Below are 57,415 nucleotides of genomic sequence, written 5' to 3'. Positions count from 1 at the left end.
GGGTAGCCGCCGCCATGGGGCAGGAAGCTTCCGTGGACGGCTTCCTGAACGGCCTGAACAAGCTGAAGGAGGCCTGCGGCGTGGACAAGCTGAAGATGTCCGAGTTCGGCATTACCCCGGATTTGTTTGACGAATACGCCAGAACGGCCTTTTCCACCATGGGCAACCTGTTTGAGCTGGACCGCTGCAAGTTCACTCCGGCGGACGTCGTCAGCATCCTGGAAAAGTCCTATTCCTAGGAGCGGGTACCGCCGACAGGATAAACGCGGACAGGCTGCGTGCACACCAGGCAGCCGTGCGGCAGCCTGTCCAGCCAGCAGGAGATTTTGCCCAGGAACGTTTCAATGCGTTCTGAGGTGTCTACGATTTCAATGATGACGGGCACCTTCTCGACAATTTCCCAGAATGTGGGGCTCATCAGGCGCGTATGCCGCCCGGCCCCCATTAGTCCCTTGTACACGGTGCAGCCCGCCATGCCGTAGCGGCGGGTAGCGTAGGCTACGGCCTCGTGGACGGGTACGTGTCTGACGGCGTCGGTGCTGCTGACGTAGATGCGCAGCATGAGGTTTTCTTCCGGAGTGTTCATGATTGTCTCTTATCTGGCGGCCAGGTATCCCAGGCCAATGGCAATGAGCCCTCCGGCAAAGCTGAGGAGGGTGTAAAGAAAGAAGGCGGGAAAGTTCCCCTCCTTCAACAGGAGGAAGGATTCATTCATCAGCGTGGAAAAGGTGGTGAAGCCGCCGCACAGGCCTACGGTAAGAAAAAGCCGCGTTTCCGTATGCAGCAGCAGACCCCGGCTGAACAGCCCGTAGAGAACGCCAAGGACCAGGCATCCCAGCAGGTTGACCGCCGTCGTTCCCCATGGAAAGGAACTCATGGAGTTGATTTGGACAAAACGGGTCAGCAGGAAGCGCAGCACGCCGCCCGCAAAGCTTCCCAGCCCGACCATCAGCAGCATTTTCATCATAGCGGCTTTTCTCCGGTTGAACGGGAATAAGACTCCGGGCGAGATTCCAGGGATGCCGTTGCCGGATGCTGCCGGGAAAGGCGGCAGAAGGCGGAGGAAATTGGTGTAAAGGCGTTCATGTTCGTATGGGGTGTCCTTCACCGAATACAAAGCTTCTGCATCCGGTGTGATACAGAAGCCATCAGCCTGCCGTGCAGGCGGTTTAGGGTGCGTTCCCAGGGAAGAGCCTCATTTCCTTTAAGCGCGTACAGGTAAAATAACCCGTTTTTTCCCTATCTCCAGCCTTTTATTCTTGATCCCGGCGTTTGAATACGTATTTCCTTTTTTCCATGTCCCAGCCCCTCCTTGTCACCGGAACCATTGGAATAGACACCATCCTCACTCCCCGCAACCGGGCGGAGGGAGTTCTGGGCGGCTCGGTGTCCTTTGCGGCGGTGGCCGCCCTGCTTTTTGCGGACCGGGTGGACGCCGTCAGCATCATCGGAGAGGATTTCCCCTCCCATTATGAAGAAGCCCTTGCGGCCAAGGGGCTGTGCATGGACGGCGTGGAACGCAAGAAGGGTCCTTCCTTTTCCTGGACCGGGGAATATTTTGACAACATGAACAAGCGCAGGACCGTCTGCGCCAATGATGCCGTGATGCTGGAATGGAACGTGCACGTTCCGGAGTCCTTGCGTAACCATCCCGTCCTGGTGTGCTGCTGCATGGTTCCGGCCCAGCAGCTCAAGTGCATGGAACAGTGCCCGGACGCGGCACTGGTGCTTTCCGATTCCATGGACAAGTGGCTGCGCCGCCAGCCGGAATTGCTGGACGCCGTGATCAGCCGTTCCCATATCACCATGATGAACGAGGACGAGGCGAAGGAGTACGCCCAGGCGTCCACCGTGCTGGAAGCCGGGGAATTCCTGCTTTCCAAGGGCGCAGCATATGCCGTGGTGAAACAGGGGGAATACGGCGCCACGCTTCTGGGGCGGGATTCCGCAGGCAATCTGCAAATTTTCCGCTGTCCCGCCTATCCCCTGAAAACATTGGTGGACCCCACCGGGGCGGGAGATACGTTCCTGGGGGCGCTGGCCGGCTACCTGGCCACCCTGCCCCCCGGCCTTCCATCCTTTGAGGAAGTGAAGAGGGGGATTGTGTACGGCACGGTGGCGGCCTCCTTCACCTGCGAGTCCTTTTCCGCGGACGCCCTCCTTTCCATGACGGAGGAAACCTTCCGCCGGCGCCTTGAAGAGTATGCGGAGATGTGCCGTCTGCCCGGCGTGTCTTGCTGATGCGGCAGATAGAGGTGCCTCCACCGCCCCTGGGAATGAGGAACTCCTTCCCCTCATGATTCGTCAAATTGCCGGGGTTTGGTTCCGGTCTCCGTAGTGAAGCCAGTTCTGGCTTTTCTGCTTTCCCTGTTGCACGCGCGTAGCAGCCTTTTTCATAAGGGCCGGGAGGCCCTTATTTCCAAGAGAGACCAGGAGAAAAGCGGCCAAGCGGGATGCAGGACATGGAAAACCCCGGCGTGAGGAGCACGGGCCGGGGGTTCCATAAAGACAGGGGCCGGTATCAGCCGGTTCAGATGTCCTGGAGGCCGAATTTGAGTTCGGCTTCCGATACCACCTGGCCGTTCACCAGGCAGCGGCCGAGGGCCTGGCCGATGTTGCCGCGCATCTTGGTCAGCTCCGCCTCAATGATGAGCGTATCGCCGGGGACTACGGGACGGCGGAATTTGATCTTGTCCGCGCTCATGAAGTAGCCGAGCTTGGTGGCGTTGCCGGGCTGGCGCAGCATGACGATGGAGGCGACCTGGGCCATGGCTTCCAGCTGCAGGACGCCCGGCATGACCGGATGGCCCGGGAAGTGGCCCTGGAAGAAGAGTTCGTTCATCGTCAGGTTCTTCAGGCCGCGGCACTTGGTTTCCCCTTCAAAGCCGATGATGCGGTCCACCATCAGGAAGGGATAGCGGTGCGGCAGGAGGCTCATCACTTCATTGATGTCCAGTACGGCGTCTCCGTACGGCACGTTGACGGGATTGGGCGCCATCTGCTGGTTGCGGCGGTGTTCCTTCTTCAGCTTGGCGGTCAGCTCGGTGTTCGGGCCGTGGCCCGGCTTGATGGCGATCACGTGGCCCAGGATGGGCTTGCCGCACAGGGAGAGGTCTCCGATGAGGTCCATGGCCTTGTGGCGGGCGAATTCATTGATGAAGCGCATGGGCTCCTTGCTCATGAGCTCCTCCCCGCGGATGACCACGGCGTTTTCCAGGCTGCCGCCCTTGATGAGCCCCTTTTCCAGCAGGGGCTTGATATCCTCGTAGAACGTGAAGGTGCGGGCCGGGGCCAGTTCCTTTTCATACGTTTCCGGCGTGATGACCGCGTCAAAGTACTGGGTGATGCGGTTTTCCGGTCCCACGCAGGTGACGGAGACGCGGAATTGCTTGGAGGGAAGAATGGTCAGGATGGAACCGCCCTTGGTTTCAATGGTGACGGCCTCGCGCACTTCCAGATAGCGCCGCGGCACTTCCTGCTCCACAATGCCGGCGCTCTTGATCAATTCCACGTAGGGAGCGGAGGAACCGTCCCCGATGGGCGGTTCGTTGGCGTCCATTTCAATCACGGCGTTGTCAATGCCCATGCCCGTGAGGGCGGAAAGAATGTGTTCCACGGTGTGTACCTTGACGGAGCCTTCCGCCAGGCTGGTGGCGCGCTCCACGGTCTGCACCTTCTCCACGTCCGCGTTGATGAAGGGCTGGTCCGGAATATCCACCCGGCGGAATTTAATGCCGAAGTCGGCGGGGGCCGGCTTCAGGGTCAGGGTAACGGGCTGTCCCGTATGCAAAGAGGTACCGGCCAGAGAGGCCGGAGAGCCGACAGTTCTTTGGTTTCCACATGCCATGCGGGGAATGCTAGTGAATGAGCTCCCGTTTGGAAAGCACGAAATCACGGATTTTCCTGTAAATTCAGGGAAGAGACGGCATTCCGGCGTGTCATCCGGAGAGGGAGCGGAGAAAGGGCGCTTGAAAAAACGCCTTTCTCCCGTTAGTCATGTTGCATGCACATCACAGCAGGTCCCGGCATTTCCCGCGCATTCATCCTCGGCGCCGGGCTGGGAACCCGCCTGCGTCCCCTTACCCACGTGCTGCCCAAGCCGCTGATTCCCTTTTTCCATGAGCCTCTCGTGCTGCATTCCATGCGCCGCTGCTACGACTGCGGCATCCGGGAGTTCATCATCAATACCCACCATCTGGCGGAAGCCTGGGACCAGGCGTTCCCGGAACGCTCCTGGAACGGCTGCCCCGTCCATTTCAGCCATGAACCCGTGCTGCTGGATTCCGGAGGCGGGGTGAAGAAGATCGAGCCCCTGGCCTCCGCGGAAGAACCCCTGCTGGTGATCAACGGGGACATGGCAGCCACCTTCGACCTGCGCCGGGTGATGGAGGACCATGTCAGGCACCGCCCCTCCGTGACGCTGGCCCTGCGGACTGCCGGAGACAAGAGGAATGTGGGCTTTGACCCTTCCTCCGGACTGGTGACGGACATGCGGCACGCCCTGGGGCGCGACCCCGGCTCCTGCCAGTTTACCGGGGCGTACTGCATGGAGCCGGAAGTTTTCAGCCGCATTCCTCCCCGGGAGGCCGTTTCCATCATTCCCGTTTTTCTGGACTACATCCGCCGGGGCCGTCTGCGCGGCATGCTGGCGGACGACGGCCTGTGGATGGACATGGGCACTCCGGAATCCTACATCCAGGCCCATCTGGACTTTCCCTCCCCTGCTCCGCGCATCCATCCGGACGCGGAAGTGTCTCCCGGGGCCTCCGTGGACGCTGCCAGCGTGATCGGCCCCCGCGCCGTCGTGGAGGAAGGCTGCCGTCTGCGGGAGTGCATCGTATGGCCCGGCGTCCGCGTTCCCGCCGGCACCCGTGCGGAACGGCGTATTTTTCATCTCTCTCTTTGACAGCCCACCCATGTCTTTCCTGCGTTTTCTCCTTCTCCTTTCATTCTTCTGCGGCACTGTTCAGGCGGAACACCGCGTGTTCACCAGAAAAGACGGCTTCCTGTCCATGCGGGACAAGCTGAACGTCTATTTTTTCCAGTCCGGCACGCACCGTCTTCTGGTTCGGGATGAAGGGAGCGTCAGGGTTCCCCGGTACGGCTCCCTGGACAAGGCCATGCGGAAGAGCCCCTGCGTGGCCGGAGTCAACGGCGGATTCTTCGGCGCGGACGCGGAGGGAACCCCGCTGGGCCTCGTCGTCCAGGACGGCAAGCGCCTTTCTCCGCTGGCCACGGGCTCCTTCGCCGTTTCCGGTGTCGTTTATGAGGACGGTAAAAGCGGTCTGGCCCTTGTCCGCAGTTCCGCGCTGAAACGCATGAAAAAACTGCCCGCCATGCAGGCGGCCATCCAGGGCGGCCCCTTTCTGGTGGAGAACGGTTCAGCCGTCAAGGGACTTAATGCGCAGAAGTCCACCTACCGCACCTTCATCGCCACGGACGGCGGCAAGCGGTGGTGCATTGGCGTTTCCTCCTCACTGACGCTGAAGGAACTGGCCAACTGGCTGGCTACCCCCGGAGCGCTGGGGGATTTCCGGGTGAAAACGGCGCTGAATCTGGACGGAGGCTCTTCCTCCGCCTTCTGGTGCCATGAGTCCGGCATTTCCTACCCCGCGTTCAAGCAGGTCAGGAATTACCTGGGCGTAGCGCCGCGCCGGTAAACGCCGTCCTTCACGGGTCCGGCGTTTCTCTTTCCCTCATTCATCCTGCGCAGGAGAAGAGCCGCAAACAGCAGGAAACAGGCCAGGATGGCCCAGTCCCCGAACAGGGCGTACAGGGTCATTTCCGTACAGCCCACGGGCAGCGTGGCGTTCATTACCCCCCTGGTGAACGGGGAACCGGAGGAATCCCTCAAATCCGCGATAACCGCGCCGTTGGGAGCCAGCGCCACGCTGACGCCGGTGTTGGCGGCCCGGACCATGGAACGGCGCAGCTCAATGCACCGGAATGCCGCGTTGCGCCAATGCTGTTCATTGGCGCAGGAGCGGTTGAACCACCCGTCATTGGTGACGTTCACCATCAACTGGGGTTCCTGCCGCACGAAGCGGCGCACCCAGCTTCCCACTACGTCCTCAAAGCAAACCAGCGGAATGACTCCTACCGTGGCGGAGCTCCCCGGGCGCATGGGCACGGGCACGGGGCTGGAGGAGGCTCCCGGCGTGTAGTTCATCCCCATTGCCGTTCCGGCGGAGGCTTCAAAGGCCTTTTCCAGGAACGGGAAGGTTTCCCGCATGGGGATGTATTCGCCGAAGGGGACCAGCATGGCCTTGGCGTGCGGCCTGGCCGTGGAGTAGTCCCCTTCAAAGACGGTGAGGCAGTTGTAGGCCCGCGCCACGCGGCCTTCATCGGACAGGTAAATGTCATCCGTGCCCGTCAGCAGGATGAAATTGCATATCCCGTTCCGGAGGGCCTGGACGTAGTCCTCCTCCACGCTCAGGAAGTTGACGTTGTCCTGGTTCGGAAAGCGTTCCCCCGTGGAATCGCGGTAAAACGTGGAAATGGGGAAGGAACTCTCCGGCCAGATTACCCAGGCCGGCATGTCCAGGGAGGCTTCCGTCCCGTTTTTGGCGGCCTGTTCCAGGACGCTGTTCTGGAGGTCCAGCATCCCCTGCTCCGTCGTGTCCAGCAGAGCCCGGTAAATGGCGCCCCGGTTGGCCGCGTCCCATTTCTCCTTCTGGCTCAGGTTAAGCTGCACGGTCATGACGGGAACGGTGAATTTGCCATTCCCCGTGGCTGCGGCGGATTGCGGGGAGTAGCGCGCCGTCCAGAGCACGCCGGTGACGAACATGATTAAGAGAACCGCCACCAGCGTGAAAAAGTCCCAGGGCACGGTGCGCCTGCCTTCATGGACCACCATGGTTCCGGCCCGGCGGCAGACGCGCCAGAGCCAGACGGAAAAGACGGCAGGGAGGAAGGCCAGGGCCGTTACCCCCGCATATTCCGCCCACTGGGCCAGCGGATTTCCGTAAAGGGCCACGCCCAGGTTGTTCCAGCCGAAGCCCGGTATGAGCCAGCCCCTCACCCATTCCAGGCACACCCACAGGGCCGCCCCCCCCAGCGCGGCGGAGGCGCTGGGCAGCATGTCCCCCACCGCCCAGGATTTCCACGCCGCCCTGCGTTCCTTCACCGTCTGCCGCGCCCCGGGCAGCGGCTGGGCGTCCGGACGGAAAAACACGCCCATGACCAGCGCCCAGATGCCGGGAAACAGGCCGCCGTAAAATATCATCAGGGGAATATAGCCCAGCGTGCTGACTTCATTGACCCACCAGAAGGAGATGCCGTAAAACACCACGCCGAACATCCAGCCGTACAGGGCATACGCCAGGATTCCCTTTTTCCCCTCCCGGCGGCGGCCGTACCACAGCGCCGTCAGCAACGGCAGAAAACCTATCCAGACACAGCCTCCCCAGTCCACGGGAATGAAGGCGCAGGCCATCAGAACGCCGGAAAACGCAGCCAGCAGCAGGCCCGCCCAGACGGGCAGGAGACGGGGAGTGGGAGGGGAAACGGGATTCATCGTAAAAAGCCTTTTATTCCAGGAACGGGAATGGCGGCATTGTTCCTCATGCTGACTCATTCCTGCAACAAAAAAGATTGCAAAATTTGCTCAAATGCGGAAATAGTGGGCGCAGTTCATACAACCCATATACATAATGGCAGACATCGACGAAAAAACACCTCTAAACGTCCCCGGCAAGTTTTACGTGGACAGCTCCTGCATTGATTGCGACCTTTGCCGCGAAACGGCTCCGGAAAACTTTGGACGGGATGACGACGAAGGCGTCTCCTACGTCAAGAAGCAGCCGGACAACGAAACCGAACAGGAAGCCTGCGTGGAAGCCATGGAAGGCTGCCCCGTGGAAGCTATCGGCGACGACGGCGAATAATATATTCTCCATATTATTTTTTAACCGCCCGGGGCTGTTGACATCCAACACTCCGGGCTTTTATTTTCCACTCATGGCTTCTCCCTGGTCTCCCTACATGCCGGACAGGGACCGTCCGGACCCCAACGCCTCCCCGCCCCGGTATGAATACCTTTCCCGTGACGAACAGGAGGTGAGGCAGGCGCTGGCGGACTGGTTCCAGGTACCTCCCTCCACCAGTGAAACACGGAATCTCCATACGGCGGAGTCCCTGCTGGGAGACATCCTGTCCAAGCTCCCCCTGGATGGAGAAGGCATGGACCCCGAGCTGCTCCGGGAAGGCTGGCTGAAAGCCGCGGGGCCATTCCTGGGCCAGCAATCCAACCTGCTTTCCATCGTCAAGGGAGTTGCCACCATCCAGGTGCTTCAGCCGGCCATGCGCTACCACCTCCAGCAGTGGCAGGGCGCCCTGCTGGGAAAATTGAAGGACCAGTTCGGCAAGGATGCCGTTCATTCCATCCGCATCCGGATAGGGTAATTCCGCGTGAAGCAAGGCTTTCTCTTGCTGCCAATCACCTGATTTTCATCGCACTAACAGGTATTGGAATACGTTTCAGGGATTTGCAATCCGCTGTCAACCGGTTTTTTCCCTCGCTTGATTCATGGTCAGGACCTTCCCGGGCACCGCCTCTTGTTTTTCCAGCGGGGAAATAGCGGGAAATAAAATGTTAGATATATTTATCATTCATTTATTGTCAGAATATTGTCTGTTTTTTACTTTTGCTGTTTCTTTAGCGGATTGCAAATTCTGTAGTTTCATGGCGAATAAAGCGGAATTCGCGCCAGTGCGGAGCGGCCTTTCCGCTTTCCAACAGAAATTACATACAAATGAAAACGTCCTTTTTCCTGGCATTACCCGCAGCGGCAGTTCTATCGGCACACGGAGCGGAGGCGTGGAGTTCCCTTGACGGAATTATTCCGGAGCTGAAGATGGGGAAAACCTCCATCACCCGCATCGATTATTCCTCCGGAGGCGCCCTGATCACGAACGGAGGGCCTTCCGCAAGCGCCGTTCAATCCGTCCTTGGCTCTCTGGATGCGGGATGGTATTCCGGCAATAAGAATAGAGATACCGGTACGCTTGCCTCCGTGACGGCGGATGGCGCTACCAATCTGATTTCCGCCAACGGCGCAGGAGGCGGATTTACGGCCGTCAAATTTCATGAATTGTCCTCCAACGCCATATCCGGATATGAAGCGCTGAGGATTTCCTTTGATACAGGCGGCCTTTTCGAAACCAACAGGACGGGCCAGCCTCAAAATTTCAGCCTGTGGTACAGTCTGGGAGGAGAGGGAGATTCTCTTCTCCAGGTTGGGTCTACGATTTCCGGTTCGGCGGGAGACGTCAGCAACAAATCCTATAGCTGGACAATTTCCAAAGACGATTACAGCAATTTGTTTGACCAGGGAGCCACTTTTTATCTGGTGATGAATACCGACGTTCTCGACAACAGCTACGCTTACAACGAGCTTGCCGTAAAAAATTTCCGCATGGAGGGCCTCACGGTTCCGGAGCCTTCCTCGGCTGCTGCCGCATTGCTCGGGCTGGGAAGCCTGTGCCTGAGGAGAAAGAGGAGATAATGCGGCAGAAACCGGAACATCCCCAAGTCCGGAATTTTGCTTCATTTTAAGTTTGATGAAAGACAGTTCCTCGTTTAAGTGTAGTAATATTATGCGATTATCCCCTTCCCTCCTTTTGCTGGTATCAGGCTTAATGCTCTGTTCCCCCTCTTCCTATGGAGACTGGACTTCCCCGCATCCACTCCAGCAGGAAGAAGCCGCTCCGGCAGCCCTCATTCCCTTCCCGGCCCATGTTGACTGGAAGACGGGGACATGCCCCAAAAAGGCTCCTGTTTCCGTGAAAAAGAACGCGGCTCTGGCCAAGACGCTGGGCAAGGAAGGCTACGAGCTCCAGGTCCGCCCCGGCGGCATCCTGATCAGGGCCGCCACGGACGCAGGCGTTTTTTATGCCCGCAGGACGCTGGACCAGCTGGGAGCCGGGGGGGATTATCCATGCTGCGACATCAAGGACAGCCCGGCGTTCGCCATCCGCTGCTTCATGCATGACGTAGGCCGCAATTTCCGGTCCATTGAGACGCTCAAGGCGGACATTGATGAAATGGCCCGGCTGAAGCTGAATGCCTTCCACTGGCACCTGACGGATTACCCCGCATGGCGCATCCAGTGCAGGAAGTACCCTGTGCTGAATGACCCTTCCAAGAGGATCAAGGGCCGGGACGTCAACGACACCTACACTTACGACCAGATCAGGGACCTGTTCCGCTACGCCAGGAAGCGCCACATCCAGATCATCCCGGAAATCGACATGCCGGGGCACAGCACCTATTTCAAGAACTGCTTCGGCTTCCCGATGCACGATCCCAGGGGCATCAAGATTCTGGAGGAACTGCTGGAAGAGTTCTGCCGGGAAATTCCGGTGGAGATGTCCCCCTACCTGCACATCGGCGCGGATGAAATCCGCATCCCCAACGGGAAGCAGTTTGCGGACCGGATGGCGGCCAAGGTCAAATCTCTGGGCCGCCAGCCCATCCAGTGGGCGGGCAACAATGACCTGCCCGTTTCCGGAGACAGCTACGCCCAGTTGTGGAATGACGAGAATTCCGTAGGACTGCCGGACCCCGCCAAGCAGAAGAATCCCTATTTTGATTCCACGGCAGGCTACATCAATTCCTTTGACCCCGGCATTCTGGTGCGCAGGAATTTCTTCCGCCAGCCCTGTGGAACGGCAAAGAGCGACGACCACTCCCTGGGCGTCATCCAGTGCCTGTGGCCGGATACCCGGGTGGAGGACAAGAAGAACATCCCCATCCAGAGCCCCCAGTGGCCCGCCATGTTCGCCATGGCTGAACGCAGCTGGAAGGGCCTTCCGGAGGATGGCTCCCGCTTTGCCGGCAAACTGCCGGAGAAGGATACGGAAGCCTACCAGGCTTTCTCCCTGTTTGAGAAACGCATGGAAGCCCTGGCCGGAAACAAGCCCTTCCCCTACTGGCGTGATTCCTTTGTGGAATGGACCGTGTTCGGCCCCGTTCAGAAGGACAGGCAGGAGGAAGTGAGGAACGGCCTGCTGGCGGGGAAATCCCCTGCGGGGCTGGAGCCGGTCCAGGCGCGCGGCGGCAATCTGTACTTCCGCTCCCGTGCGGGAGCGGAAGGCCTGTTCTCCAAAGCAAAGCCCGGTAACACCGCCTGGGCGGAGACGACTTTTTACGCGCCCAAGGCCGGCACCATGTACGCCATGGTGGGGTTCGACGCTCCGGCCCGCTCCACGCGGCGTTGCTCCGGGGTTCCGGCTGCCGGTGAATGGTCCCAGTGCGGTACCAGGATATGGGTGAACGGCAAGGAAGTGAAAAACCCCCAGACTTACAAGCTGGCAGGCCAGCGGCGTTATGAAAAGCACACCTGGCATTCTCCCGCCAATGAAATATCCTTTGACAATGAGGAATTCTGGTGGGCGCGGCCTCCGGTTCCCTTCCAGGTCAAGGCCGGGGAAAACAAAATCCTGATTGAACAGCCGTACACGGGGGACTTCCAATCCTGGGGCGTCAGCTTCATTCCGGTGAAAAAATCCGGAGACCGCTGGATTGCGGACTCAAGCTATTATGCCAAGGGCAGGGAAGAAAAATAAAATTCCAGCAATGAGAGGCAAACATTTATTTCCCCTGCTCTCCCTCCTGCTGGCGGTTCCTTTCGCCATGGCCGCCCAGCGTCCCAACGTCATCCTCATCCTGATGGATGACATGGGCTGGGGGGACCTGCCCTCCTACCAGGACCAGCGCATGAAAGAGGGGCTTCCCGCCATGGACAACCCGGGCCTCCGGACGCTGGCCCGGGAAGGAATGACGCTGACGCGCCACTACTCCTCCGCCCCGCTCTGCGCCCCGGCCCGCGCCTCCCTGTTCACGGGCGTGCACCAGGGCCATGCCAAGGTGATCCGGGACAGGTCCTTTGACCTTCCCATTGAACATGCCCCCACCCTCGGCACCGTCATGCAGTCCGCCGGGTACAGGACGGCCCTCATCGGCAAATGGGGGATAGGCGGAGGAACGGAACACGCGGGTACCCCGCAGGAATCCACGTCCTACCCCACCAGGCGCGGTTTTGACTACTACTTCGGCTACCTGGACCACGTCAGCGGCCACCACCATTATCCCAAGGAAGACCCCAATCCCATTTCCCCCACCAAGAGAAGCGGCATCTGGGACGGGGACAAGTGCGTCACGGCGGATTGCGACAAGGCGTACTCCGTGGACCTGCTGACGGCCCGCGCCAAAAAATGGATTATAGATACGCACCGCCAGAATCCCCGCCAGCCCTTTTTCCTGGCGCTGACCCACATAGCCCCCCACTCCCAGCTCCAGATCCCCACCGGCCCCTATCCGGAAGGCCGCGGCGTAAAGGGCGGCGTGCAATGGATCGGGAAGCCCCACAAGCTGGTGAATACCGCGGAGGGCAAGATCAACTCCTACATCTATCCGCGGTATGCGGACAAGAAATGGCCCATGGCGCAGAAGAAGTACGCCACCATGATCGCGCGGCTGAGCGATTCCTTTGAAGACCTCATCCAGACTCTCAAGGACCTGAACATTGACAGGAACACCGTCATCATCATGACGTCGGACAACGGCCCGCATGACGAAGGCGGCCAGAATCCGCAGTTCTTCCGCAATTACGGACCTTTTGACGGCATCAAGCAGGACGCATGGGAAGGCGGCTTCCGCGTGCCGACCATCGTCCGCTGGCCCGGCCGTGTTCCGGCCGGTTCCGTCAGCGACCATCCATCCCAGTTCCACGACTGGATGGCGACGCTGGCCGCCATCGGCGGCGTCAGGGCTCCCTTCCGGAGTGACGGCGTTTCCCTGCTCCCCACCCTGCTGAACGACGGAACCCAGCCGGACAGCTGTCTGTACATGGAATACAGCGCCAAGATGTCCCGGAACAAGACGACGACGCCCGGCTACCAGGATTTTCTCCCGTCCAGGAGGAACGCCGTCCGGGGCGACCAGCAGATGGTCTACCTCGGCAAATACAAGGGGGTGCGTACCAACATCCAGTCCCATGCGGATCCGTTTGAAATTTACGATACCGCGAAGGACCCGGCGGAACGCCATGACCTAAAGGACACGCCGGAAGGGAAAAAGATGCAGCCCATCATGCACGACAAGGTGCTGAGAATGAGGCGCGTTTACGATTATACCCACCCGGTGCGCGGCACCTTTGCCCAGCGGCCCTATGATGCAGAACCTGTTCCGGCCCTCCGGAAAGAGGAAATGCCCGGCACCCTGGTTCCCCTGACGGCGCAGTCCTCCCAGGGCGTCCGCCGGAAGGACGGCAGCATGAAAAGAGAGCTCTATCTGAACGTTCCGGAAACCGGGAAATACGTCTTCTTCATGAAAACCCCGGCGAAAAAGGGAGCTAAAGCGTTCGTCAGGCTGCACGACGCGCATCTGCTGGATGCGGAATACGGCTACAAGCCCGGCGCGGAGGTATCCTCCTCCATGGGGGAAGGAACGACGGAAGGAGATGCAGGAAAAACTGGGCTGAAGCCCATCCCGCTGGAAAAGGGCTGGCATCCCCTGTTGGTTGAAACGGAAGGCTTCCCCGGGCTTCCCGACCTTTTCTGGCAGAGGGAAGGCGGCAGGAAAGAGGCCATTCCGGTCCAGGCCTTCCGCACGGCGGCTCCCTGAACGGATGGGGCGAAACGTCCGCGCCGCCCCTGAGGTCATTTTCCCCCGGTCATCAGGACGAGGGCGCGCGGGAAATACCGTTTGAGGAACAGGTAAACGCCCCGCGCCAGCATGTACACGACAGGCACCAGGCACCACCAGACCCAGGGTGCCCACGGGGACGGGAAGCACGTTTCCACCCCTGTCAGGGCAATCAGCACGAAGATGTGGGAACAATACACGAAAAAGCTGCCGGACGACCACCGCGCCAGCCGTTCCGACAGTGCGGGGCTGACGGCCCTGGCCACTATTCCGAAGCTCAGGAAGGCCAGAACAATCAGTCCGGAAAAAGCGACGTCCGGAACCAGGAAGGTATCCGCACAGCTTGCCCAGACAAGGGCCGCAGAGGCCAGAATAATGGATGAGTGCACGGCCAGGGGCATCTTCCCCCAGCGGTCCAGGCAACCCGGTGCGGAAGACGCCAGCATGATGCCGAGCACGAAGTCCCCGAACATATAGGGACTGGGCCACGCCAGGGTGTCATCCCACCGGTGCAGGAACAGGCAGAACAGGCCGAGCGCGTAAAGCGCGGGACGCCAGCGGTGCAGCAGGAACGCCGCCAGGGTAAAAATCATCAGGTCCCGCAGGAACCACATCGGGGTCAGCAGGGGACACGTTCCCGCCCCGAACACGGAAGCCAGCGAACCAGGGGAAAGGGACATGCCCGCTACCAGCCAGTAGGCCGCGCACCAGAAGAGGTACGGCCACAGCAGGGACAGCAGGCGGCCTCCCGTCCATTTTCCGGCCCCGCTCCCCTCCAGGCGGGAGGCGGAAAAATATCCCGCCAGCAGGAAAAACGTCGCCAGCGCCGGACCGATCAGCCATTCGTTGGGAAGAAAGGGGCCGGAAGGCACATGCTGCATGACGACGACCAGCGTTGCCAGCAGCCGCGCAGTCTCCACCCAGGGCAAACGGGGGCGAACTGCTGTGCCGGATAAGGGGGAGATGGTCATGACGGGGCCCATTCTGGATGATCGCTCTGAAAAAGCACTATTTTTATTATGTAAATAACCGGCCTGTCGTTCGCAAGGCGGCAAAATGCTTTCACAACAGGCACGCATGAAACAGGCGTTTTCCCATACCTGCTTTCTTATGCCGAAGGGGAAGCTGGCGGCGTGTCAATTCAATCTCATGTACAAGAGCGGGTAAGGGTTTCCCTGCTCGTCATGGGCCGTTCTTTTATGGACTTGAAAGCCCATGTATTCATAAAAACCTCTGGCGAGCGGATTTTGCTCGTTCACGGCCAATTCATTGATGGAATAAGCTTCGATTCCATATTCCACCAACTTCTTACCGAGGCCTTTCCCCCGTTCTTCGCTTGCAATGAACAGCATTTCAAGTTTCTGGCCGCCAATCCCCATCAGGCCGACAGGAAATTCGTTTTCGTTCTCCGCAACGATCAGATGAGGTATCTCTCTTAATGCTTGCGGAATGTATTCCTTAATATTTTCTATTTCGCTGTCCGGCAAAAACAGGTGCGTCTCCCTGACAGATTTTTCCCACAGTTCCATGAGCTGCCGTATCAGCAACGGAGTTTTTTCCTGGATTTCAATGATTCTCATATTCCACTAAAAGCTTTCTTCATTAATACCGGCCATACCTTGGCGTGCTTGCGCATTGGCAGCACTCCTACCTGACCGGACCTTTACAAAATCCCGTACTGCTCCGCAACCAGGCCCCTTATTTCATCAAAGGTTTTCACTGCGGGAGGATTGTCCGGGTGGTTTCCCAGATGTTTTTCCATCCACACCATATGGTACCAGCGGCCGAACTTGTACCCGCACTGATGAAACTTTCCTGCGAATTGATATCCCAAACGTTCGTGGAACTGCACGCTGTCCCGCCCAAGCCAGGGGTCTTCCGCCTCCGGACAGGCAATGCAGGCGTTTAGATTCAGGATATTCTGCAAGGAAAGAATCTTTTCCAGCGCTGCGTACAATTCCCGCCCTATGCCCATTTTTTTCCGGTCTTCCCGGACGTAAACCGTCGTTTCCACGGCCCAGCGGTACGCGGCACGGTTCTTGAAAACGCCGGCATAGGCATAACCGGCAATTTCCCCTTCCCTTTCGCAAATCAGGAAGGGGTATTTTTCCAGCACATGGCCAATTCTTTCCTCAAATTCCTGTACCTCCGGTACTTCATATTCAAACGTGACGGCTGTTTTTTCCACATACGGAGCATAAATTTCAAGCAGCTTTGCCGCGTCCCGCCTTGTCGCAATCCTGATGGTATGATGATTTTTCATCCCGCTCCCCGTCTTTTCCGATTGATCTCCCTGGGCCCAATGCCGCCATTCTAATTATTTCACAGGCAACTGTCAATGTTGGCGCCTCCGGCAGGGAAAACACGGCCCGGCGACAAGAAAGCCGGATAATGTGCCTCGCCAGCTTCCAGCCGCCGGTTCTTCCGTTATTCCTTCCTTTTAACGGCAAAAAAGAGGTCCATGGAAGGATGGCTGCGAATACTTTTTTCCGTATGGAGTTCGTACTCCATGTTCAGGGTCCCGTATGGGCTCTGCGGGAGCCATTTTTGGTAAAAGTACCTTTTGGCGGCCCCAATGGCCGCGCCCCATAAAAATCCCAGCCGGGGCCTGACCGTCATTCCGGCATATTCCCCGGGGGGAAGAAACGCCTGCTCCAGCCCGTCTTTTTCAAGTGCGCCGCCCACAAATAGTTCAAAGGAACCATTCCGGCCATCATAGTTTCTGGACAGAACAAAGAAGGGAAGCACGCTTCCCCGCGGCACGGAAGCCAGGGAATGATAAGCCGCTGAAAGGGCATGGATATCCGCGGAGATCGTTTGATCGCCGGATTGCCTCCCTATTCCCTAGATGGCCTGTTCCCCCAGGTTCACTATTTCCACTGCCGATTTTGACATGCCGTTTTTTCTCCTAATAAAGTTCCGTTTTTCCCTGCCCGCTTGAACCAGTGCGCCCAGTAATGAACATGCTGCCCTGCATCCATTGCGGCAACAGTATAAACCGGGTTTTTCACGGCCCTTCCCCTACGTTTCCCCGGTAGAACGAACGCCCGCAAAAAGGCCGGATTCCCCGCGGAACCCGGCCATTGGAAAGGATACGGCATCGTGCCGGTCCCCGGCTCAGGAATAAAACCCGATGTCCGGCTCACGTTCCTGCCGCCTGCGCTTGAAATACGGGTTGCGGTAGCGGTGGATGCACTTGCTGGGGGCGCCGGGAGTATAGTGGAGCGGGTCCGCTTCCTTGGCGGCTTCCCGGCCCAGTATCTCCACAAAGTCCTTCAGAGATATTTCCAGGTCTGCATCGTGGCATGCCAGGGCGGCGGACAGGCGCACCTTCCCGTTGTCATAGTCCACGTACATGGCAAACAGCGTGGTCTGGTACAGATGCCACGGTTCGCTTTCCAATTCTCCGGACTGGTGCTGGCTGATGGCCTCCAGCAGCCACGTCAGCGCGTGTTCCAGTTCCAGATTGTCCAGAACATCCCGGATGAGGGACGTTTCATGGCCGAAGACGGCCACGCTTTCCTGTTGTCTTGCCCTGTTGATTTTCATGTCTTGGTTCTCCTTTCCGGTTTCCCTTGTTGAGCGGGGACGGCGGATGGCTCTGCCGCTCCAACTAGCTTGGACACTTTTTTTCAACAGGTTGTTCAATATGAATTCGGGAATTTGTCAGCCCATGTCCACTTTCCCGATGTAGGGCAATTCCCGGTAACGCTCATCCAGGTCCATGCCGAAGCCTACAAGAAATTCATCTCCCTGCGTAAAACCTACGTAGTCAGCTTCAAAAGGCACTTTCCGGCAGCAGTGCTTGTCCACGGCCACGGCGGTGAGAACCTGCCGCACCCCCTGCCTTTTCAATTCCCGGCAAACTTCAGCCAGAGTAGCGCCCGTATCCAGCACGTCATCCACCACCAGAACGGGCACGTCAGGCCGGAACGGCCCGCAGTCCCCATCCCATGCCACGGAGCCGGAATGTTCCATTCCGGCGTAGCTGGTGATTTTGACGGTTTTCACCACGGGCCGGGATTTCAAATGCCCTTTCAGCATCGTGGCGAAAGGAAGGGCGCCGTTCAGCAGCAGCAGCAGAATATAGGGCCTGCCTGCCATGGCCGCGTCAATGGAGGCGGCCAGTTCCTTGACGCGCGCGCGGATGGCTTCCTCTCCAATCAGGGGTGTGATGGTGTAAGTCATGGAAACGGAAGCATGATAGCGTTCTCCCACAAGGAAATCAATCCTTGAAGGAGAACGGTTGACGGCGGAAAATGCTTCCGGTATGTTGCGGCTGAGATGATCGGCATCCCGAACTACCGCATGTTTTCAGGATTTTTCCTGGTGATTCTTCCGCTGCTGTGGCTGGGCGCATGCGCTTTTACATGGATTTTCCTTTCCATTCCTCCCCAGCCGGAAGTTATGGGAGAGAGCATGAGAGCCGTTTTCTCCCTTTTCGCCCCGTTTTTAAGCGTGGGAATCCTGGCGGTTCTGCTGGACATCTGGTTCGGCAAGAGGATTTATGAAGCCAGGAACGGCTGGGTGCATGCGGAAAAAAGGCTGTTCGGCCTGCGCCGGGATGCTTTTGACTATGATCCGGAGCTTTTGTCGGAATGCTCCGTGCTTCATGTGGACGAGCATACACCGTTGAGCGGGGAAGAACTGGAACGGCTGAGGCATGCAGGCGCCACTATCTGCCGCAGGGGAAGAAGGGGGCCGCAATATCCGGCTCCCTGCTGGGTCTGCCGCCTCGTTTACGACGGCCAGGTTCTCTTCCTGCTGGCGGCGCCTTCACGGGAACCTGCCGACCGTCTGGCGGAGTTCATGGCAGCCGTGATACGGACACGCCGGGAAAGAGGCGCGTGATTTGCTCACAGACCGCTTCCGCTCCGGGAAGCGCGGGCCAGCCTTGCGGCTCCGGTTTTCCGTTTGGCGGGAACCGGTAGCGGAATACCAGATCTTCCGGCCCGGCCCGATGGGCAACAAGGCGGATTTTCCGCAGTTCCGCCCCGTTCCACTGCCGGAACAGGACGCCGTTGCCGTCCGCGGACGGCCCCAGGGACAACAGGCGCATATTCGTCAGGGCGTGCAGGACGGCGTTGGCCCGGCGCGTTTCCAAAACCGCGTTGATCAAAAGCATGCCGAGGAGGGCAATACCAAAAAAACAGCATATTCCCATGACCGCCAGCGCGAACATGACCTCACCCGTCCAGACCGGAGCGGACGCCGCTATGCAACAACCCCAGCCCCATGCCGCGGCAAAGAAAACCGAAAACAGCATTCCCTTCCATTCCTTCGCGGCCCTTCTCCACCATCCGCAGCGGGATTTTCCCTGCCACAGGATTTTTTCTCCCGGCAGCAGGCGTTCGGCCAGTCTGTCACGTTCCTCCCGTGTCAACAATTCCTGCATGTTTATCCTCTCCGTTTCCGCCTCTATACCAGACGGAAAGGCGGCTTGCACTCCTTTTGTTCCGGGAAATGCCGATCAGCAACGGCGTAGTATTGAAATGAGCGTCCGCAAACTTTTTCCTGAAATCCGTTATGTCCCTGCGGACGCGTGCCGTTCAATGGCTTGCGGCGCTTCATCCGGCAGAGGGCGCGGAGGCGCATTTAACGGTAGCCTACCGCTGGGCCGCATGGTAAAGTAGGGCAGAAATGACTGATTCCCCTTCCAAGCGCCTTTTTATTCTGGATGGAATGGCTCTGGCCTATAGAGCCCATTTTGCCTTTTTCTCCAACCCCATCCGCAATTCCAAGGGCGTCAACACGTCCGCCGTGTACGGCTTCGCCAATACGCTGCTGGGCATTCTGGAGCATGAACACCCCACGCACATCGCGGCCTGCTTTGATACTTCCGCCCCCACGGCGCGCCATGAGCTTTACCCCGCCTATAAGGCCAACAGGGAGTCCATGCCGGAAGATTTGAGCTACCAGATGCCCCTGATTTTCAGGCTTCTGGAGGCCATGAACATTCCCATCCTGCGCTATGAGGGGTATGAGGCGGACGATACGATAGGCACGCTGGCCCGCATCGCGGACGGCACGAAGGAGTTCCAGACCTACATGGTTTCCCAGGACAAGGACCTGGGCCAGCTCATTTCCCCCACCTGCTATTTGTGGAAACCCGGCAAGCGGGGCAACGACCACGAGGTGGTTGACCTGGAAAAGCTCAAGGAACAATGGGGCATTGAACGCGCGGACCAGGTGATCGACATCCTGGCCCTCATGGGCGACAGCTCGGACAATATTCCGGGGCTTCCCGGCGTGGGTGAAAAGACGGCCAAACTGCTGATTGGGGAGTTCGGCACCGTGGAGAACCTGCTGGCGAATGCGGACAAGCTGAAGGGAAAGCGCAGGCAGATCGTGGAGGAAAACGGAGCCTTGGCGACCCTTTCCAAACAACTGGCTACCATTGACCGGGACGTTCCCCTGACCGTGACCCTGCCTGAACTGGTCAAAAGAGATCCCAGTCCGGAAGAGCTGCTGGCCCTCCTTCAGGAGCTTGAGTTCCGTTCCATGCAGGCCAAGCTGTTCGGGAAAAAAGCGCCGGAAGCCAGGAAGTCCCCCCTCCCTGCGGACGATTTGTTTGCTCCGGCCCAGGCGGAACAGCTCCCGGCGGAGGCTCCCGCCGCCCCGGCGGCGGACGCGCGGCAGAACGGTTCCGGCCAAATGGATTTGTTTGAGGAACGCCATCTGAAAACGGTGGATGATTTCAAGCACGAGTACATCATTGCGGATACGGAGGAAGCCCGTTCCGCCATGGTTGCCGAGCTGGAAAAGCATGATTCCTGGTGCTTCGACACGGAGACGACGGGCCTGAATCCCCTCACGGACAAGCTGCTGGGCGTCGCCTTCTGCGCGGAACCGCACAAGGCATGGTACATGCCTGTCTCCGGTCCGGCGGACCTGGAAGCGGTCAGGCCGCTTTTGGAAGGCCCTGCGGAGAAGACCGGGCACCATCTGAAGTTTGATCTGGAAGTTTTGCGCGCCAACGGCATACGGGTTAAAGGCCCCTTTTTTGACACGCTGCTGGCGCACGCCCTGATCGCCCCCGGCATGAAGCACGGCATGGACCTTCTGGCGGAGAACCTGCTGCAATATTCCACCATCAAGCTGAAGGACATTGCCGCGCCGGGAGCCAGGAAGCGCGAGCTGGATACCAGCGGCATTCCCGTGGAGGTCATGGGCAAATATTCGGCGGAGGATGCGGACATTACCCTCCAGCTTTCCGCCATCCTGAAAAAGCAGGTGAAGGAGAGCGGCATGGAGGAGCTGTTCCGCACGGTGGAACTGCCTCTTCTCCCCGTGCTGGCGGACATGGAGTTCACCGGCATCCGCGTGCTTCCGGAATCCCTGGAAGAGGCTTCCGTCAAGGTGGGAGCCATTATTGACGGCCTGCGGGAGAAGATTGAAGAGGCCGCCGGCCATCCCCTGAACCTGAATTCCCCCAAGCAGCTCGGCGATTTCCTGTTCGGGGAGCTGGAGCTGGTGAAGAAGCCCAAGAAGACGAAGACGGGCCAGTTCGTGACGGATGAAGATACCCTCTCCGCCCTGGCTCCCCAGCATCCCATTGTGGCGGATATCCTGGCCTACCGGGAGAACATGAAGCTGAAGAGCACGTACCTGGACGCGCTGCCCAGGTACATCTGCCCGCGGGACGGCCGCATCCACACCCAGTTCCACCAGATGCTGACCGCTACCGGGCGGCTGGCTTCCCAGGACCCCAATCTCCAGAATATTCCGGTAAGAACGGAACAGGGGCGCCTGATCCGCACGGCCTTCGTCCCCGCCTCCGGGGAGTACACCATGCTTTCCGCGGATTATTCCCAGATTGAGCTGCGCATCATGGCGGCGCTTTCCGGAGACCCCGCCATGTGCGAGGCCTTCCGGGAAGGCCGGGACATCCATACGGAGACGGCGGCCAGGGTGTACGGCATTCCCCGCGACCAGGTGGACGCCGTCATGCGCCGTGCGGCCAAGACGGTGAACTTCGGCATCATTTACGGCATTTCCGCCTTCGGCCTTTCCCAGCGGCTGGGCTGCCCCCGCAGTGAGGCCGCCACGCTGATTGAAAATTACTTCATCCAGTTCCCCGTGGTCAAGTCCTTCATGGAGGACCTGGTGCACAAGGCGGAACAGGCCGGTTACGCGGAAACGCTGCTGGGCCGCAGGAGAATGATTCCGGAGATCAATTCCGCCAACAAGACCATCAAGTCCGCCGCGGAGCGCACCGCCATCAATACCCCCATCCAGGGCACCGCGGCGGATATGATCAAGATAGCCATGATCCATGTGGACAAGCTGCTGGAAGGCACCAGGTCCCGCCTTATCCTGCAAATTCACGACGAGCTGCTGGTGGACCTCCACAAGGACGAGACGGAGCTCATTCCAAAGATTGAGGAAGCCATGATCGGCGCCCTTCCCCTTCCCAACGGCGTTCCCATTCTGGTAGAAGCCAGAACGGGGAATAACTGGCTGGAAGCCCACTAGGATTTTGCGGCGGACCAGGGGCGCGGACCGCCCCTCCCGTCCCCCGTATTTTTGAATTGACGGATGCCTCCCGATTGCGGATTCTTCCGGATTATGCACTCATCATCCCTGCCGGCAATTGCCCTGGCTGCCTGTTCCTGCGTTTGCTTTCAGACAGCCGCCGCGTCCGTAACCTATCCGGGAACAACACCGGGAGCCCCCGCCGCCCACCGGGAAGGGGATGTTTATACGTTAAGCAACAATATTCTGAGCGCCTCATGGAAGGTGGACGGCAGCAGGCTGATTCCCCTGGGAATCGTGAACAAGGAGCGGGGTGCCAAGGACGAAAAGGCCGCCACCGGCGCCCAGGCTCCGGAATTGTTCCGCCTTTCCACGGAGAAGGACGCCTACAATCTCCCCTCCTCCCGGTTTGTGATGGAAGGAGTTCCCGCCATCAGCGCATTGAAAGGGCATTCCGCCGGCCTCCGCCTGGGGGAACGGCTGGAAGGGGCCGTTATTTCCGCCGTTTTCCGGGACAAAAACAGCGGGCTGACGGTTCACTGGAAGGCGGAATTGAGGGAGGGTTCCTCCTACGTCAAGGAAACCTACCGGATTGAAGCGTCCAAGGAGGTGGATTTGAAGAAAGTCCAGTTGATTGATTTGCAGGATCCCACCCTGGCCGTGAAGGGCACCGTACCGGGCAGCCCACTGGTCAGCGAGCGGGAAGGCACGTTTGCCGGCATTGAACTTCCCGTAGCCAGGGCCCAGGCCGCCGGAGGAACGGGAACCGTCGGGTTTGACTGCAACCTTCCCATGGGCAGCGGTAACGCCCAGACGTTCACCACGGTGCTGGGCGTATGGCCGGAGAACCAGCTTCGCCGCGGGTTCCTTTATTATCTGGAACGGGAACGGGCTGCGCCCTACCGTCAGTTTCTGCATTACAACGGCTGGTATGACGACGGCCTGGACCCCACGGAAAAGACGCTCGTCAAGACAGCCGGGGAATACAGGAAGGAACTGGGTTCCCGCCACGTCAGGCTGGACGGCTTCGTGCTGGATGACGGCTGGGACGACGTTAATGAAGACCTCTGGCAGCCCTCCACCAAAAAATTCCCGCACGGGTTTGAACCTGTAGTCAAGGCGGTCGGGAAGATTCCTTCCGGCTTCGGCATCTGGATTTCTCCGCTGGGAGGGTATTTCGGCCCGGAAAAGAGGGTTCAGCATGCCAAGGACAAAGGCATTCTCCCGGCGGACGCCGCGGGATTCGACCTTTCCTGCCCCCAGTATTACAAGTGGTTCAAAAAACGCTGCTCCGACTTGATGAAGAAGGACAAGGTGACCTATTTCAAGTGGGACAAGGCCGGAGACGGCATCAGCCCCCATTTCATGGCCCTTCTTTCCATCGCCAACGACCTTCGTCGGGAGAATCCCCGCCTGTTCATCAACACGACGGTAGGCACCTGGCCCTCCCCCTTCTGGCTCAACCATGTGGATTCCACCTGGCGCAGCGGTACGGCGGACGTAGGCTGGACGGGCAAGGGAGACGACCGCGAACAGTGGATCACGTTCCGCGACGGGGCCTGCTATAACGTCATCGTCAAGCCCGGCCCGCTTTATCCCCTGAACTCCATCATGCACCACGGCATGGTGCTGGGCACCAAGTTCCAGGCCGCGCGCGTCAGCAAGGGAGAGGACGGGAAGCAGGACAACAGGGACCTGAAGAACGACGCCCGCATTTATTTCGGTTCCGGAGCCAATCTCCAGGAACTTTATCTCACGCCGTCCATGATGGACAAAAAGGCGTGGGACGATGTGGCGGCCGGGGCCCGCTGGGCCCGGCGCTTCCAGGACGTCCTGGCCGACGTGCACTGGGTGGGCGGCAACCCGAACCAGCTGGAACCGTACGGCTATGCGGCATGGAGCCCGCGGGGCTGCACGCTGGCCCTCCGCAATCCGGACGACCGGCCGCGGACGATTGATCTGGATGCGTCAACCGTCTTTGAACCCGTCAAGGGAGTGCCCGCCGTTTTCCCCATGAAGGCCTCCTACCCGGACCAGCGCGTCAAAACGCTGAATTTGGAACAGGGCAAGCCGGTGAGCCTGGAACTTCAACCTTTTGAGGTGCTGGTGTTCGACATGAGAACGAACGGACACTGACCCATGGGCCGCCGGCCATTGAGCGCAACGCCATGCCTCCCCCTTCCGGGCGGCATGGTTTTTTTATGGCCTCTCCGGAGCCTGATTTCCGGAGCGCCTTTTGAAAGGGACAAGCCCCCTCGGAAAAAATGGGGGAAGAAGAAATCCCGGAGGGAATATCAAAGAGCCAAAGCGTCCCCGTCCCGTAATTCCGGAACAGTTACCAGGGCTTTCCCGTCTTTCAACGCCACCACGCGCACCTTGCGCTCCTGCATCCCTTCCGCGGTTTTTACCTGAATGGAGCTTCCATCCCGGACGGCAGAGGCGGGAATCCACGCGGAGGCGGGAACCTGCACGCTGATGTTTACCTGAAGGGCCATGTTGACGGGGGCCACCTGCCATTCGGAAACATGGGAGGCGTTCGGCTCCAGGGAGGCTATCAGCACGGCGGAATTGCGCTCGGTATCCAGTGCGGCGTCCACCGCCGTAACGCGGCCCAGCCATTGCAGCCGTTTTCCATTGTTCAGCACGCAGGAGGCGGTCAGCGCCGTGCTTACCCTGCCCTGTTCATCCCTGGGCAATGCGGAAAATTCTTCCAGCGGCACGGGAACCCGTATCATCCGCTCCTGGAGGGGAATCACCTTCCCCACCGGCTGCCCGGCAACCACGCGGGCCCCGGCTCCCACGGAGCATTCCACCACCTGGCAGGTATAGGGAGCTTCCAGCACCGTGTCCCGGAGGGCCTGTTCCGCTTCCGCCACATACGCCTCCGCGGCGTTCAGCCGCGCGTTCACGGCCCGTCGCTGCGGCACCCGGAGCACCAGTTCCGACTCTTTTCCACTTTTGGAGACGGAGCTGTACGTCTTCTTGATGGCTTTCAGGGCTTCCGCCTGTTCCGTGGATACATCCAGGCGAGCCTGTTCCAGCCCAGCCTGCGCGTTCGCCAGGCGTGCACGGTATTCAAATTTTTCCAGCTCCAGCAGGGGCGTTCCCTTCAGGACGATTTCTCCCGCGCTGAAGAGGGGGTGCACCTTGTCCACCTTCCCGGAAACGCCGGGGGAAAGCATCGTCAGGTGGGAGGCCTTCACGATGCCGGGCGCGGAAATGGCAAGAGTGTTCGTCTGCAAATGCAGCGGCTCCACCGTTCCTGTGGCCGCCTTGTCCTTTTCTCCGGCAGAGCCCGAGACGGACGGGTCCGTTAAAATGGCCGTTCCTATCAAAAGCGCCGCGATCCCCAGGCCGATGCCTATGGACCAGGATGTTCCCTTTTTTTGAGGGGCCTCGCTCATGAACAGCTCCGGGGGGAACGCGGCCCGTTATTTGGGATATTCCGTCTCCATGATGTGGGAGTAGGCTTCCGCCGTTTCCACAGCCACGGTTTCAATGTTCTTCATCAACTGGGCAAACTGGGCTTCCGTGAGGTCCATGCCTTCCAGAACGAAGGACTGGCGGTAGTAGACGTATCCGCTGTTGGGGTCCAGCTGGAAGGCGCCGGCCGTCTGGTCCGCATTCAGCTCACTGAGGATGATGCTGACTTCCACACGGCGGTTTTCAGGCACCTTGGCGGCAAAAAGCACGTCAATCACCAGCGTCTCCGGACGATCAATCATCGTGTACAGGAGGCTCACGGGCGTGAACGTATCACAGGGGACGAACGCGATGCCCGTTCTGAGGTTGTGGTTGTCCGCGGAAGTAATCCATTCCGTTTCTTCCCCTCTCTTTCTGAGAACGGTGTACACACGGTCCAAAAGGCTGAGCTGCTGGTTTTCCATATTGAAAATTGTTTAACAGGAGGGTTGCTTGCGAAGGCGCATGCAACGTACGCGCCCGTTTACTGGATTCAAGCTTACTGGCATCCTTCTGATTCGTCAAGCTCTCCTGACGTAAAGAAATTGAAAAAGCATGTACGCATCCGGCATAAAAACGGACGCCGCCCGGATGGACGGCGTCTGGGAAGTCTGGGAATAAAGTGCGTACCGGAGGGTACGGCGCCCTTACAGGATGTCTCCGGGCTGGTAGCCCGCGCCGTTCGGGAACCTGTCCGTCAGCTCCTGCACCATGGAGCGGAACGCTTCCACCTGGGCGTCCGCCATGCCCGTGGCGGAGGAGTTGGAGTCAAAGATGGTCTGGAGGTCCGCCCGGTCAATGCCCAGGCGACCGTCTTCCGCCAGGCGGTCCAGCAGGTTGTTTTCCATGATTTTTCCGGCCCTCAGGTCGTTGGAGACGGCCACGGCGTGTTCCTTGATCACCTCATGGGCGGTTTCCCGGCCAATGCCGCGCTTGACGGCTTCCATCAGGATGGTGGTGGTCATCAGGAAAGGCAGGTAGCGGCGCAGTTCCGCGGCCACCACGGCTTCATATACCCCCATTTGGTTCAGGACGGTCAGGAAGGTTTCAAACAGGCCGTCCGCGGCATAGAAGGAATCCGGCATGACTACGCGGCGCACCACGGAGCAGGATACGTCCCCTTCGTTCCACTGGTCCCCGGCCAGTCCGGAGATCATCATCAGGAAGCCCTTCAGGATGACGTGGAAGCCGTTGACACGTTCGCAGGAGCGGGCGTTCATCTTGTGCGGCATGGCGCTGGAACCGGTCTGCCCCTTGGCGAAGCCTTCCGTAGCCAGTTCATGGCCGGCCATCAGGCGCAGGGTCTTGGCGAAGGAGGAACAGCCGGAGGTGAGCTCCACCAGGCCGGAAACCACGGAAAAGTCCAGGGAACGGGGATACACCTGCCCCACGTTCATCCACTTGGAGGGAATGCCCAGGTGGGCGCACACGCGGTCTTCCAGCTCCAGCACGCGGCCCGCGTCCTGCCCGAAGAGGGAGAGCTGGTCAAGCTGGGTGCCCACGGCGCCTTTCAGCCCGCGCACGCTGTAGCGGTCCATCAGGGAAATCCAGGAACCCAGGCCGTGCACGATGTCTTCCCCGAACATGGCGACGCGCTTGCCCATGGTGGTGGTCTGCGCGGCTACATTGTGCGTGCGGCCGGCGATGGTCACGTGCTTCCATTGTCCGGCAAGGGCGCTCATGCGGTTCAGCACGGCCACGGCCTTGTCCCGGATGATCTGCATGGACTTCCATATCTGGAGCTGTTCCACGTTTTCCGTCAGGTCGCGGGAGGTCATGCCCTTGTGGATGTGCTCGCAGCCGGCCAGCTCGCAGAACTCTTCAATGCGCGCCTTCACGTCGTGGCGCGTGACGCGTTCGCGGGCGTCAATGGCGGGAAGGTTCACCTGGTCCTTCACCCGTTCGTAAGCTTCAATCACGCCGTCCGGAATATCCAGCCCCAAATCCTTCTGGGCCTTCATCACGGCGATCCAGAATTCGCGTTCCAGGACGATGCGGCCCTCTGCGGACCAGATGGATTTCATGGCGGCGGAGGCGTACCTTTCAGCCAGGACATTGGGAATCACGCTCATATCAAAATGTGTGTATGCGGGGGTTATCAAAAACGGTGAGCCGCCATGATCATGACGGGAGGGAAAAAAGCAAGCACTTTCCCGCAGCTTCACGGATTAGGAATCCCACGGGATTCCACGGTCCGGAAAAGAGGTCCTTTCCAATGTTCAGGGATGGCTGACAGGCCCCTAATAGACGCCCGATTAACATTCCCGCCATTCCCTTTTCACAGCCGCACACCACGCTGGGAGCCAGAGCCTCCCTGCCCTGGCGGCTATTTAAACGAAAGCTTCCGCGCCACGAAAGGCAGGAGCCTGCCGCTCCCAGGAGACGGAGCCGCAAAGCCGCCCTCCATCGCCGTTCCGCTAGTTTCCGGCGGGAGGTTCCAAACCGTACCGGGCGTAGCCGGAAACGATTTCCTGGAGAATGGCGGAAATTTTTTCCAGGGAACGGACAGGAACGTATTCATACCTTCCGTGGAAGTTGTGGCCTCCGGCGCACAGGTTGGGACACGGCAGCCCCATGAAGGAAAGACGGGCTCCATCCGTACCGCCGCGCACCGGGATAATTTCCGGCTCCACGCCCACGGCCGCCATCGCCCTGCGGGCATGTTCCACCAGGTGCATGTGCGGGAGGATTTTTTCCTTCATGTTGTAATAGGAGTCCTTTACCTCCACCTGCACGGTTCCTTCCCCGTACTTCCGGTTCAGCAGGGCGGCGCACTCCTGCATGAATTCCTTCTTGCGCTCAAATTCCGCCGTGTCGTGGTCCCTGATGAGGTACTCCCCGACCGCCCGTTCCACATCCCCCCGGAACGAGTCCAAATGGTAGAAGCCTTCGTATCCTTCCGTAAAGGCGGGATTCTGGAACGCGGGAAGCATTCCCTGGAATTCCATGAGGACCAGGCACGCGTTCAGCATCCTGCCCTTCGCGCTGCCGGGGTGGATGCCGGTGCCGCGCACCGTCGCCACGGCAGAGGCCGCATTGAAATTTTCATATTCGATTTCCCCCAGGGCTCCTCCGTCCACAGTATAGGCGAAGTCCGCGCCGAAGCGCTCCACGTCAAAGGCATCCGCCCCGCGGCCTATTTCCTCGTCCGGCGTGAAGGCGATGCGTATCTCGCCGTGGGGCCGTTCGGGATGCAGCAGGAAGGAGGCGGCCATATCCATGATTTCCGCCACTCCGGCCTTGTCGTCCGCGCCAAGCAGGGTGGTTCCGTCCGTCACGACCAGGTCCTGGCCCGCATAGTCCGCCAGTTCGGGGAAAACGGCGGGGGAAAGCACGATGCCCTGTTCCCGGTTCAGGACGATGTCTCCGCCGTCGTAGGAGCGCACGATGCGGGGCTTCACGCCGCTGCCGGAGACGCCCGGGGCCGTGTCCACATGAGCCACCCAGCCGATGACGGGAACCTCCCTCTCCACGTTGGACGGGATGGAGGCGTACACGATGCCGGAGGCTTCATCCAGCTCCGCCTGGGCTCCCAGCGCCTTCAGCTCCCCGGCCAGCAGCCGGGCCAGTTCCGTCTGGCCGGGAGTGGACGGAACGCTGCGGGAATCCGCATCAGACTGGGAACCCACGGAAACATACTTTAAAAAACGGTCTAAAACGGAGATATTCATCAGAAAAATCAAGGATTGAGGAGAGTCTAGCACCGGGCCCCGCGAACACAAGCACAAGACACGGTTTATCCTTGCGATTCAAGATGGTTTACAGTATGTAAACAAAGCTTCTCCCCATGATGACTCCTCTACCTCTTGGCATTGCCGTTGCCTTATCCCTGACCTGCGGCGCCCTGCCCCTTCTGGCCCAGGGCGCCTATGTGCCGGGTCCCATGCCCGTTTCCGCCGGGACAAGGCAGGACCCCACGGACATGTACCTGGAAGCGTTAAAGCTGGTAACCAGGTCTGCCGAACTGGTGGAAAAACGCGACTACATAGGAGCCATCCGCCTGACGCAACAGGCGGAAGAAAAGTTGGGACGCCTGGTGAAGGCCTATCCGCAATGGCGGCCCAACCTTCTTCAAACACGCCGCCAGCTCAACAGGGAGAAGCTGGACCAGTGGCAGAAGCTGGCGCAGCAGCAGGCCGCCGCCGTTTCATCAGGCCCCGGCCTGGAATTGGAACGTCCGGCCGCCGTGCCCAAGCGACCCAGGCCCAAGCCCAACATCGTCCTTCCTCCGGGCTACAAGGGAGTGGAGTTCCCTTCCCGCCCCGGAGAATCCCTCGTCAACACCATCCCGTCCCCGTCCGTTTCCCCCGGAGCGGCCCCGGAAGTAGTGGAAAGCAATTACGAGCGCATCCGCAGGCTGCTGGACAAAACCACCATTGAAAACAAGGCCCTGATCCAGGCGCTCAAGCGCACCCGCAAGGAACAGGAGGACATTCTGGCAAAACTGGCCATAGCGTCCGCCGGAGAATCCGTTTACCGGGACGAACTGCTCAAGGTCAAGAAGCAGATGGAGGATGAGAGAAAGACCAGCAACAAGCTCCTCCAGACCCTCACCAAGCGGGTGGAGGAGCTGGAACAGAAAGTCACCACGCTGGAACAGGAAAAAGTCCAGTATCTGGCGCAGATTGCCGATCTCCAAATTCAGCTCAAGGAGCACCAGGACAAGCTGGCCAAGGTCACGGATGAGAAAAACGCCCTCCAGAAGGACCGCGACCAGTTGGCCGCCCTGGTGGAACTCAACAGCCCGGACAAAACCAAAAACCTGCTGGACCGCAACCTGACTCTGGCGGCCCAGCTCAAGGACGCTCAGGATAAAATCGCCGCCCTGGAAACGGCCAAGTCCGACTCCGAAGAACAGCGGAAGGCCAACCTGAAAGCCCTGGAAGAGGCGCGGGAGGAATCCGCGGACCTGAAGCAGAAACTGATTGCCATCCGGGATGAAAACATCGGCTACCGCAAGCGCATTACGGAGCTGAACACCAAGCTCATCAATGCGGATGTGGAGCTGTCCAAACTGGAAGCCAATCCGGAAAAAAGCCCTCTCCTGCTGGAGGAAAACCAGTTGCTGCGCTCCACAATCGCCAAGCAGCTCCGCATCCTTTCCGTGCAGGACCAGAGCCGTTCCCTGCTCATCAGCACTTACAAGCGCCTGCTCCAGGAAAACGCGGACACTTCGGAAATCGCCTCCCTGATGGACAATGAAGAAGCCATCAAGCTCACCCCGGCGGAAAAGCAGATTGTCAACGTCATCGCCAGAGACAACAAGATAGACATCCCCCTGACGGACCAGCAGAAGGAAAAGATCAACAAGCTGGCCCAGGCCCTTTCCGCGGAACGCGACAAGGCCGCCCAGCTTGCCAGGGAACTGGAACTGGCGCGCAGCCAGACGAAGACAAAAGCGGCCAAATCCGCCAGGAATGACAAGAGCCATGCGGAAGCCCTGGCCCGGACCCAGAAGGCCCTGGAACAGAAAAACCTTCAAGTGGAGGAGCTAACCCGGCAGATGGATGAACTGAAAGCCCGTTCCGCCGAACAGGCGCGCCTGGCCGCCATTTCCGCCGGAGCCATTACGCCGGAGCAGGAAAAAGCTCTGAACAGGAGCATGGAAGCCACGGTGCGCCGGAAGCTGGAAGCGGAAGCCCTGGGACAGGGAGCCGCGGAGGCCTTCGCCAAAAAACGCTACGCCGCTGCGGAACAATTGTACCGCACCCTGCTGGACTTCCAGCCGGCCCACGTTCCGGCCCTGGTCAACCTGGGCACCATCCTGCTCCAGCGCAACAAGGCGGAGGAAGCCATCGAATACCTGAAAAAGGCCACGGAACTGGATGCAGCCTCCTCCCCCGCATGGTTCATGATGGGCGTGGCCCAGTACCGCGCCGGGCAGGACCAGCACGCCATCGCCTCCCTGACGGAAACGGTCCGGCTGGACCCGGCCAACGCTCCAGCCCTGCTTTACCTGGGCAACCTGGAAACCAGCGCAGGCAACTATGAAAAAGCGGTGGGCCACTTTGAAAACGCCTTGAAAATCCAGCCGGAATCACCGGACGCCCACTTCAACCTGGCCTGGACTTATTCCCGGCTGGGCCGTACGGCGCAGGCACGCAAGAGTTATGACGCCGCCATCCGCAGCGGCGGCCTGCCGGATTCCGACCTGGAACTCGCCATCACCGGGACCACCACCCTTCCCCGCAAAAAACAGGCTCCGGACAAAGCTCCCTCGCCTGCCGCGAACGAGGATGAAATGCGCCTGGCCGCAGCAGTAAGCGATCCATCCGCCATTCCCCACGATGCCTATGAGGTGCCCGCCCATGTGGCGGAGGACCCCAATGCCCTGGAAAGGCCCTCTGCCGGGCCCAAGCAGGTCGTGGTCAGCCACCGTCCGGAAGCCGGGCCCGTCTCCCTGGCGGACCAGATGAGGGAAACGGCCTCCGCGGCGCCTGCCGCACAGCCTCCTGCGGAAACCGCCACCGCCGCAGCGGAACCGCCCAAGCCGGAAAAACAGGAAGCACCCCGCAGGAGAAGCCGCTTCCGCATCGGTTCCTGACGGATCCGCCCCTTCCTTTTTCTCCTGAAAAACGCCATGTATCAAGTTTCCATTTTAGGACTGGGCCTCATCGGCTCACGGATTGCACGCCACATGACCGGACTGGGTGACAAGGTCACCGTCTGGAACCGGACGCCCCGGGAAGACTTTCCGGAAGCCGTTCCCACCCCGGCGGACGCGGCCCGCGCCTCCAAAATCATCCAGCTCTATCTGAAAGACAGGAATGCCTGTCTGGAAGTATTTGAACAGATGAGGGGCGCGCTGACCCCGGAACATGTCATCCTGAACCACTCCACGATTGACCTGGCCACCGTCGGCAAGCTCTCCCTGATGTGCTCCGCCATCGGCTGCACGTATGTGGACTGCCCGTTCACCGGATCCCGCCTTCCGGCGGAAAAAGGGGAGCTGGTCTATTATGCGGGAACGGACTCCTCCACTCTGGACCGCGTGCGGCCAGTACTGGAACACAGTTCCCGTGACATCCTGCACCTGGGGGGGATTGGGGCCGGAACCGTCGTCAAACTGGTCACCAACATGGTCTCCGCCACCATGGTGCAGAGCCTGAGCGAAGCCCTGGCCATCACCCAGGCATACGGCATTTCCCCTCAACTGCTGGGGCAGGCCATTTCCCGGAACGTCATCGCCTCCCCCCTGGCGTCCTTCAAGCTGCCCCTGATGGCGGAACGCGACTTTTCCACCCACTTCTCCCTGGACAATATGCGGAAAGACAGCATCTACGCCCAGGAACTGGCCGCTGAAAAGGGAATCCACACGCCCGCTGCCGCGCTGGTCTCCTCCATCATGGGGAAACTGTGCCGTGAAGGGCACGCGGAAGAAGACTTCGGCTGTCTGGCGGAACAATTCGACTAAGCTTTTCCCATTGATGAAATTCAGAGGAACATGCGCCCTTCTGCTGCTGGCCCTTCTCCTGCCCCCCTGCGTTCGGGCGCAGGAACAGAAGGAGGCAGGGAACGCCCCTTCCGCGGAAGCGCAGGCCGCTTCCCCCGTTCCCGTTCCGGACACCGCCCTGATCGATGACGCCTCTGACCGTCCGGTATTGCAGGGCAGCTCCAACGTGAGCGCCGTACCCCCCGCTCCCCAGCATCCGGCCGCGGCCCCTGCCGGAACGGAAGGACAGTCCGTCAAACGGCAGCCGTTCACCAGCGTTTCCGCTTCCAAGCAATTTCACGTTACAGGGATGGATTCCCTGTTGGCCGGGGCCATTGCCACGCGGGCGGACTCCATACGCACGGCCCTGGTGAAAATCCTCAAGCAGCCTGACGAATGGAAAAACAACATCATCATCCGTCTGGTAGGGGAGCCGGGAAGCCCGGTTCCGGCCAACCCCATCCGCATGCAGACCGTGATTGTGGGGAATACCCTCTCCTACAACATCTTCATTCACCTGGGACGCGGCATCAACCAGGACAGGCTGCGCCACGCCATCGTCTCCACCCTGCTTTATGAGATGATGCTGCGCACGGTGGACCCGGAAGGACTGCCGGACGAAGTAACGCTGCCCCCCTGGCTGATTGCCGGGCTGGAGCAGGCCGTCCTGTGGCACACCAATGAAGCGGACCGGGCCATGTACTCCACCCTGTTCCAGCAATCCGGCATCATGACCCCGGAAGAAATCCTGAACTGCCCGGAACCGGAAAAGGAACTGGACGCCACCTCCTACGCCGCCTATCAAACCTCCTGCGGCGCGCTGGTGCTCTGCCTGCTGAACCAGGAAAACGGTCCGGAAGGGATGAAACAGCTTCTGGACCAGGCCATTCTGGGCAATGACGATCCCAGGAATCTCATCAAGCGCCATTTTCCGCAGCTCAACCTGACCCCCTCCTCCCTTCATAAATGGTGGACGCTCCAGCTTTCCCGCATGGCGACTCCTCCCCTGACGGAAACCCTCACGATCACGGAAACGGAACGTCACCTGCAGGAAGCCCTCACCCTGGTCAAATACGATCCGGACACCCGGACGACCGTCACCTTCCCCCTGGACAATCTGGACCAGGCCAATTCCCTGACGGACCTGAACAGGCAGCTTTCCAACATATCCGGCAGTCTGCTCAACCTCAGTCGGCGCTCCTTCCCCGCCTACCGGCCCGTCATTGTGGAATACGCCAAGCTTGTGGCCCTGATGCAGACCGGAAAAATCAACGGCCGGGAAGCCGCCCCGAAAATCGGGCAGCTTCGGGAAATCAGGGAGCTATCCATGAAAACCGCCCGGCGCGTCCGGGACTACATGGACTGGTATGAAATCAATACGCGGTCCGGAACCGGCAAGACATTCGCCTCCTACGCGGCAGCCGTCAAACTGCTCCGTGAACAGGAACAGCCGGCCAATACCCCCATTTCCCGGTATCTGGACGATATTGAAAAACTGTACACCCTCCCGGCGAAGGCTCCCGTTCCTTCCCTGCATGGAAAGAATTGAAGGAAACCCGTTCCGCTGCCTGGAACGGCCATTTCTTTCCAGATGAATCTCCGCCCTCCGGGGGGCAATAGGCATTCACGCATTTCTATTAAAAGACGGGAGATTTCGCGGTATTTTGATCTATACCTGATTCAACCATGATTGCTTTATTTTTCATAAGTTAATCATGCATAACAGGATAATTCCGCCGCGGATTTACAATCCGGAAGTCAACTTATTTTTTTGAGTTCAAAAAAGTAACGGCAAATATTCCCACATATAAAGTAGGAATAATAAACAACGCCTAATACGGAAACCTTATTTATTTATAAGAAGTTATTGAATTTGAAGCGGTCTTCCGGATTGTAAATCCGATACTGGCTCCATTCAGTAATTTTTTTAATAATTTCATGAAATCCTCTCTGTATCTTACGATGTTCCTGCTTTGCTCAGGGTTGGGAGCCCAGGCCGCCACATTGAAATATTTTTATGATTTCAACAAGCTTGACGGAAACCTGTCATCTTTAAATGACAATAATCTGGCCGGCCCAAATGCGGGCAACGCCACGTTCAGCGGATCAGGCTGGATGAATTATACCGATGGCTATGAAGGCCGGGGCTATGACAGCCGCACGAACGGCGGACAATTGACGCTGGGCTCCTCCAGTACGGGACTGGGGCTGAATGCTACGGAAGGTTTCAGCCTTTCCATTGCCGTCAAGGACTACTCCCCCGGCAATACATCGTCCTCGGCTATATGGAAAAGCATCCTGACCTTCACATCCGGCAACAGCCAGAACATGTACCTCCAGAAGGATTCCGGCGACGCCTCCACCGCCGGGGCATGGGCGGCCTATTGCGGCGGAAACGTGGGCAACTGGGCCAACCTGACGATTTCCAGGGATTCCTTTTCCAACATCATCATCACCTTCCAGAACGGGGAATTGAACATTTATCTGGACGGGCAGAAGAAAATCACGGCCTCCGGAGTCAATTTCACCGGAGACGTGCAGTCACTCAAGCTGGCGTCCACCGCCAATACGACCATGGATGACCTCCAATTATATGCCGGTGTCCTGAATGACGGGGAAATAGCCGCGCTGGCGGCCAACCCCGCCCTTCCCGTTCCGGAACCCGCCACGGCCACACTGAGCCTGCTGGGGCTGGTTTCCCTATCGTGCATGCGCCGCCGCCGGGGTTAAGTCCCCTGATTTTTTTTAAGGGAAAACAAGTTCGTTCTTGTTTTCCCTTTTTTATTCACTATCACTCTATCTGTTAGAACCTACATGAAAATTACCGCACTGTTCTTCGGCGTGTTCGCCGGCTGTCTCTCCTGCATCCCGGCCCATGCGGCGGACTACCTCTGGAATGGAGGAAACGGCTCCTGGACGGATTCCGGAGCGTGGCGGCTGGATGATTCCTCCGCCGACTGGAGCAATGGAAATACGGCCCAATTCCAGACGGATTCCTCCATCACAGTAGGAAGCGGAATCTCTGCGTCCGGAATGCTTTACAACGGTGCGGCCATCACGCTGAACGGAGGTTCCCTTACCCTGACGGGCGCGGCTGCCGGGAACAACGGAGGTTCCGCCACTCTTTCCAATACCGGGCTGATTCTGGACGCCCCCAATGCGGAAGACTCCTATGAAGTCCGGGATACCAGCCTCACCGGCTCCGCCACGCTCGCCAAGACAGGCGCCGGAACGGTTACCCTGGATGGAGCGCATACGGCCAGCGGCGTCTGGAACATCAACGCGGGCACCCTGGTTTTCACCGGGGAAAGAAACATCACCGCCAGTGACAACAACCGGATTAACGGAAAAATCAACATTGCCTCCGGAGCCGTGCTGGATGCCAGCAACGGCCGCCTGTTTCATAACGGCGTTTATACAGCCAATTTCCAGTCTCCCACCATTACGCTGAACGGAGGAACGCTCAAACTGAACCAGTTCGGGTATGACTCCGCCTCCCTGGGCAAGCTGCACAACAATTTTTACGCCCTTAAATTCGCTTCCGGAACCTCCAGCCGCATCGTCATTTCCCAGGGCTATGAATCCGGAGGCACGGCCAGCCGCGGCATTTACATCGCCGGCTGGGGCACGACGGCCACCATTGAACTGGGAGCCAACCAGACCCTTACATGGACTTCCTCCAATGCGCAGAACCAGGATGCCATTGTCTGCGAAACCGAAGCCGGCAGTGCGCTGGCGCTCGCCATCGGAGAAAATTCCGTACTCTACTTCAACCAGGTTTTTGCCAATAAAAACACGTCCGGCGAATACGGAGACCCCACCACCGCCAACTTCTCCGGCCTGAGCCTCATTAAATCCGGCGCCGGAGAGCTGGTCATCCAGAGGGCCAATACGATTTCCTCCGGCCGCACGGTCCGCGTGGATGCGGGCAAGCTGACGCTGGAGGTGGACAACGCCTTCGGCGCCGGCAGCAATCTGGGCAACGTAAGCATCGCTTCCGGAGCCCTGTTCTCCATGAACGGCCACACTCTTGCCAATGTCATTGACGTCCAGGACGGAGCCACGCTGGACATGGGCGGCAGCTCCTATGCCTGCATGGTCAACTGGCATGAAGGCGGCATCCTCCTGAACACGGAAAACAACAAGGGCACGCTCAACATCATGACCCGCGCCGCCCTGGAACTGGGCTCCAAGGCCTGGGCGGGAAGCGTGCTGACGGATACGGATACCGTTTTTACGCTCACGGCGGACCAGAATCTGGGAGCCCTGGGAGCAAACGTCAACTGCTGGACAGGCGGCCGCGGGTATAACAACACCCTCCAGAGCATCACCTTCACGGGCGGCCACGGAATCAACATTGACAACTACGGAGCCAAGTGGGCCGTCATTCTCTCGGAAAACGTCACCTTCCAGGACATCGGCAGCCTGACCTTCTCCAACAATGCCGCCGACATGTCCAATACAGAGGCCCTTTACGGCGCGGGGGCCATTGCCGCCAATGATACGGTCGCCTTCAGCAACACCGGAGCCCTTACGTTCAGCAACAACAGCGTGAGCGCAGATTCCGGCGCTTCCGGCGGAGCCATTTACGCCTCCGGAGGAGCCTCCTTCACCAGCACGGGCGCCATCAGCTTCTCCGGCAACTCCGCCATGACCCACGGGGGCGCCATCCATACGGGAGGCACCACGGGCAGCCTCACCTTCTCCGACATCGCGGAAAACATCTCCTTCACCGGAAATACGGCCGGAGAAAACGGCGGCGCCATCAATAACGATTATGAAACCGTGGAATGGTCCAGCGTGGGCCACGTGGCCTTCTCCGGCAACCTGGCGGAGGCGGGCGCGGGAGGCGCCATCTGGTCCGGCGGGGACGTAACGGTCAATACCGCCGCCTCCTTCAGCATGACGGGCAACGAGGCCCGGGACGGCGGCGGGGGCGCCATCTATTCGGATGGAAACGTCACCTTCTCCGGAGTGGGGGCCCTGACCTTCTCCGACAACCACGCATCCACCTACGGAGGCGCCATCGGAGCCTACGGGGACATCACCATCTCCGATTCCGGCGCCGCCTCCTTCTCCGGCAACACAGCTTATGAAGGGGGAGCCCTGGACGCCTACAACGTTGCCATTTCCGGCAACACCGGGACGGTGCTGTTTGAAAACAACAGTGCGGAAAACGCCGGAGGCGCCATCAACCTGCAGGGAGGAGGCTCCATTTCCCTGACGGCGGACCAGGCGGACATCATCTTCCGCGGAAACACAGTCCAGGACGGAAGCGTTTACAACGCCATCCATTTCAACGACGGCGCCATGGCTTCCTTCAATGCGGCGGACAACCGCCGGATCCTCTTTGAAGACGGCCTCAGCTCCCAGGACGAATCCGTCGTGGACATCAGCGTCAATGACGCCGCCGGGGCCGGAGGCACGGTCGCCATGTCCGGCGCAAACAGCCAGTCCGGCATCCGGGCCAATACGACCATGTACGGAGGCACCTTTTCCGTCAGCAGCGGGGCAACCTACGGCTACCATTCCGCAGACTGGAGCACGGAAGAAGCGCGAACCTCCTTCACCGTAAGCGGAGGAAGCCTCCACATTGGCGAACAGGCCGCCCTGAATGCGGCGGACGTGAGGCTGGAGGACGGAACGGAGCTGTCCGTCATGGGAACCGGCAGCCTGAATGCAGACACGCTGACGCTGGGAAACAACGTCTCCATCCTCGGAACGGGCGAAGGCAGCTTCTCCATCACTGCCAATGCCATTGATATTTCCAACGGAATCACGATTGACCTCTCCCGCGGCTCCATGATCAGCCTGGAACTGCATGCGGACACCCTGACGCTGGGAGGGACGCTGGCCCTGGGCGACGACCAGGTGGACTACACCTCCTCCATCTGGCAGAGGGACCAGTCCTACCTGGTCATGGATGCGTCCGGCGTCACGAACATGGACGGGACTTTCTCTGAAATCCTCTCCTCCCTCTCCGACTCCGCTACCATCACGGTGGGGAATCTGGGGCTGGAAGGCTATGACCCCTCTCTGGAACTGGGGCGCTGGGAACTGCGCTGGGACGAAGGAAACGCCCTCCATCTGGACTGGATTTCCAATGGCCTGGTAGTCCCGGAACCCGCTACCTCCCTTCTGCTTCTCCTGGCGGCAGGCGGCCTGCTCGCCGTCAGGAAGCGCACTATCTAACAACCGCCATCTCTTAATAAAACATGAACAGTACCTTTAAAACCTGCATGTGCGCCCTGGCCCTGGGCCTGTCCGGCGCTGCCCCCCTGTACGCGGCTTCCGCCACAGCAGCCTGTGAACAAACGCACTCCATCCTTTATGCGGGCGCGGACAGCCAGGCCATCATGAAGATCAAGGTGACCGTTACGGAAACCAGCCAGATCCTGAAGGGAATGACCTTCTCCATGGCCGGAACCACCTCCGTCTCCGACATCGCGAAGGCCCGGATTTTCTACTCCGGCGCCACTCCCTACTTCTCCCCGAACGCGGAGCAGGCCAACCGGAGGGCCATCCCCGTCCTCAACACCATCTCCAAGGGGGCCAAAACCTTCCAATTCGAGGGAAGCCACGCGCTCTCCGCAGGAGACAACTACTTCTGGCTGTGCGTGGACCTCAACCCCCGCGCGCGAGGGTTGAACAAGGTGGACGCCTCCTGCACGGGCGTGGCCCTGCTGGAGGACTCCAATGTAGCGGTCGCCAATCCTTCCCCGGAAGGCTGCGCGGAGGTGTATCCCTACCAATTCCGCGTGGTGCCCTACTACCGCAACACCAACCTGATGCAGTGGAACCCCAACCACCTGACCGCCCAGCACTTCAAATCATTCACGGACCTCATTTACTTCAACGTGGGATGTGACACGGAAGGAAACCTGACGGGGCAGAACAACGCCCAGTTCCTGAATGGCCTGGACAAGCTTAAAAACCTTCGCGGAACGGCGGGCAGCAAGATCATTCTGGGCGTGGCCCACTGTGACGGAGGGTTGACGGCTTTCACGGGAAATGCGGAAAAAAGGCGGCAGTTCGCGTACCAGCTCGTTTCCTTCGCCAGGGAAAAGGGATTTGACGGAATAGACATTGACTGGGAATACCCGGACAACGGCACGGAGTGGTACAACTTCTGCCTGCTGCTGGGAGAAGTGCGCTCCGCCATGGGAGCCAGCGGCATGTCCCTGAGCGCGGCGATCAATCCGTACTACCTGGCGCCCACCAGTGAAATGATGGACCTGCTGGACTTCGTCAACGTCATGAGCTATGACCGCGCCGGACAGCACTCCACCTATCCGGACATGCTCATCGACATCCAAACCATCCGCAGGAAAAACATTCCGGACTGCAAAATCGTCGTCGGCCTGCCGTTCTACACCAACGAGACGCGCTCCAACCGCAACTGGGACGCCCAGAAAGGCTATTCCAACGTCGTCCAGCTCTACCCCAACATCGCCCCCGGCACGGACCTCTGCGCCATCGACGGCCAGCAGCACTACTTTAACGGCATCACCACGATTAAGAAAAAATGCCAGTACGTAAAAACCCAGAAGCTGGGCGGCGTGATGATCTGGTGTTATGATGGAGATTTGCTGCTGACGCACGCGAAATCCCTGGCAAAAGCCATGTATTCCATCATCAAGCAACAGGCTGTCCGCTAATGTTTTGAAGCATCTCTTGCTCCGGCGCGCATTCTTTTTTGGAGAACGCGCGTTTTTTTATGTGGTCTTTTTTGATTCAAAAGGATTCAGGGGTTGTCTTTCCCAAGATGATTTGTAATCATTTCCCCGAATTATTTTCATATCACTACACAATATGAACACGTCATTGAAACTCCACGGCCTGGTGGCCGCCGTACACACTCCGTTCAAGGCGGACGGTTCCCTGAATCCTTCCAGCGTTGACGCCCAGGCCAGGCTGCTTGCCTCCCAGGGCATCAAGCTGGCTTTCATTACCGGAAGCACTGGTGAATCCTCCTCCATGCAGCTTGAAGAACGAAAGGAAATCTACTCCGCCTGGAAGGAAGCTTCCGCCAAGTACGGCGTGGACGTCATCGCCCATACCGGTTCCAACAGCGTCTGGGACGCCCGCGAACTGGCCGCCTTTGCCCAGGAATGCGGATTCGTGGCGACCAGCTCCCTTGCCCCCTCCTACTACAAGCCAGGCACTGTCCAGCGTCTGGTGGAATGCTGCGCCTTCGCCGCTTCCGGCGCTCCCGACCTGCCCTATTACTACTACGACATTCCCGTGCTGACGGGCGTGCGTTTCAATCCGGTAGACTTCATCAAGCTGGCCAAGGAACAGATCCCGAACTTTGCGGGCATCAAATTCACCAATCCGGACCTGGCCCTGTACCAGACCACGTTGAACTACGACGAAAACGTGGACATCCCCTGGGGCGTGGACGAATGGTTCACGGGAGCCCTCTCCGTAGGCGCCAAGGGCGCTGTGGGAAGCTCCTTCAACTTTGCCCCGGCCCTGTACCAGAAACTCATGAAATCCTTTGCAGAAGGCGACGTGGAAACGGCGCGCGACTGCCAGTGGAAATCCGTGCAGATGATCAACATCCTGGCCTCCAAGGGCTACATGGGCTGCGCCAAGGCCCTGATGGGCTGGCTGGGCGTTGACCTGGGTCCCGCCCGCCTGCCGCAGGGCAACCCCACCGCGGAACAGCTCAAGGAACTCCGCTCCGAGCTGGAAGCCATCGGCTTCTTCCAGTGGTCCATGAACTAAACCGCTTTCCCTCTTATGGCTGCAACACTTGACCTGACCACCCTGGGCGCATTCTACCGCCGCCAGCTTCTGGAAGACGTTCTGCCGTTCTGGTTCCCGCGCGCTTACGACGAAAAGAACGGGGGCCTCTACCACTGCTTTGACGCGGACGGCACCCTGGTGGACACGGACAAATCCGTGTGGGCCCAGGGCCGCATGGCCTGGATGCTGCTGACCATGTACAACAGCATTGAGAAAAACCCGGACTGGCTCAAATGGGCGGAAAGCGCCCTGAACTTCCTGACGGCGAAATGCGTGGACCCTGCCGACGGCCGCATGTACTTCCATGTGGAGGCGGACGGCACCCCCATCCGCAAGCGCCGCTATGCGTACAGCGAATCCTTTGCCGCCATCGCCTTTGCCGCCCATGCGAAAGCTGCAGGAAATGAAGAATCCGCAAAAGCCGCGCGCCACTGGTTCGACGTCTTTACGGACATCTGCTTCACCCCCGGCAAGATGGTTCCCAAATTCACCGGGAACCGTCCCACGACGGGACTGGGAACACGCATGATTACGCTGGCGACCGCCCAGGAACTGCGCAAGTACCTGGGTGACGAGGACGGCTTCTACACCGGATGGATCGACCGCTGCATCAACGACCTCCGCACCCTGTTCATGAAGCCGGAGCTCAAGGCCGTGATGGAAGTGGTGAGCCCTGACGGCGCCATCATCGACCACTTTGACGAACGCACGCTCAATCCCGGCCATACCATTGAGGGGGGCTGGTTCGTGCTGGAGGAAGCCCGCTTCCGCGGCAATGATCCGGAACTCATCAAGGTGGGCTGCGACATGATCGACTGGGCTTTCGCGCGCGGGTGGGACAAGGAAAACGGCGGCCTGCTCTACTTTACGGACGTGTACGGCAAGCCCGTCCAGGAATACTGGCACAACATGAAATTCTGGTGGCCGCACGACGAGGCGCTCATTGCCATGACGCTCGCCTACAAGCTCACTGGAGAGGAACGCTACGCCATCTGCCACGACATGGTGCACAACTGGGCCTTCTCCCACTTCCAGGACGTGCAGCACGGCGACTGGTTCGGCTACCTGAACAAGGACGGCTCCAGGGCAAACACCCTCAAGGGCAGCCTCTGGAAGTCCTTCTTCCACCATCCCCGCGCCATGTGGTTCTGCGCCCACTACTGCGGCGCCATTTAAGGAAAAACAAAACAGCTTCCCGACAGGCGGCCGTCCCATCTTTACGGGACGGCCGCTTTTTTGTTCTGGACACATCAATCACCTGCGGTTATCAGGAAGACCTTCTGGAGAGACGCAGGTCTCTACGGCAGCCTGGCCAATCATGGCCGAAGGCCACATTTTCTTTTTTATTCCTTCGCCGACACTCAATTTTTCATTCAATTGCCGCAAAGGCTTGCGGCGCTCCTTTTTGCCGAGGATATGGAAAACGGGTTTATACAGGTGGACCAGGAAAAGTTTTTCAGAGAAAGCTTTTTACAAGGGCCGGAGGCTCTTGTTCCCAGCAGCGCGGCTATCGGACACGTTTCCACGGCTTGAAAAAACACCTCCACCCGGGAGCGGAGGCCTTCGTTCCTGAAGTTTTTCCGAAGTGTAGCAGAGGACTTTTTCCTATAAGAACAGGGAAACCGTGGAAAGACAGGCCCCATAGCTTGAACAAAAGGAACTGAAGAGCTTCCCCGTTCATATTAAACTTTTTATGCGGTTACAGAAAAACATCCTCCGTCCGCACCACCACGTCGCCGGGGTCCAGCATGGCGTTAATCAGGGAACAGAAGCGGAATTTCTTTATATCCTCCGCTTTGATGGAAAGCTCTTCAATGGCTCCGCACGCCAGCAGGAATGCGCGCTTGGTGCCGGGAAGCAGAAAAGTTTCCGGAGTCACCCAGGAGGAGCCGTCCCCGAACACGACGTTGCTGTACCGCGTATCCGTCACCAGCCCGTGCCGGAGGATCAGCACTTCTTCATCCTCACCCAACCCCAGCCCTGCCGCCTGAAGCTCCGTCCGGTCCTCCCACTTGCAGGAGTAATCCAGCCGTGGAATTTCCACGCATGCCAGCCTTTTCACCAGCCGGGGACGGTAAGGTTCAAAGACGGGACGGCGCGCCTTTCCCTGCGTATCATACGTGATATGGCATTTGTAAATGCCGCGGCCTTCCGGCCCCGGACAGGCCGACAGCACGGAGGCCAGATCGGGAACGGCGGAGCCTTCCGCTCCGTGAAGGTCCATGGCGGCTTCCACCCTGCGCTGGTGCCAGGGGAGCAGGCAGGGAGCGCCATCCTCCCATTTGACGGTTTCAAAAATCAAACGGCACATAAACTTTGGAAATAGCTTCCCGGTATTCATCTTCCATGCGGCTCATGACGGTGATGCCGCCTCCGCTTTTGTACACCATTCCCTTTTCATCCTCTTCCATGAAGCGGATGGCGACGGCGGAATCCAAATCCCGCCCGTTGAAGAAACCGAAAATCCCGGTGTAAAACCCCCGCTCCATGTCCTCCGCCTCCGCAATGGCCCGGCAGGTGGCCTCCTTGGGCGCTCCGGTCACACTCCCGGCGGGCAGCAGCTTCAGCAGGATTTCCCCCAGGCGGGAACGCCAGTCTTCCGGCAGGCGGCCTGAAATCTCGGAACTGCATTGCAGGATGGTTCTTCCGCGCGTTTTTACCGGGCTGATGTAGCGGTAGCGCCTGACCTGCACATCTGCCGCCACCATGGAGAGATCATTGCGCATCAGGTCCACAATGGTGGCGGATTCCCGGTTTTCCTTTTCATCCGTCTCCAGCCAGTCGCGGGCTTCCTGCGTGGCGGCAGGAGCCGTTCCCTTCATCGGAAACGTGGAAATGGACCGCCCGCGTACCGTGACAAACGGTTCCGGAGAGAAGCAGACGCAGCCGCGGCCATGCACGCCGGGAACACGGGCGTCCGGCCCCAGCAGCATCCGGTAGGGAGCCCGTGCGAACCGGAACAGATGGCGCAGTGTCAGGTTGGTTTCCACGGGGGTAGCCACGCATAAATTCAGCAGGTAGGAGTCCCCCCTCATCAGATGGTTCCGGACGGAGGCGAAGGACGCCGCATACCGGGCCATGGAACAGGGGGAAGGGATGAACCGCAGCCGTTCCGGAAGCGGCGGCCAGTTGCCCTGCTCCCCCATGCCTCCCAGCGGCAGGGAAAAAGCCGCCATACGTTCGTGCCCCGTTTCCGGAAGCTCAAACAGGAGGTTGTGCTCCAGATCATGGGAGATCACAAAGAAGAACGGACGTTCCGCACGGCCCAGGGCATTCATGCGGAGGATGGTTTCTTCCCGTGTGTACATTGGCGGGAATTATTCTATCATGTGCGCGCCATGAGTCAACCGAACGTCTGGATCATCGACCACCGGGATTCCTTTACCTGGAATCTCGCGGAACTCGTCAGAGTGACGGGAATGGCCGTTCCGCGCGTGGTCTCCAACCTTTCGCCGGAACTGGAACAGGCGGTTCAGGCGGGAGAAAAACTCATCCTGTCCCCCGGGCCCGGAACGGTGGAGGACGAATGCCACCAGGCAACCTTCCGCCTTCTGGACCGCCTGCCCCCCTGCACTCCGGTGCTGGGCGTATGCCTGGGGCACCAGATCCTGGGCATACGCTTCGGGGCCCGGCTGGAACATCTCTCCCAGCCGCTTCACGGGGTCCGTGAACCCTTACGCCGGACGGAGAGCTGCCCCCTTCTGGAGGGGCTGCCGGAGGAATTCCCCGCAGGCCTGTACCATTCCTGGCGTCTTGCCGCCACCCCCTGGCCGGAGGAACTGGTCGTCACCGCAAGGGATTCCGGGGGAAACATCCAGGCCATTCGCCACAGGTCCCGCCCTCTTTACGGCATCCAGTTTCATCCGGAATCCATCCTGACGCCGGACGGGAAGTCCCTGCTCCGGAATTTCCTGTCTCTTCCGGCAAATGCGGTTGAGGGGAGTCCGGAATCAAACGAATCAATGATCCACAGCCAGCATCAGGGATGAACGGGAGGAGGCCGGAAATTGTCTCATTCCTGTATCATCCCGGCCCATATCCGGACCGCTTCAGATATAACGCCTTTTATTCTCATGAACGCACAGGACGAACTCAAGATCAGGGACATGGAAATTCTGTTCCAGCCTTTTCATTCACGCAAGCTCGACACTCCCACCCGCATCGTTCTCCCGGCCATGACCCGGGGATTTTCTCCCAGCGGGGTTCCTACGGACCAGGTGGCCGCCTATTACAAGAGCCGGGCAAAACATGAAGTAGGGCTCATCATCACGGAGGGAACCTTTATTGACGAACCCAGCGCCTCCCCTTCCTCCAATTACCCCAATTTCTTCGGCGGGGCCTCCCTGCGGGGATGGAAAAAGGTGTTGGAAGCCGTTCATACCACGGATTGCAAAATAGCACCCCAGCTTTGGCACGTGGGCATGGCCCGGCCCTTCAAGGGAGAGAACCTGCCCAATCCGGAACTGCCTCCCATCGGACCATCCGGAATTGACGTGAACACGCTGGAACAAACGGCGGAGCCCATGAGCATCGCCAAGATTGAAGAAGTCATTGACGCTTTCGCGCGCGCCGCGGCGGATGCCAAACGGCTGGGCTTTGACGGTGTGGAACTGCATGGAGCGCACGGCTACCTGATCGACCAGTTTTTCTGGAAGGAGACCAACAGGCGCACGGACGAATACGGCGGAGACCTGGTGGGCCGCACCCGTTTTGCCAGCAGCATTGTCCATGCCGTACGCAAGGCGGTCGGCAGCCAGTTCCCCATCATCTTCCGCTTCTCCCAATGGAAAACCGGCCATTACGATGCCAAGCTGGCGCACACCCCCGTGGAACTGGAAGATTTTCTGACACCCCTGACGGAAGCGGGCGTGGACATTTTTGACTGTTCCACGCGCCGGTTCTGGGAACCGGAGTTTGAAGGTTCCCGCCTCAACCTGGCCGGCTGGACCAAGAAGCTTACTGGAAAGCCCTCCATCTCCGTCGGTTCCGTGGGACTCAAGGGGGATTTTACGAATGCCTTTGACGGCGGCCCGGAAGCGGAGACCGCCAGTGTGGAACCACTGGTGGAACGGCTGAAAGCCGGGGAGTTCGACCTCATTGCCGTAGGCCGCGCCCTGCTGGCGGATGCGGAATGGGCGGAAAAAATACGCCACGCCCGTGAAAAGGACATTCACCTGTTCACGAAAGAAGACCTGAAAACGCTGAAATAGGAACCGATGGGGCACCGGATATGCGGAAACGCTGTGCTCACGCCCTGCCTACTTTTTCCTGAGGCGGACAGTCAGGTACAGCAGCCGCAGAATGGCCAGGGCCGGAAGCTGAAGCGTCAGCAGATACCACGGAGCGAGGCCGAAATATTCCAGCACGGTCCCGGCCGGAGCATACCGGGTAAAACCGTAATTCGTTCCGAGCCACACGTTCACCGGAATAATCAGAAGCAGGTAGGCGTCGCACAGGCCCAGCGTTTTCACGTCATCCCACGGACGCGCGCGCCATCCCAAGACGACGGGAAGATAAAGGGCGGAAATCAATAAAAGCCCGTGCCCCACGAAGAAGGCGAAGAACGCGGCGGAGGGAAAGCCGTCGTGAAGCATGGGGGTAATCAGCCCCTGGACGCTCGCCGTCAGCACGCCGAAATACGCCACGGCGCACGCCCAGGGCTTGCGGAACCACAGGGCAATAAAGCACACCAGCGTCATCAGGCTGCAAAAGTGCAGCGGAAGCCTGTCCTGCCAGGGCTCCCAGTGTTCCCTAACAATGCGCCCGAACGTTTCAATCAGGAAGGTCAGCAGGAAGACGGCGCCCAGCGCCTTTCCGATCAGCACGCGTTTTTCCATCCTGAGCCTCCGGCAGCCCCACAGGAGCCCCCCCGCGGCCAGAGCCACGACGCCCAGGGCCGCCCAGTGCGGCAGGCTCCAGCGGATAAACAAGGGTGCGATTTCTCCAGACATACAAAATCCGTCAACAGGCAGGAGGAGGTTCCAGACACGCATGAAGCTTGCCGCTGATGGATTCCACCCTGAGACGCAGAACATATACGGCGCGGACCATGCCGGGGGTAAAAGCCGCCTCTCGCCCCGTCTGGTGCAGCATGATGCGGCTCAGGGCATGGATTTTTTCCTCATCCTCCCGCAGGAACTCGACGACGCCCCGGCCCATGACGCAGCCGTAGGCATAACTGTACCGGCACGGGGTATCCCCCTCCATCAGCAGATGGTCCCCGTCCATCTCAAAAGAGACCTCCGGGCGGATTTGCAGGATATCCAGCTTCCTCCCTTCCCGGGCGCAGTGGAAAAACAGATTCAGGGAACCATCCCGTTCTTCATAACCGAAATTGAGGGGCACTACGTACACCTCCCTGCCGTCCCACAATCCCAGGCGGCACACCTTGAACCGGGCGACCATATCCAGCAAATCCGCGTGACGGATTACTTCCCTGTCTTTTCTTCTCATAAGCCGGCAGCCTCCATCCATTCATTCATGCAAAGCGCGGCGCGCCCGGCCAGCAGGGTTCCGTTACGTACGGAAGCCGCCCGGAGCCCGCAAATATCCGTCCCGGCGGCCATCAATTCACAGGCATGCCCGGTCAGCCACTCCTCCATCCGGGAAACGTCCGCCTCCACATGAAACTGGAGAGCCAGCGCATGCTTCCCTGCGCAAAAGGCCTGATGCGGGGTAATCTCCGTAGACGCCAGCAGACGCGCTCCGGAAGGCACGTCAAACGTATCCCCATGCCAATGCAGAACGGGTGTTCCCTCCAAATGGCGGAGAGGAGACAGGCGCCCGGCCTCCGTCAGGGAGACGGGCCCCCATCCTATTTCCCTGGCCGTACCGGGATAAACCCGGGCGCCGAGGGCATGGGCCATCATTTGAGCGCCAAGGCAGACGCCCAGCAAAGGCAGTTGACGCTCCAGACGCATGCGGACCAAATCCAGCTCCGTCTTCAGATAGGGATGCCGTTCCACATCCCCCACCCCCACGGGACCGCCCAGCACTACGCAACAATCAGCCCCCAGCCACTCCTGAACGGAAGGATACGGAGCGCCTGCCTGGACGTACCGGATTTGAAAACCCCTGCTCCTGAAAAGGGGCTCCAGCGTACCGAGATCTTCAAAAGCCACATGGCAAAGGGCCAGGCAGGTACGGGAGTGAGAACGGCTACTCATGGCAACGGAGGAATGGACTGCAACAGGAATATAGAAAAAAATCCTCCGGGAAAAGCTTTTTACCGTGTTCCGTCCGCATTTCCGGGACAATGGAAATCACAACGAGGAGGGAATCTCCGCCACATCAGCAAAAGAGCCCTCCGCTGCACGGCATAAATCCACAGGGCTCAATTCAATCTGGCAGCCCAGGCGTCCGCCGCTCACCACCATCTCCGGCAGAGCCTCCGCGCTGGAATCAATCACGGCGGGATACTTCCTCTTCATTCCCAGAGCGGTGCAGCCTCCGCGCACGTACCCCGTTACGGTGGTAATATCCTTCACAGGAAGCATGGAAAGAGCCTTGGCTCCCACGGCACGCGCCGCCTTCTTCAAGGAAAGCTCCGCGCCGATGGGAATCACGAACACGTAATACTGCCGCGGCGCGCCCTCCGTCACCAGCGTCTTGTACATCTTCTCCGCCGGCAGACCCAGAGCCTGCGCCGTATGCCACGCGTCCACAAACTCGCGGCACTCATAGGAATAATGCCTGTAAGGGACATGCAGCATATCCAGCAGGCGCATGGCGTTCGTCTTCGCCTCCTTCTCCTTCTTTTTGGACATAAGCTTGAACCGGAATCCCCCTGCAGCATAGATAAAACGGCTCCCTTTTACAAGACCGGTTCTCTTTCCTTCCCTGCTGGAAAGTACGGCGCAGCCATGAGGCCGTTCATCAGGCTATACCCACCTGCTTATGGCGGGCAACCTCAGGAGGGGGAAAAGGAAAAAACCGCCTCATTTTCCCTGAACCCTTGACTTGACGCTGACAGAAAAGCTAACATCCGGTATCATGGCAGATCATCACGTCCGGAGAAGCATTGGAGAACACATCCTGCGCTGCTTCGTCCTGATCGTGGCGCTCTTCATCATGTCCCTGGGCATCGCCCTGTCCGCCAAGGCCAACCTGGGCGTCTCCCCCATCTCCTGCACGCCGTATGTGCTCAGCCTGGCGCTCCCGCTGACGATGGGAACCGTCACCATCCTGATGCATCTGAGCTTTGTCGCCGTGCAGGCGGCCCTGCTGAAAAGGCAATTCCGTCCGGCGCATCTGCTCCAGATTCCCGTCGTCTTTATCTTCGGCGCCTTGACGGACTTCTCCATGTGGCTAATGGCTCCCCTGGAACCGTCCGGATACCTCTGGTCCGTAATCCTCTGCCTGTTCAGCTGCGCCGTCATTGGATTCGGCGTCTTTCTGCAAGTCAAGGCGGATGCCGTTCTGCTGGCGGCGGAAGGCATGAGCCTGGCCTTCGTCAAACTCTTCAAATGGGAATTCGGAGCCGTTAAAACCAGTGTGGACTGCACGCTCGTCTGCATCGGCCTAGCCTGCTCCTTCATGTTCCTGCCCGGATTGACGGGCATACGGGAAGGAACCGTGGTGGCCGCCGTTCTGGTGGGCATGATCGTCCGTTTTTTCAACAGGCACGTCTTCTGGCCGGACAGGCTGCTGGAACGGCTGGCACGCCCCGGAGCCGCAGGAGAAGTCCTTCCGCTGGCGCAAACAGCCGCTTACGCGCCGGACGCCCCCCTGGTCATCTCCATTGACCGGGAATACGGCTCAGGCGGCCATGCCATCGGCAAAATGATTGCGGAGCGGCTGGGCCTTCAATTCTACGACTCGGAACTGGTCTACCTGACCGCCTCCCAAAGCGGCCTTACTCCGGACTACATCCGCAAGCACGAACAGCAGCTTTCCAGCCGCTTCCTGCATGAACTCTATGCGCAGAACTACGCTTACACGGCGGAGGAACTGCCACCGGAAGACGCCACCTTCCTGGCCCAGAGCAAAGTTATCCGGGACATCACGGCCCGGCAGGCCTGCGTCATTGTAGGGCGCTGCGCCAATTTCATCCTGAAAGGGAGGCCCAACCTGTTCAGCGTATTCCTTCATGCGGACCGGGCCACGCGCATGCAGCGCGTCACTGAAAACTACGGGGTGAAGCCTGGCGGAGCAGCCAAAGCCATGGACCTCATGGATTCCCGCCGCCGTACCCACTGCCTGCACTATACCGGGCAGGAGCTGGGCAACGCCCGCCTCTACGACTTGTGCGTCAACACGTCCGACTACGGCCTGGAACGCACGGTGGAACTGATTCTGGAAGCCATCAACACCAGAACGGAGCAATCCCCCGCCGCGGAAACGGCCCCCGTCCGGGAACCCGCGCTCCCGGAACCGGAGGCCGAGGACATCCAGGGAGAAATCTCCCTGGCCTGACAAGACCTGCAACAGGGATGTGAAGCCTTGGGCATGCCCTCTCCTGCCATATATTTCCCGGGCCTTCCGGCAAGCGTAAGGCAGAAAGACAGTTTCCGCCGCTCCTTTTCCAACAGTTTTCCACTCTCCGGGCGGTCTTCCTCCGGGGAAAACAGGATAACTTGAGCAATTCACGGCCATGGAGCATGATACCGTTTTTTACCGTTAACGGTGCGGAATGGAAAAAGAAGATAGAAAGGCGCAAACCGGGATGTTCTTGTTTACACAAAACAAGTTGAAAGCTCCCTTTCCATGAAAAAACTCCTTCTCTGTTTGTTGTTTCTCCTGATTCCGGCTGTATCGGAAGCAGCGGAGTCCCTGCCGCCCACCCTGAAACCGGAAGCCCAGCACCGGGACCATGCCTACACCTGGGAAACGCGCCATGAAGCCGTTAAGGAACGCCACCGGAACATCAAGCCGGAATACGTCTTCATCGGAGACTCCATTACGCACCACTGGGCCGGAGAACCGGCCGACGGCTTCGGGCAGTATGGGAAGGACTCCTGGTTCAGGCTGTTCGGCCCCCATGCCGTCACCAACATGGGGTTCGGGTTCGACTACGTTGACAATGCCTACTACCGCATCCAGCAGGGAGAACTGGACGGAATATCTCCGCGGGTCATCATCCTGATGATCGGGACGAACAACCTCGGCCACAGGAAGGACACCCCCGGAGCGTGCGCCGCCAACACCAGGGCCCTGATCTCTCTCATCCGCCGGAAATGCCCTTCTTCCAAAATCCTCCTTCTGGGCATTCTGCCGAGGAAAGAAAAAGACCTCATTGACGCCATCAGGGAAACCAACAGGCAGCTCTCCCGCCTGGCAGACAAACGGCATGTCTTTTTCTCCAATCCCGGACTGGTGCTTCAGGAAGGCAACTCCGGTACGCTTCGCAAGGCCTGCACCATGGACGGCATCCACCTGTCATCCACAGGCTACTCCATCCTTGCCGATGAACTCGCCGATCTGCTGCACCGGATGGACCCGCAGTACAAGGGAGGAAAAGTGCCCCGCCCCGCCAAAATCGACGGGATGGATCCCGACCAGGTGCATCTGGTCGCCATTGGAGACTCCATCACGGACAACTACCGTAAGGACAACCTTCCCTGCCAGGACTTTCTGCCCATCTGGAAAAAATACTATGCTCCCTACAATGCCTTCAATGCAGGCTTCAACGGCAATACGACGGATGACGTCCTGGCAAGAATCGGGGGCAAGGGAATCCTGGACCATGTCTCCCCCAAAGTGGTCCAGATCATGATCGGCACCAATGACACGGGACGCGGCAATACGGAGGAAGAAACTTTCAACGGCATCTGCCGCGTGGTGAACAAAGTCCATTCCAAACTCCCCCATGCCTCCATTCTCCTGGTCGGCATTCTGCCCAGCGACATCTACAACTGGCACGTAGCCGCGGCAGCCTACCCGGATAAAAAATTCAAAAGGGATATGGCCGTCAATGACAGGCTGGCACGCCTCTATGCCAAAAATCCGTTTGTTACATTTCTGGACATTCGCGACGTCTTTCTGGATGGAAACGGCAAGGTACGGGAGGAATTATTCTGTGACCCGGCAGTCGTCGTCATCAAGGGGAAAAAAGCCGGCCCCCTGCACCCCAACACGGAAGGGCAGCGCCTCATGGCGGAAGCCATTCAGCCAACCCTGGCGCGGCTGATGAAAAAGCATTCCAAATAGGAATCAAGGGGCATTTTCCCGTTCTCCCTTCCGGAATGAGGCATGAGCCAGTGATGCAGCTTGTTGCCATAAAGCGTTTGTCTGCCCGTGGAATAAAGAAATTTATCCTCTGCCGTCCGGAAAAACCTTCATGGACACGGAACCATTGACAGCCCAGGGATGACAAAACGTCTCCCTTGACCATAACAAAGAACAGGCATTTTCAGGAAGTTCAGGGTTCCGCGCATTTCTCAATAGCCATTGCCTGCAACTAAAGATATTCTGGAAAAATCTCTTGAACTGAAACGGCGGCTTTCTCACGGAACAGCCTGAAATCCATACCCTCCTCTGCAGCCTTTCGTGTGCTGCACAGGGAGAATCAACGTTGTGTGACCTTTCACAGTCCAAAAAACCATGAGACTTTGGTCACTCCACCCTTCCTATCTGGATGCCATCGGCCTGATTGCCCTGTGGAGGGAAGGCTTGCTCGCCCGGAAAGTCCTGCTGGGACAAACAAAAGGCTACACCCGCCATCCCCAGCTCATCCGTTTCCGGGAAACGGGAAATCCCCTACAAACCATGGACCTCTACCTGAAAGCCGTCCATGACGAATCCATTCGCAGAGGCTACAGCTTTGATTTAAGCAAAATTTCTCCTTGTGCGTGCCGGCCCTCTTCCCGCCTCCTTCTCCCGGATAAACAGCTCGAATACGAATTCCATCATCTACTGAACAAACTCCGGAAAAGGTCCCCCCAGCAATATTCCCTGCTACAACAAACCACATCCATTCTCCCCCATCCCCTTTTTCAAGTGGTTCCGGGCGATATTTGTGCTTGGGAAAAGTACACTTAACCCCAACATCACGATTAGAATATATCTTGATAAAATGGTTGGCCCAACAAGCAAATGATGATGCATCATTGTCCATGTCGCCCCACCCTAGCGGCATTTTTGCAACGTCATCATGTACGAGAGAACTGTTTCTGCCTCTAAGAGTGATGGAATCGTTTATTTCCATGACGTTATTCTTGCGATGCATCCATCTTTTGAAAAGTTCGCCGTTATTTTAAAAAAAGGAGAATGCCGTTCGAAAGGGTAAACTTGGACGAGCCCTGAACAAAGATAAAGTCGTGGTGTCGACAGACAACATGGCAGAATCCGAAAAGCCAACTAATAAAAGAGTAGGAACAACATTACCGGAATCTGTAGGCTGAGCGTTCCCATGGCAGAATCAACCGCCTCCCATTCCTGGTCAACACTAACCAATTATCATGAGCAATCTGGATACATTTAAAACATACCTCACTAATAATCAAAATGATGAAGCTATCAACTTTCTGAACAATACCTATTTTCAAGGAGACAAAACCTACCAACTCAAAGTGAAAGATTTTGGAGGAGACCACGCGCATGCCAAAACGGGAGGAACGGAAAGCTCTCCCTGCATCACGTTCAAACCTGCATATTTGCGTCGTATACTGACAAGCCCTACTAACGAGGAGGAAGTTTTTGCCAAGTGCATTTCCACCCTGCGTCATGAAAGGATGCATGTAACACAATTAATCAAAGGGGAATTCAGAACAAAAACCCCGGATGAACTGGAATTCATGGCTTATTCGGAAGAATTGCTTCCAGATTCCGCTCTGCCTGCGTTATCTGATGCTATGTGGGAAGCGGCTTGGAAAAAAGCAGACGATCATTATGGCAAGCTAACAATTCCTTCGCAGGCATACCAAGACCGAAAGGCACTGATTGACCAGCTCCGCGCCAATAAGTAAAGGACAACAAAACAGAATCAACGTTTCAAACCTGTTTTTTATTTCCTTAATATCATACGTTCATACAAGAAGTGGAACAAGATTGTCTCCTCAAACAACAAATGTTGAAATGATATCTTTTGTTCCACTTCTCTTCCTTCCACCAAACACTGACCGCCAGACTTTCAATGTGGTTGATAAAACGGAAAAGGCCTTAAAGCGTTCATGCTTTAAGGCCTTTATTTGGTGGAGCATAGCGGGTTCGAACCGCTGACCTCCTCAATGCCATTGAGGCGCTCTACCAACTGAGCTAATACCCCTTGACTTTCGTCTTGGTGCGTCCCGTTGAGGACGGGGAAAAAGTATCATGACAGCAGCGGACACGCAAGCTTTTTCTGCAAAAAAGATGACCATGGACGATTTTTTCCGGGAAATGCCGGACCGGGAAGAAGTTCCAAGCCGCGCATGCCCGGAAACAGGAACAGCCGGAACAAATGTGTTTGAATAAGGTTCACTCCTGTTTTACCTTTTCATAAACGATGAAACGCCTCCTTTTTCAGCATCGCATGCTTTCCGCCGCCGCTCTGGCGGCTTTTTTCCTGGCCGGTTCCCTGCATGCCCAGGAGCCTCCCGCAAACACGGGGCAACCGGCCCAAACGGAAGACAGCGGCATTTCCACTCCCCGGAGGGTCGCCGGACTGGGCGTTCTGGCATTCCTGATCGGCTGGATGATTTGGAGAAGCGGTTCGCGCCGCCAAAAGGACGGCAGCCAGGACCAGGATATTCCCCGTGATGACACTGAACCCCGGGAATGACGCCGTTTTTGAAAGGTTGCCTCTATCCTTTCCGTAGTCGTTGCAGGGAATATCCCCCTGCCCCATTCATTCATGAACGTTATTCTACCCATCCTGAGCCTCCTGTGCGGCGCCATGCTGACGGAAGCGGCTTCCGGCGTCTCTGACGCGGGAGATCCTTCCCCCGGCGTGGTGCAGGAGCTATGGTTCGGCATTCCGGGAGCATCGGTGAAGGATTTGACGCACGGGAAGATTTTTGACACTGCGGCATCGGCGGTTCACACGGTCAGCAGTCTGGATGTGGAGAACCTGGGCGACCAGTACGGAGCCCGTTATTCCGCCCTGCTCCGGGTACCCGTCAGCGGCAAGTACCGTCTTTACCTGTCTTCCGACGATTCCGCGGAGCTGTGGCTGGGCAAGGACGCCACCCAGAAGGACATGGCCTGCATTGCCACCGTCAAGGGGTATTCCGATCCCCATAATTGGAGCAACCAGCCCAACCAGGCTTCCGAACCCGTTCAACTGGAAGCGGGCAGATTTTATTTTCTGGTGGTGATTCACAAGGAGGACGGAGGTCCGGACCATATGTCCGTTGCCTGGTCCGGTCCGGACATTCCCTCTCCGGTCATCATTCCGTCCACGGCACTGTTCGTGCCTCCCGGCGTTTTGCCAGAAGACAAGCCCCAGCCTCCGGCAGAGGCTGATTGAGAAGCCTGTCCCTTTCCTCCCCTTCCGGCTCCTCTATATTTTTTCAAGGCACATGACCAATTTATCATTAGGAAAAGGAGTGTTTCCCATGAATTTCCATTGCCGGAAAAGGAAATAACTTCCCCTGGCATGATAAAAAACCGGACCTCCCCACGTCAGGGAAGTCCGGTTTTTCTCGTCGTATATCATGTAGTTAATTGGAGCGGCCTGACACCAAAAATGCCAAAACACCCACTGAAACCAATTTAGCGGATTTCTAATCCGTGGTCACATAAGCCCTGTAAGGTTTTTCGGCAGAGAAGCCTTTCTTCTCCGGGGAGCGCTACCATCCCCCCAGGATATAAAGAAGAGGAAAGTCCTGGGAATAAGGGCCTCCCGGCCCTTGAAAAGTACGTTAACAGAAGGAAAATGTTCCTTTCCCTCTCCCTTGGGATTTTACGTTTCATACGAAACCGGTAGGCTTCCGTTCCCAGATGGATGTCTTTGAACCATCGGGAATTTTTTCTCAAATCCTTTCCCTTCAAGGTAGGAACTTGACCACGGATTAGAAATCCGTCTTCATTCCGGTTACTTAAACGCCTGCTTGCCGTGCGGCAATTTCTTGTGCTGCTCAATAAGATATGTAACGAAAAGGAATAATGGGGCCTTAGTGCTCGGCACGGGTAATTTCTCCGGCATTGAACCGGAAACGGCACCAGGCTTTTCTGCAAGCCTGGTCAAGATTTATCCAATTCATTTATTTTATGATTATTCCATAACTTTTTTACAGATATTCCATTTCATTTATACACCTGTTATTCACATTCTATTTACATTTCTTTTTTTTCTTTTGTCCAGAACTTGAACTTCTTTTCCACGGCGGCAAATCGTGAAATACGGAAAGGCTATCCGGGAAAGGAACAGCAGATTCTCACTCAAGACCCTCCCTCAACAACAGAATGAGAAAGGCAGGAAAACTGTTTTCCATCATCCCTCATTTCCTCTCATGGCCTAAGAAGGGAGAAATGCCGGGAAGCGTTTGTTTCCGGCGCCAATTCCTCCACTCCTGCCGCCACAGGCTAAAATTACGGAGTAAGCTTCCGGTCAGCAATCCACCATTCAATCGGTTTCCCTTTTCATTCCTTGTAGCCTTTTCCGCAGTGATTTTTCATCTCTCTCCCTACTCCAAAAAAACCGTTTTCTAAAGCATTGCCGGTGCCAGCTACGACCACATGCCCGCCCAAAAGGATATACCGTAACTGCCCCATTATTTACGGGAAGC

General features: G+C 58.5%; 51 protein-coding genes, 1 tRNA gene and 1 riboswitch (1 of these 53 only partly in view). Of the genes, 30 read left to right on the top strand and 22 right to left on the bottom strand.

Features of this window, described 5'->3' with window-relative positions; translation table 11 throughout:
* On the top strand, positions 1-239 hold the 3' end of the coding sequence (locus HJW02_RS02305) for an iron-containing alcohol dehydrogenase (RefSeq protein WP_102722066.1). Its footprint begins 922 nt before the window's first position; 239 of the gene's 1,161 nt are visible here — the last part of the coding sequence; its start codon lies off the left edge, out of view; it ends in the stop codon at positions 237-239.
* On the opposite strand, the gene HJW02_RS02300 is transcribed toward HJW02_RS02305, so the two are convergent.
* Both HJW02_RS02300 and crcB read right to left on the bottom strand, forming a co-directional pair.
* Complete coding sequence (locus HJW02_RS02300; protein ID WP_022398291.1) at positions 236-586, bottom strand: DUF190 domain-containing protein; 351 nt, start codon at positions 584-586, stop codon at positions 236-238. The genes HJW02_RS02305 and HJW02_RS02300 overlap by 4 nt on opposite strands.
* A 9-nt stretch (positions 587-595) precedes the next feature.
* On the bottom strand, positions 596-964 hold the full coding sequence (crcB, locus tag HJW02_RS02295) for a fluoride efflux transporter CrcB (protein WP_102722093.1): 369 nt from the start codon (positions 962-964) through the stop codon (positions 596-598).
* A 168-nt stretch (positions 965-1,132) separates the two neighbouring features.
* Positions 1,133-1,212: riboswitch (Fluoride riboswitch) on the bottom strand.
* A gap of 84 nt (positions 1,213-1,296) precedes the next feature.
* On the opposite strand from crcB, the gene HJW02_RS02290 reads away from it, so the two are divergent.
* A complete protein-coding gene (locus HJW02_RS02290; RefSeq protein WP_022398289.1) occupies positions 1,297-2,241 on the top strand; it encodes a PfkB family carbohydrate kinase in 945 nt (314 codons plus the stop codon).
* Between the two features lie 289 nt (positions 2,242-2,530).
* On the opposite strand, the gene HJW02_RS02285 is transcribed toward HJW02_RS02290, so the two are convergent.
* A complete protein-coding gene (locus HJW02_RS02285) occupies positions 2,531-3,847 on the bottom strand; it encodes a bifunctional UDP-3-O-[3-hydroxymyristoyl] N-acetylglucosamine deacetylase/3-hydroxyacyl-ACP dehydratase (protein ID WP_022398288.1) in 1,317 nt (438 codons plus the stop codon).
* Positions 3,848-4,003: 156 nt separating this feature from the next.
* Here HJW02_RS02285 and HJW02_RS02280 point away from each other — a divergent pair, with 156 nt between their 5' ends.
* Complete coding sequence (locus tag HJW02_RS02280; RefSeq protein WP_102722067.1) at positions 4,004-4,906, top strand: nucleotidyltransferase family protein; 903 nt, start codon at positions 4,004-4,006, stop codon at positions 4,904-4,906.
* A 10-nt stretch (positions 4,907-4,916) separates the two neighbouring features.
* The gene (locus HJW02_RS02275; protein ID WP_102722068.1) at positions 4,917-5,660 is read left to right on the top strand and encodes a phosphodiester glycosidase family protein; all 744 of its coding nucleotides are present in this window, start codon (positions 4,917-4,919) and stop codon (positions 5,658-5,660) included.
* Here HJW02_RS02275 and lnt read toward each other — a convergent pair.
* Positions 5,633-7,576, bottom strand: coding sequence for an apolipoprotein N-acyltransferase (gene lnt, locus HJW02_RS02270; protein WP_102722069.1), 1,944 nt, complete (start codon positions 7,574-7,576; stop codon positions 5,633-5,635). The two genes, HJW02_RS02275 and lnt, sit on opposite strands and share 28 nt — an antisense overlap.
* A 76-nt stretch (positions 7,577-7,652) precedes the next feature.
* Between lnt and HJW02_RS02265 the strand changes: the two genes are divergently transcribed.
* The 6 genes from HJW02_RS02265 to HJW02_RS02240 all read left to right on the top strand — a co-directional run bounded on the left by HJW02_RS02265 (position 7,653) and on the right by HJW02_RS02240 (position 13,627).
* Entirely contained in the window at positions 7,653-7,886 is a 234-nt protein-coding gene (locus HJW02_RS02265; RefSeq protein ID WP_022398284.1) for a ferredoxin, read from the top strand.
* A 73-nt stretch (positions 7,887-7,959) separates the two neighbouring features.
* A complete protein-coding gene (locus HJW02_RS02260) occupies positions 7,960-8,403 on the top strand; it encodes a DciA family protein (protein WP_102722070.1) in 444 nt (147 codons plus the stop codon).
* A 124-nt stretch (positions 8,404-8,527) separates the two neighbouring features.
* On the top strand, positions 8,528-8,833 hold the full coding sequence (locus HJW02_RS02255) for a hypothetical protein (protein ID WP_208050594.1): 306 nt from the start codon (positions 8,528-8,530) through the stop codon (positions 8,831-8,833).
* A gap of 22 nt (positions 8,834-8,855) precedes the next feature.
* Positions 8,856-9,506, top strand: a complete 651-nt coding sequence (locus HJW02_RS02250; RefSeq protein ID WP_102722071.1) for a PEP-CTERM sorting domain-containing protein — start codon at positions 8,856-8,858, stop codon at positions 9,504-9,506.
* Positions 9,507-9,597: 91 nt separating this feature from the next.
* Positions 9,598-11,568: a family 20 glycosylhydrolase gene (locus tag HJW02_RS02245; RefSeq protein WP_208050593.1), complete on the top strand. Its 1,971-nt coding sequence runs from the start codon at positions 9,598-9,600 to the stop codon at positions 11,566-11,568.
* 10 nt (positions 11,569-11,578) lie between these two features.
* Entirely contained in the window at positions 11,579-13,627 is a 2,049-nt protein-coding gene (locus tag HJW02_RS02240) for a sulfatase-like hydrolase/transferase (RefSeq protein ID WP_022398279.1), read from the top strand.
* 35 nt (positions 13,628-13,662) lie between these two features.
* Here HJW02_RS02240 and HJW02_RS02235 read toward each other — a convergent pair whose 3' ends face one another.
* The 6 genes from HJW02_RS02235 to HJW02_RS02210 all read right to left on the bottom strand — a co-directional run bounded on the left by HJW02_RS02235 (position 13,663) and on the right by HJW02_RS02210 (position 17,836).
* Positions 13,663-14,619 (bottom strand): acyltransferase family protein, encoded by a 957-nt coding sequence (locus HJW02_RS02235; protein WP_180971025.1) that lies wholly within the window; start codon positions 14,617-14,619, stop codon positions 13,663-13,665.
* A gap of 165 nt (positions 14,620-14,784) precedes the next feature.
* Complete coding sequence (locus tag HJW02_RS02230; RefSeq protein ID WP_022398277.1) at positions 14,785-15,228, bottom strand: GNAT family N-acetyltransferase; 444 nt, start codon at positions 15,226-15,228, stop codon at positions 14,785-14,787.
* A gap of 83 nt (positions 15,229-15,311) precedes the next feature.
* The gene (locus HJW02_RS02225) at positions 15,312-15,911 is read right to left on the bottom strand and encodes a GNAT family N-acetyltransferase (protein ID WP_022398276.1); all 600 of its coding nucleotides are present in this window, start codon (positions 15,909-15,911) and stop codon (positions 15,312-15,314) included.
* Positions 15,912-16,075: 164 nt separating this feature from the next.
* Complete coding sequence (locus tag HJW02_RS02220; protein ID WP_022398275.1) at positions 16,076-16,396, bottom strand: hypothetical protein; 321 nt, start codon at positions 16,394-16,396, stop codon at positions 16,076-16,078.
* 369 nt (positions 16,397-16,765) lie between these two features.
* A complete protein-coding gene (locus HJW02_RS02215; RefSeq protein WP_022398274.1) occupies positions 16,766-17,197 on the bottom strand; it encodes a hypothetical protein in 432 nt (143 codons plus the stop codon).
* Between the two features lie 117 nt (positions 17,198-17,314).
* On the bottom strand, positions 17,315-17,836 hold the full coding sequence (locus HJW02_RS02210) for a phosphoribosyltransferase family protein (protein ID WP_146018197.1): 522 nt from the start codon (positions 17,834-17,836) through the stop codon (positions 17,315-17,317).
* Positions 17,837-17,956: 120 nt separating this feature from the next.
* Here HJW02_RS02210 and HJW02_RS02205 point away from each other — a divergent pair, with 120 nt between their 5' ends.
* Positions 17,957-18,499 carry a hypothetical protein gene (locus tag HJW02_RS02205; RefSeq protein WP_146018198.1) on the top strand — a complete coding sequence of 181 codons (543 nt, stop codon included), beginning with the start codon at positions 17,957-17,959 and terminating at the stop codon, positions 18,497-18,499.
* Here the strand turns inward: HJW02_RS02205 and HJW02_RS02200 are convergent.
* Positions 18,456-19,043: a hypothetical protein gene (locus HJW02_RS02200; protein WP_102722077.1), complete on the bottom strand. Its 588-nt coding sequence runs from the start codon at positions 19,041-19,043 to the stop codon at positions 18,456-18,458. The two genes, HJW02_RS02205 and HJW02_RS02200, sit on opposite strands and share 44 nt — an antisense overlap.
* A gap of 245 nt (positions 19,044-19,288) precedes the next feature.
* Between HJW02_RS02200 and polA the strand changes: the two genes are divergently transcribed.
* Both polA and HJW02_RS02190 read left to right on the top strand, forming a co-directional pair.
* Positions 19,289-22,123 (top strand): DNA polymerase I, encoded by a 2,835-nt coding sequence (gene polA / locus HJW02_RS02195; RefSeq protein WP_102722078.1) that lies wholly within the window; start codon positions 19,289-19,291, stop codon positions 22,121-22,123.
* A gap of 93 nt (positions 22,124-22,216) precedes the next feature.
* On the top strand, positions 22,217-24,259 hold the full coding sequence (locus tag HJW02_RS02190; protein ID WP_102722079.1) for an alpha-galactosidase: 2,043 nt from the start codon (positions 22,217-22,219) through the stop codon (positions 24,257-24,259).
* Between the two features lie 158 nt (positions 24,260-24,417).
* Here the strand turns inward: HJW02_RS02190 and HJW02_RS02185 are convergent, their stop codons facing one another.
* From HJW02_RS02185 to pepT, 4 genes are all read right to left on the bottom strand, one after another.
* Complete coding sequence (locus HJW02_RS02185; protein ID WP_102722080.1) at positions 24,418-25,527, bottom strand: HlyD family efflux transporter periplasmic adaptor subunit; 1,110 nt, start codon at positions 25,525-25,527, stop codon at positions 24,418-24,420.
* 27 nt (positions 25,528-25,554) lie between these two features.
* Positions 25,555-26,010, bottom strand: coding sequence for a YbjN domain-containing protein (locus HJW02_RS02180; RefSeq protein WP_022398267.1), 456 nt, complete (start codon positions 26,008-26,010; stop codon positions 25,555-25,557).
* A gap of 222 nt (positions 26,011-26,232) precedes the next feature.
* Complete coding sequence (gene purB, locus HJW02_RS02175; RefSeq protein ID WP_102722081.1) at positions 26,233-27,657, bottom strand: adenylosuccinate lyase; 1,425 nt, start codon at positions 27,655-27,657, stop codon at positions 26,233-26,235.
* Between the two features lie 345 nt (positions 27,658-28,002).
* Positions 28,003-29,256 (bottom strand): peptidase T, encoded by a 1,254-nt coding sequence (pepT, locus tag HJW02_RS02170; RefSeq protein ID WP_102722094.1) that lies wholly within the window; start codon positions 29,254-29,256, stop codon positions 28,003-28,005.
* Positions 29,257-29,372: 116 nt separating this feature from the next.
* Between pepT and HJW02_RS02165 the strand changes: the two genes are divergently transcribed.
* From HJW02_RS02165 to HJW02_RS02125, 9 genes are all read left to right on the top strand, one after another.
* The gene (locus tag HJW02_RS02165; RefSeq protein WP_022398264.1) at positions 29,373-32,129 is read left to right on the top strand and encodes a tetratricopeptide repeat protein; all 2,757 of its coding nucleotides are present in this window, start codon (positions 29,373-29,375) and stop codon (positions 32,127-32,129) included.
* Positions 32,130-32,165: 36 nt separating this feature from the next.
* Positions 32,166-32,999 carry an NAD(P)-dependent oxidoreductase gene (locus HJW02_RS02160; protein ID WP_022398263.1) on the top strand — a complete coding sequence of 278 codons (834 nt, stop codon included), beginning with the start codon at positions 32,166-32,168 and terminating at the stop codon, positions 32,997-32,999.
* 13 nt (positions 33,000-33,012) lie between these two features.
* Positions 33,013-34,566 carry a hypothetical protein gene (locus HJW02_RS02155; protein ID WP_102722082.1) on the top strand — a complete coding sequence of 518 codons (1,554 nt, stop codon included), beginning with the start codon at positions 33,013-33,015 and terminating at the stop codon, positions 34,564-34,566.
* A 389-nt stretch (positions 34,567-34,955) separates the two neighbouring features.
* Positions 34,956-35,747 carry a PEP-CTERM sorting domain-containing protein gene (locus HJW02_RS02150; RefSeq protein ID WP_022398261.1) on the top strand — a complete coding sequence of 264 codons (792 nt, stop codon included), beginning with the start codon at positions 34,956-34,958 and terminating at the stop codon, positions 35,745-35,747.
* An 84-nt stretch (positions 35,748-35,831) separates the two neighbouring features.
* On the top strand, positions 35,832-39,209 hold the full coding sequence (locus tag HJW02_RS02145; RefSeq protein ID WP_208050592.1) for an autotransporter-associated beta strand repeat-containing protein: 3,378 nt from the start codon (positions 35,832-35,834) through the stop codon (positions 39,207-39,209).
* Between the two features lie 23 nt (positions 39,210-39,232).
* Positions 39,233-40,675 carry a glycosyl hydrolase family 18 protein gene (locus HJW02_RS02140; protein WP_102722277.1) on the top strand — a complete coding sequence of 481 codons (1,443 nt, stop codon included), beginning with the start codon at positions 39,233-39,235 and terminating at the stop codon, positions 40,673-40,675.
* 154 nt (positions 40,676-40,829) lie between these two features.
* The gene (locus tag HJW02_RS02135; protein WP_022398258.1) at positions 40,830-41,747 is read left to right on the top strand and encodes a dihydrodipicolinate synthase family protein; all 918 of its coding nucleotides are present in this window, start codon (positions 40,830-40,832) and stop codon (positions 41,745-41,747) included.
* A 15-nt stretch (positions 41,748-41,762) separates the two neighbouring features.
* Entirely contained in the window at positions 41,763-42,944 is a 1,182-nt protein-coding gene (locus HJW02_RS02130; protein ID WP_022398257.1) for an AGE family epimerase/isomerase, read from the top strand.
* Between the two features lie 60 nt (positions 42,945-43,004).
* A complete protein-coding gene (locus tag HJW02_RS02125) occupies positions 43,005-43,301 on the top strand; it encodes a hypothetical protein (RefSeq protein WP_102722278.1) in 297 nt (98 codons plus the stop codon).
* A gap of 166 nt (positions 43,302-43,467) precedes the next feature.
* On the opposite strand, the gene HJW02_RS02120 is transcribed toward HJW02_RS02125, so the two are convergent.
* Both HJW02_RS02120 and HJW02_RS02115 read right to left on the bottom strand, forming a co-directional pair.
* Positions 43,468-44,079 (bottom strand): aminotransferase class IV, encoded by a 612-nt coding sequence (locus HJW02_RS02120; protein ID WP_180971026.1) that lies wholly within the window; start codon positions 44,077-44,079, stop codon positions 43,468-43,470.
* Positions 44,060-45,076: an aminodeoxychorismate synthase component I gene (locus HJW02_RS02115; protein ID WP_102722280.1), complete on the bottom strand. Its 1,017-nt coding sequence runs from the start codon at positions 45,074-45,076 to the stop codon at positions 44,060-44,062. Before HJW02_RS02115 ends, HJW02_RS02120 begins: the two co-directional genes overlap by 20 nt.
* Positions 45,077-45,106: 30 nt before the next feature.
* Here HJW02_RS02115 and HJW02_RS02110 point away from each other — a divergent pair, with 30 nt between their 5' ends.
* Together HJW02_RS02110 and HJW02_RS02105 are read left to right on the top strand one after the other, a co-directional pair.
* A complete protein-coding gene (locus HJW02_RS02110; RefSeq protein ID WP_180971027.1) occupies positions 45,107-45,757 on the top strand; it encodes an aminodeoxychorismate/anthranilate synthase component II in 651 nt (216 codons plus the stop codon).
* A gap of 84 nt (positions 45,758-45,841) precedes the next feature.
* The gene (locus tag HJW02_RS02105; protein WP_102722281.1) at positions 45,842-46,978 is read left to right on the top strand and encodes an NADH:flavin oxidoreductase; all 1,137 of its coding nucleotides are present in this window, start codon (positions 45,842-45,844) and stop codon (positions 46,976-46,978) included.
* A 48-nt stretch (positions 46,979-47,026) separates the two neighbouring features.
* Here HJW02_RS02105 and HJW02_RS02100 read toward each other — a convergent pair whose 3' ends face one another.
* The 4 genes from HJW02_RS02100 to ybaK all read right to left on the bottom strand — a co-directional run bounded on the left by HJW02_RS02100 (position 47,027) and on the right by ybaK (position 49,534).
* Positions 47,027-47,719, bottom strand: coding sequence for a TIGR02206 family membrane protein (locus HJW02_RS02100; RefSeq protein WP_180971028.1), 693 nt, complete (start codon positions 47,717-47,719; stop codon positions 47,027-47,029).
* 10 nt (positions 47,720-47,729) lie between these two features.
* A complete protein-coding gene (locus HJW02_RS02095; RefSeq protein ID WP_180971029.1) occupies positions 47,730-48,221 on the bottom strand; it encodes a pyridoxamine 5'-phosphate oxidase family protein in 492 nt (163 codons plus the stop codon).
* Positions 48,218-48,934 carry a glutamine amidotransferase gene (locus HJW02_RS02090; protein ID WP_102722354.1) on the bottom strand — a complete coding sequence of 239 codons (717 nt, stop codon included), beginning with the start codon at positions 48,932-48,934 and terminating at the stop codon, positions 48,218-48,220. Before HJW02_RS02090 ends, HJW02_RS02095 begins: the two co-directional genes overlap by 4 nt.
* Before the next feature lie 96 nt (positions 48,935-49,030).
* On the bottom strand, positions 49,031-49,534 hold the full coding sequence (ybaK, locus tag HJW02_RS02085) for a Cys-tRNA(Pro) deacylase (RefSeq protein ID WP_022398248.1): 504 nt from the start codon (positions 49,532-49,534) through the stop codon (positions 49,031-49,033).
* A gap of 226 nt (positions 49,535-49,760) precedes the next feature.
* On the opposite strand from ybaK, the gene HJW02_RS02080 reads away from it, so the two are divergent.
* The 4 genes from HJW02_RS02080 to HJW02_RS02065 all read left to right on the top strand — a co-directional run bounded on the left by HJW02_RS02080 (position 49,761) and on the right by HJW02_RS02065 (position 54,673).
* Positions 49,761-51,182 (top strand): cytidylate kinase family protein, encoded by a 1,422-nt coding sequence (locus HJW02_RS02080; RefSeq protein ID WP_102722355.1) that lies wholly within the window; start codon positions 49,761-49,763, stop codon positions 51,180-51,182.
* A gap of 291 nt (positions 51,183-51,473) precedes the next feature.
* Positions 51,474-52,916, top strand: a complete 1,443-nt coding sequence (locus tag HJW02_RS02075; RefSeq protein ID WP_102752984.1) for a GDSL-type esterase/lipase family protein — start codon at positions 51,474-51,476, stop codon at positions 52,914-52,916.
* 393 nt (positions 52,917-53,309) lie between these two features.
* Positions 53,310-53,747 carry a pyrimidine dimer DNA glycosylase/endonuclease V gene (locus HJW02_RS02070; RefSeq protein ID WP_102722284.1) on the top strand — a complete coding sequence of 146 codons (438 nt, stop codon included), beginning with the start codon at positions 53,310-53,312 and terminating at the stop codon, positions 53,745-53,747.
* A gap of 419 nt (positions 53,748-54,166) precedes the next feature.
* Positions 54,167-54,673, top strand: coding sequence for a hypothetical protein (locus HJW02_RS02065; RefSeq protein WP_102722285.1), 507 nt, complete (start codon positions 54,167-54,169; stop codon positions 54,671-54,673).
* A 223-nt stretch (positions 54,674-54,896) separates the two neighbouring features.
* Here the strand turns inward: HJW02_RS02065 and HJW02_RS02060 are convergent.
* Positions 54,897-54,972 (bottom strand) — tRNA-Ala (locus tag HJW02_RS02060).
* A gap of 246 nt (positions 54,973-55,218) precedes the next feature.
* On the opposite strand from HJW02_RS02060, the gene HJW02_RS02055 reads away from it, so the two are divergent.
* Both HJW02_RS02055 and HJW02_RS02050 read left to right on the top strand, forming a co-directional pair.
* On the top strand, positions 55,219-55,467 hold the full coding sequence (locus HJW02_RS02055; protein WP_146017779.1) for a hypothetical protein: 249 nt from the start codon (positions 55,219-55,221) through the stop codon (positions 55,465-55,467).
* A 72-nt stretch (positions 55,468-55,539) separates the two neighbouring features.
* On the top strand, positions 55,540-56,154 hold the full coding sequence (locus HJW02_RS02050; RefSeq protein WP_102722287.1) for a PA14 domain-containing protein: 615 nt from the start codon (positions 55,540-55,542) through the stop codon (positions 56,152-56,154).
* The last annotated feature ends 1,261 nt before the right edge of the window (positions 56,155-57,415 follow it).

The organism is Akkermansia sp. GGCC_0220, assembly GCF_017566105.1.
GTDB lineage: Bacteria > Verrucomicrobiota > Verrucomicrobiia > Verrucomicrobiales > Akkermansiaceae > Akkermansia > Akkermansia massiliensis.
Note: the sequence above shows the minus strand (reverse complement) of the source record. Positions and strands in the feature narration are given on the sequence as shown.

Bases quoted from the DNA above. Each gene is read 5' to 3' on its own strand.
- HJW02_RS02300 (WP_022398291.1), bottom strand. From the start codon at position 586: ATGAACACTCCGGAAGAAAACCTCATGCTGCGCATCTACGTCAGCAGC.
- crcB (WP_102722093.1), bottom strand. From the start codon at position 964: ATGAAAATGCTGCTGATGGTCGGGCTGGGAAGCTTTGCGGGCGGCGTG.
- HJW02_RS02290 (WP_022398289.1), top strand. From the start codon at position 1,297: ATGTCCCAGCCCCTCCTTGTCACCGGAACCATTGGAATAGACACCATC.
- HJW02_RS02285 (WP_022398288.1), bottom strand. From the start codon at position 3,847: ATGGCATGTGGAAACCAAAGAACTGTCGGCTCTCCGGCCTCTCTGGCC.
- HJW02_RS02280 (WP_102722067.1), top strand. From the start codon at position 4,004: ATGCACATCACAGCAGGTCCCGGCATTTCCCGCGCATTCATCCTCGGC.
- HJW02_RS02275 (WP_102722068.1), top strand. From the start codon at position 4,917: ATGTCTTTCCTGCGTTTTCTCCTTCTCCTTTCATTCTTCTGCGGCACT.
- lnt (WP_102722069.1), bottom strand. From the start codon at position 7,576: ATGAGTCAGCATGAGGAACAATGCCGCCATTCCCGTTCCTGGAATAAA.
- HJW02_RS02265 (WP_022398284.1), top strand. From the start codon at position 7,653: ATGGCAGACATCGACGAAAAAACACCTCTAAACGTCCCCGGCAAGTTT.
- HJW02_RS02260 (WP_102722070.1), top strand. From the start codon at position 7,960: ATGGCTTCTCCCTGGTCTCCCTACATGCCGGACAGGGACCGTCCGGAC.
- HJW02_RS02255 (WP_208050594.1), top strand. From the start codon at position 8,528: ATGGTCAGGACCTTCCCGGGCACCGCCTCTTGTTTTTCCAGCGGGGAA.
- HJW02_RS02250 (WP_102722071.1), top strand. From the start codon at position 8,856: ATGGGGAAAACCTCCATCACCCGCATCGATTATTCCTCCGGAGGCGCC.
- HJW02_RS02245 (WP_208050593.1), top strand. From the start codon at position 9,598: ATGCGATTATCCCCTTCCCTCCTTTTGCTGGTATCAGGCTTAATGCTC.
- HJW02_RS02240 (WP_022398279.1), top strand. From the start codon at position 11,579: ATGAGAGGCAAACATTTATTTCCCCTGCTCTCCCTCCTGCTGGCGGTT.
- HJW02_RS02235 (WP_180971025.1), bottom strand. From the start codon at position 14,619: ATGACCATCTCCCCCTTATCCGGCACAGCAGTTCGCCCCCGTTTGCCC.
- HJW02_RS02230 (WP_022398277.1), bottom strand. From the start codon at position 15,228: ATGAGAATCATTGAAATCCAGGAAAAAACTCCGTTGCTGATACGGCAG.
- HJW02_RS02225 (WP_022398276.1), bottom strand. From the start codon at position 15,911: ATGAAAAATCATCATACCATCAGGATTGCGACAAGGCGGGACGCGGCA.
- HJW02_RS02215 (WP_022398274.1), bottom strand. From the start codon at position 17,197: ATGAAAATCAACAGGGCAAGACAACAGGAAAGCGTGGCCGTCTTCGGC.
- HJW02_RS02210 (WP_146018197.1), bottom strand. From the start codon at position 17,836: ATGACTTACACCATCACACCCCTGATTGGAGAGGAAGCCATCCGCGCG.
- HJW02_RS02205 (WP_146018198.1), top strand. From the start codon at position 17,957: ATGTTTTCAGGATTTTTCCTGGTGATTCTTCCGCTGCTGTGGCTGGGC.
- HJW02_RS02200 (WP_102722077.1), bottom strand. From the start codon at position 19,043: ATGCAGGAATTGTTGACACGGGAGGAACGTGACAGACTGGCCGAACGC.
- polA (WP_102722078.1), top strand. From the start codon at position 19,289: ATGACTGATTCCCCTTCCAAGCGCCTTTTTATTCTGGATGGAATGGCT.
- HJW02_RS02190 (WP_102722079.1), top strand. From the start codon at position 22,217: ATGCACTCATCATCCCTGCCGGCAATTGCCCTGGCTGCCTGTTCCTGC.
- HJW02_RS02185 (WP_102722080.1), bottom strand. From the start codon at position 25,527: ATGAGCGAGGCCCCTCAAAAAAAGGGAACATCCTGGTCCATAGGCATC.
- HJW02_RS02180 (WP_022398267.1), bottom strand. From the start codon at position 26,010: ATGGAAAACCAGCAGCTCAGCCTTTTGGACCGTGTGTACACCGTTCTC.
- purB (WP_102722081.1), bottom strand. From the start codon at position 27,657: ATGAGCGTGATTCCCAATGTCCTGGCTGAAAGGTACGCCTCCGCCGCC.
- pepT (WP_102722094.1), bottom strand. From the start codon at position 29,256: ATGAATATCTCCGTTTTAGACCGTTTTTTAAAGTATGTTTCCGTGGGT.
- HJW02_RS02165 (WP_022398264.1), top strand. From the start codon at position 29,373: ATGATGACTCCTCTACCTCTTGGCATTGCCGTTGCCTTATCCCTGACC.
- HJW02_RS02160 (WP_022398263.1), top strand. From the start codon at position 32,166: ATGTATCAAGTTTCCATTTTAGGACTGGGCCTCATCGGCTCACGGATT.
- HJW02_RS02155 (WP_102722082.1), top strand. From the start codon at position 33,013: ATGAAATTCAGAGGAACATGCGCCCTTCTGCTGCTGGCCCTTCTCCTG.
- HJW02_RS02150 (WP_022398261.1), top strand. From the start codon at position 34,956: ATGAAATCCTCTCTGTATCTTACGATGTTCCTGCTTTGCTCAGGGTTG.
- HJW02_RS02145 (WP_208050592.1), top strand. From the start codon at position 35,832: ATGAAAATTACCGCACTGTTCTTCGGCGTGTTCGCCGGCTGTCTCTCC.
- HJW02_RS02140 (WP_102722277.1), top strand. From the start codon at position 39,233: ATGAACAGTACCTTTAAAACCTGCATGTGCGCCCTGGCCCTGGGCCTG.
- HJW02_RS02135 (WP_022398258.1), top strand. From the start codon at position 40,830: ATGAACACGTCATTGAAACTCCACGGCCTGGTGGCCGCCGTACACACT.
- HJW02_RS02130 (WP_022398257.1), top strand. From the start codon at position 41,763: ATGGCTGCAACACTTGACCTGACCACCCTGGGCGCATTCTACCGCCGC.
- HJW02_RS02120 (WP_180971026.1), bottom strand. From the start codon at position 44,079: ATGTGCCGTTTGATTTTTGAAACCGTCAAATGGGAGGATGGCGCTCCC.
- HJW02_RS02115 (WP_102722280.1), bottom strand. From the start codon at position 45,076: ATGTACACACGGGAAGAAACCATCCTCCGCATGAATGCCCTGGGCCGT.
- HJW02_RS02110 (WP_180971027.1), top strand. From the start codon at position 45,107: ATGAGTCAACCGAACGTCTGGATCATCGACCACCGGGATTCCTTTACC.
- HJW02_RS02105 (WP_102722281.1), top strand. From the start codon at position 45,842: ATGAACGCACAGGACGAACTCAAGATCAGGGACATGGAAATTCTGTTC.
- HJW02_RS02100 (WP_180971028.1), bottom strand. From the start codon at position 47,719: ATGTCTGGAGAAATCGCACCCTTGTTTATCCGCTGGAGCCTGCCGCAC.
- HJW02_RS02095 (WP_180971029.1), bottom strand. From the start codon at position 48,221: ATGAGAAGAAAAGACAGGGAAGTAATCCGTCACGCGGATTTGCTGGAT.
- HJW02_RS02090 (WP_102722354.1), bottom strand. From the start codon at position 48,934: ATGAGTAGCCGTTCTCACTCCCGTACCTGCCTGGCCCTTTGCCATGTG.
- ybaK (WP_022398248.1), bottom strand. From the start codon at position 49,534: ATGTCCAAAAAGAAGGAGAAGGAGGCGAAGACGAACGCCATGCGCCTG.
- HJW02_RS02080 (WP_102722355.1), top strand. From the start codon at position 49,761: ATGGCAGATCATCACGTCCGGAGAAGCATTGGAGAACACATCCTGCGC.
- HJW02_RS02075 (WP_102752984.1), top strand. From the start codon at position 51,474: ATGAAAAAACTCCTTCTCTGTTTGTTGTTTCTCCTGATTCCGGCTGTA.
- HJW02_RS02070 (WP_102722284.1), top strand. From the start codon at position 53,310: ATGAGACTTTGGTCACTCCACCCTTCCTATCTGGATGCCATCGGCCTG.
- HJW02_RS02065 (WP_102722285.1), top strand. From the start codon at position 54,167: ATGAGCAATCTGGATACATTTAAAACATACCTCACTAATAATCAAAAT.
- HJW02_RS02055 (WP_146017779.1), top strand. From the start codon at position 55,219: ATGCTTTCCGCCGCCGCTCTGGCGGCTTTTTTCCTGGCCGGTTCCCTG.
- HJW02_RS02050 (WP_102722287.1), top strand. From the start codon at position 55,540: ATGAACGTTATTCTACCCATCCTGAGCCTCCTGTGCGGCGCCATGCTG.